Origin of the sequence: Brevibacterium sp. ZH18 (assembly GCF_022748595.1) — a bacterium.
Classification (GTDB): domain Bacteria; phylum Actinomycetota; class Actinomycetes; order Actinomycetales; family Brevibacteriaceae; genus Brevibacterium.
The window spans coordinates 115,343-164,461 of sequence record NZ_JALDSX010000003.1 but is presented as its reverse complement, the minus strand read 5'-3'; the positions used below and the strand labels follow the sequence as shown (position 1 = coordinate 164,461).

Below are 49,119 nucleotides of genomic sequence, written 5' to 3'. Positions count from 1 at the left end.
CACTGCTCATCAGTGAAGACTCGGTGTCGTTGCTGTGTAGTCACGTCTCCACCGTGCCAGTCCTGGAATGGTCAATAAAGGAGACACGCCCTAGACGCGGATGAGTTCGCGCGCGAACGCGGTGAACGTGTCGCACCCGGTGTCGGTGATGAGGATGGACTCCGAAAGCTCGTAGCCGTAGCCATTCATCCACATCCCGCAGATGAGGTGGAAGGTCATCCCCGCCTCAAGGACCTGATCGTCCTCGGTCCTGATCGAGATCGTCCGCTCACCCCAGTCCGGCGGATACCCGATGCCGATCGAGTAGCCCAACCGGCTCGGCTTCTCCAGACCCGCCAGCGCGAGCACACGATTCCAGGTGCGTGCCAGCTCTGCCGTCGGGACCTCGGGTGCAGCCACGTCGAGGACCGCAGCGAGAGCTTCCGCCACAACCCCTTCGAGGCGAATGAGCTCCTGCTTCGGCGTGCCGACGACAGCAGTCCGAGCCAAGGGCACGTGGTACCGACGGTGCACACCTGCGAGTTCGATGCTCACAGACTCATCAGCGACGAAGCGCCGGTCCGTCCAGCTCAGGTGCGGAGTGTCCGCACTCTCGCCGGTGGGCAGCAACGGCACGATCGCAGGGTAGTCACCCCAGACGTCTCCAATGCCGCGGGCCTGGGCAGCAGCGATCTCGGCGGCCACCTCGTTCTGACCGACACCCGCCCCGATGGTGCCCAGGGCTGCATCCATCGCCGCCGTGGTCACCTCGGCGGCCTTGCGCATCAGTGCGACCTCGGCAGGCGACTTGATCGCCCGAATCCAATTGACCAGCTCGAACGAGTCCACCAGCCGCCATTCGGGCACCCCGTTGACGAGGGCACGGAAGGCACGCGGAGAGAAGAAGTGGGAATCCATCTCAACGCCGACCGGTGAGGACGAGGCGCGCGCGACCTCCCACCGCTGACGCAGTGCGAAGGACACCCAGTCGAAGGGGTGGATATGCGGGCGCTGGACGTAGCGCTCCGGATAGCCGACGATGTCCTCGGGCGGCAGCCAGGACGTGTGCATGGCACCTCGAGCATCCATGTCCCGCAGGAACAGCGTCAGTGGCCCCGAGGCCGGAACGAACAGGAGCTGCGGGGTGTAGAACGACCACGCGTTGTACCCGGTCAGGTAGTAGACATTCGCGGGATCTGTGACGATGAGCGCCGACAGCCCCTGGTCGATCATCCGATTCCGCACCGAGGCGATCCGCCCCAGATACTCGTCGGGAGAGAAGACCAATTCGTTCGCGCCGATCGTGTCGACCTCACCCGGGCGGGGCTGAGGACGAGCCCGGACTTCCTGTCCTGCTCGCCCCTGTTCCGCGCCGGGCCGCATTCCATGTACATCCGGCCGGTTGTCTTCGCCGGTGTAGAACAGCTCACCCTCATTCATGTCTACAGTGTGGTGATCCGGATCACATGGTGTCAATCTCCGCAACACGCGTGTTGTCGAGGGCAAAATTGCGAAATCATGACGAATCCAGAATCAATGAAATTATGATTCGACGAAATTCGCATGCGAAGGTGCGCATTCCGACGATTTCGATGATAGATTGGGTTGAGACCCACATCACGGAGGTGAAGAATGGCCCAATCGATGCCGAGCGGAAGCAACCACCGCCTGGGCAATCTCGACGAGAAATCAAAAGCGATCATCGTCGAATTGCAGCATGACGGACGGAAGTCCTACTCCGCCATCGGCAAGTCAGTTGGGCTGTCCGAAGCCGCCGTGCGACAGAGGGTCTCGAGACTCATCGATTCCGGCGTGATGGAAATCGTCGCCGTGACCGATCCTCTGAGTCTGGGCTTCGCCCGACAGGCCATGGTGGGGGTCAAGGTTCGGGGAGATATATCCAAGGTCGCCGACAGGCTCCACGGTTACGACGAGATCGACTATCTCGTCGTCACGGCGGGCTCGTTCGACATCTTGGTCGAGATCGTCTGCGAATCAGATCGACACCTGATCGAATTCGTCAACGAAGAACTCCGCTCGATCGACGCTGTCGTGGACACGGAGCTCTTCATGTACCTCTCACTGGAAAAGCAAAAATACAATTGGGGGACGCGATGACAGACAATGTCACGAGAGCCGGCACGCCTTATCAGGATGCCATTCGCAACAACGTGTGGATGCACATGGCACCACACCAGTCACTGTTCAACGGCGGCGAAGCACCGATCATCACCCGCGGCGAAGGTCACCACATCTTCGACGACAAGGGCAAGAAGTACCTCGACGGCCTCGCCGGCCTCTTCACCGTCCAGGTGGGACACGGTCGCGAAGAGATCGCCAAAGCGATGTCCGACCAGGCACTGAAGCTGCCCTTCATGCCGCTGTGGTCCTTCGCCCATCCGCAGGCCATCGAAGTCTCCGAGCGTCTGGCGAGCTACGCTCCCGGCGACCTCAACCGCGTCTTCCTCACTTCAGGCGGCGGCGACTCCGTCGAGTCCGCGATGAAGCTGGCGAAGAACTACTTCAAGGTCACCGGCAAGCCCGGCAAGCACAAGATCATCTCGCGTGCCACGGCTTACCACGGCACCCCTCACGGCGCCCTGTCCGTGACGTCGCTGCCGGATCTGCGCGAACAGTTCGCGCCGCTGGTCCCGGGTGCGATCAAGGTTCCCAACACGAACTTCTACCGTTCGCCCGAACCCTACGCTCACGATGAGAAGGCCTTTGGCCGCTGGGCAGCAGACCGCATCGGCGAGGCCATCGAATTCGAAGGCGCGGATTCGGTTGCCGCAGTCTTCCTCGAGCCGGTCCAGAACTCGGGTGGCTGCTTCCCGCCGCCTCCCGGTTACTTCGATCGTGTCCGCGAGATCTGCGACGAGTACGACGTGCTCCTGGTCTCGGACGAGACGATCTGCGCGTACGGCCGCATCGGCGACATGTTCGCCTGCAACGACTTCGGCTACGTACCGGACATCATCACGAGCGCCAAGGGCATCACCTCCGGGTATGCTCCGCTCGGCGCGATGATCGCCTCGGATCGTCTGTTCGAACCGTTCGGCCCCGGTGGAGACGAGACCTTCTACCACGGCTACACATTCGGCGGACACCCCGTCTCCTGTGCCGCCGCGATGGCGAACTTCGACATCTTCGAGGAAGAGAAGCTCAACGACCACGTGCACACGAACGCAGCGGCGTTCAAGTTCACACTCGAGAAGCTCAAGGATCTGCCGATCGTCGGTGACGTCCGCGGCGAAGGTTTCTTCTACGGAATCGAGCTCGTCAAAGATCGCGACACCAAGGAGTCCTTCACCGAGGAGGAGTCCGAGCGCATCCTCAAGAACTTCGTCTCGGCGAAGATGTTCGAGGACGGCCTCTACTGCCGCGCCGACGACCGTGGAGACCCTGTCATCCAGCTCTCGCCGCCGCTGACCGTGGGTCAGAAGGAATTCGATGAGATGGAGCAGATCATCCGCGGAACACTGACCGAAGCCTGGACCAAGCTCTGATCACTGAGGTCACAGCCTGAGGCCTGGTCCCTGGTCGGCCGACCAGTCAGGCGACCAACCGGTCTCACAGGCACACGACAGCGGCCCCGATTCCTCATTTGAGGAGTCGGGGCCGCTGTCGTTCTGCTGGTTCCGGCTCAGATGCCGAAGACTGCGTCTGAGCCGGCTCGAACCTGCATCAGACGCCGCATCAGAATCAGACGCCGAGGTGTTCGGCCAGGTAGTTCTCCACCTGGTCGAGGCTTACGCGCTCCTGGCTCATATCGTCGCGCTTGCGGATCGTGACCGCGTTGTCGTCGAGGGAGTCGAAGTCGAACGTAATGCACAGCGGGGTGCCGATCTCGTCCTGGCGACGGTAACGGCGACCGATTGCGCCGGCATCGTCGAAGTCGATGTTCCAGCGCTTGCGCAGTCGCGCAGCGAGCTCCTTGGCCTGCGGGGACAGCTTCTCGTTGCGGCTCAAAGGCAGCACAGCTGCCTTGATCGGAGCCAGGCGCGGATCGAGCTTGAGCACGATGCGCTTGTCGACGCCGCCCTTCGTGTTCGGTGCCTCGTCCTCGAAGTAGGCGTCGACGAGGAACGCCATCATCGACCGGGTCAGGCCGAAGGACGGCTCGATGACGTACGGGGTATAGCGCTCACCGCTGGCCTGGTCGAAGTACTGCAGCTTCGCACCCGAAGCCTCGGTGTGGGTGCCCAGATCGTAGTCAGTGCGGTTGGCCACGCCCATGAGCTCGCCCCATTCCGAGCCCTGGAAGCCGAAGCGGTATTCGACGTCGATCGTGCCTGATGAGTAGTGGGCACGGTCGTCTTCGGGAACGTCGAGGCGGCGCACGTTGTCCTCGGAGATGCCGAGGTCGAGGAACCAGTTCCAGCAGGCCTCGACCCATTCGCGGTAGTAGTCCTCTGCTTCCTCGGGACGGACGAAGTACTCGATCTCCATCTGCTCGAACTCACGCGTGCGGAAGATGAAGTTGCCCGGCGTGATCTCGTTGCGGAAGGCCTTGCCGACCTGGCCGATGCCGAATGGCGGCTTCTTCCGCGCCGCGGTGAGCACATTGTTGAAGTTCACGAAGATGCCCTGAGCGGTCTCCGGACGCAGGTAGTTCAGCCCTGATTCGGAGTCGACGGGGCCCAGGTAGGTTTTGACCAGGCCGGAGAACTCCTGCGGCTCGGTCCACTGACCACGGGTGCCGCAGTCCGGGCAGACGACGTCGGCCATGCCGTTCTCAGGGGCCTTCGAGTGCTTGGCCTCATAGGCCTCGACGAGGTGATCCTCGCGGTGGCGCTTGTGGCAGTTGAGGCATTCGACGAGCGGGTCGACGAAGGTCGCCACATGGCCGGAAGCTTCCCAGACACGCTTGGGCAAGATGATGGAGGAGTCGAGACCGACGACGTCCTCGCGTCCGCGGACGAACGTCTGCCACCACTGGGCCTTGATGTTGTCCTTGAGCTCGACGCCCAATGGGCCGTAGTCCCAAGCCGAACGGGACCCGCCGTAGATCTCTCCGGCTTGGAAGACGAATCCTCTGCGTTTGGCCAGGGCGATGACGGCATCCAACTTGGACTGTGCCACGATGTTTTCTCCTCGGGGTAGGTCGCCGACGGCCGGCTGCCGTGGCTCGCAGGTACAGCCTATCGGTTCGGCGATCCCGGACGGGTCATCGACCATGGGCGACGGAACTCACACTTCCTTACGGGCCCTGGGACCACCTCGGCGGGCCTGGGGCATGTAGGATTGGGGTACACCCAAACCTTTCTCCGTACTGACGGTTTTCAAGTCTGTCCAAGCACGCCTTGGATCTCATACGGTTTCGGCCCGGATTGCTCACGATGAATGCACAAGCGGCCGCAGGGTAGATCGCCACTTCAGTCATCTGCGATCAAGTGTGTGCCGACGTGAGAGAGAAAAACTCATGACCGACGTGTCACAGTCCGATACCGATACAACACCGAAATTCTCAGAGCTGGGTCTTCACCCGCTCGTCCTTCAAGCAGTCGAGGCTCAGGGGTACGAAACTCCGACCCCGATCCAGGCCGCAACCATTCCCGCGCTGACCGCTGGCCGCGACGTCATCGGACTGGCCCAGACCGGTACCGGCAAGACCGCCGCTTTCGCGCTTCCCGCGCTGTCTGACCTCGCCGAGGCGGGCCGCGCCAACGACGGTCCCTTCGCTCTGGTACTGACCCCCACCCGTGAGCTTGCGATCCAGGTCGCCGAGGCGTTCACCTCGTATGCCACGAACCTCAACGATTTCTCCGTCCTCCCGATCTACGGCGGCCAGGCTTACGGCCCCCAGCTGTCCGGCCTCAAGCGCGGAGCTCAGGTCGTGGTGGGAACGCCCGGTCGCGTCATCGATCACCTCAAAAAGGGTTCGCTCAAGCTGGCCAGCCTCCGTCACCTCATTCTCGATGAGGCCGACGAGATGCTCAAGATGGGCTTCGCTGAGGACATCGAAGAGATCTTCAGCCAGTCGGGCGATTCGCGTCAGGTGGCTCTGTTCTCCGCCACGATGCCGACCTCGATCCACCGCCTGACCGGCAAATACCTCAACAACCCCAAAGAGGTTCGCGTCGATGCGAAGTCGCAGACCGGATCGAACATTCGTCAGCGCTACCTCATGGTTCAGCACTCGCATAAGCTCGATGCTCTGACTCGCATCCTCGAGATCGAGGAGTATGAGGGCATCATCATGTTCGTCCGGACCAAGCAGGCCACGGAAGAACTCGCAGAGAAGCTGCGCGCTCGTGGCTTCAAGGCCTCCGCAATCAACGGTGACATCCCGCAGCAGGCCCGTGAGCGCACGATCGACATGCTGCGTTCGGGCAAGATCGACATCCTCGTCGCCACCGACGTCGCCGCTCGTGGCCTCGACGTCGAGCGCATCTCCTTGGTCGTCAACTTCGACATCCCCCATGACACCGAGTCCTACGTCCACCGCATCGGCCGCACCGGTCGTGCAGGCCGTTCAGGCGAAGCGATCCTCTTCATCACTCCGCGTGAGCAGCGTCTGCTCGGCTCCATCGAGCGCGCGACGAAGCAGAAGGTCGAGCAGCTGGCCATGCCCAGCGTCGAGCAGCTGACGAACACTCGCGTGGAGAAGTTCACGAAGCGCATCGACGACGCACTCGCCACGACTGAGCTGACCGAGCTCGCCACAGTCATCGAGCAGTACGAACTCTCCCGCAACATTCCGGCTACGGACATCGCCGCGGCTCTGGCCTCGATGGTGCTGGAGTCGAACTCGCTCAAGGCCGATCCGATGCCCGAACCTTCCCGCGGCAAGCCCGTCCGTGACGGCGGCGGACGCGACGGTAAGCCCGGCCGTGAACGCTCGTCCCGTCCGCGTGACGAGAACATGGCCACCTACCGTTTGGCCGTCGGCCGCAACGAGCGCCTGCAGCCGGGCGCCGTCGTCGGTGCCATCGCCAACGAGGGCGGCCTGACTTCGAAGGAGATCGGCCACATCGACATCCGTGCCAACCACACCCTTGTTGATCTGCCGAAGAACCTCGATCCGTCAGTGCTGCGCAAGCTCTCGCACACCGAGATCCAGGGTCGCCCCATCGACATCCGCCCGGATTCGGGCCGTCCGGGCCGTCCGTTCAAGAAGGGCAACTTCGACAAGCAGCCCGGTGACGCTCGCAGCTTCCGCGGCGATCGTCGCGGCGGCAAGAAGTTCAGCAATGACCGCTTCGGCGGCGAGCGTTCACACGACCGCTACTGAGTCACTGCTCGTCTGAGCAGACGACCGTGAGCATACGGCGCTGAATAGAAGACGCTGAATAGACCACTGGCCCGCACCGATTTCGGTGCGGGCCAGTGTCATGTCCGGGAGTTTCTGTCGTACCCGGGAGTTCCTGTCGTGCCCGGAAGTTTCCGTCATACCCGGGAGTTTCGAATTGCTCAGGAGCTCGCTTTGTCCACGGCTCCGCCGAAACGGCGGTCGCGGCGAGCGTACTCCTCGATGGCTTCCCACAGGGTGCGGCGGTCGACGTCGGGCCACAGCACGTCCTGGAAGACCATTTCGGCATAGGCGGACTGCCACAGCAGGAAGTTCGATGTGCGCTGCTCCCCCGACGACCGGACGAACAGGTCGACGTCGGGGACTTCAGCGGCATAGAGCCGCGAGCGGAGGGCCTTCTCATTGACCTTTCCCGGCTTGAGTCTGCCCGCGGCCACCTCCTCGGTGATCGCATTGACCGCATCGACGATCTCGGACCTGCCGCCGTAGTTGACGCAGAACTGCAGGGTCAGGCCCGTGTTGTCCTTCGTCATCTCGGCGGCGGACTCGAGTTCGGAGATGACCGATCGCCACAGACGTCCACGGCGCCCGGACCAGACGATGCGCACACCCAAGGCGTGCAGTTCATCGCGGCGGCGGCGGATGACGTCACGGTTGAAGCCCATGAGGAATCGGACTTCTTCGGGCGACCGCTTCCAGTTCTCCGTGGAAAAGGCGTAGGCGGAGAGATAGTCGACGCCGATCTCGATCGCACCATGGATGACCTCGAGGAGTGAGAACTCCCCCGCTTTGTGGCCCTCAGTCCGCGGCAGTCCGCGCTCGTTGGCCCACCGGCCGTTGCCGTCCATGACCACAGCGACGTGCTTCGGGATGAACTTCGCATCCATGGCCGGGGGTCGAGCTCCGCTGGGGTGCGGAGGCGGTGCGGGATAGCTCATCTGCTCTCCAGAACTCTCAGTGATCGGATATTGCGCTCCAGGTGCCAAGACACCCAGTCGGAGACGAGCTTGGACCCGTCCATCTGGTCGTGGAGGTCAGAGGCCTCGGCACGCTGCCAGTCACCGGAGAGCAGGGCGGCCATGTGCTCGAGGGCGTCGGTGTCGGGCAGGGCGGCACCGCTGGGACGGCAGTTCGTGCACACTGCCCCGCCTAAAGCGGCAGAGAACGCACGATGGGGTCCGGGCTGGCCGCACTGTGCGCAGTCGAGCAGGCTCGGCGCCCACCCGGCCACGGACATCGCCCGCAGCAGATACGCGTCGAGGGCCAGCCTCGGCGGGTGTTCGCCCTTGCACAGGGAACGGACGGCCGAGACGAGGAGGAGGAAGTGCGTCCGCGACTGCGGTTCGACCTCGGTGATCCGAGTGGCGGTCTCCGCCATCACAGTCGCGGCCGAGTACGCGTCGTAGTCGGCGCCGATGCCGCGGGCGAAGGGTTCGATGAGTTCGACCTGAGTGACGATGTCGAGGTTGCGTCCCACATGGCACTGCAGGTCGACGAGCATGAACGGTTCGAGCCGGGAGCCGAAGCGCGATTTGGTGCGGCGGATGCCCTTCGCTACCGCTCTGATCAGTCCGTGGCTGCGAGTCAGGACAGTGACGATGCGGTCGGCTTCGCCGAGCTTGTGCCCTGAGAGCACGATGCCTTCATCACGATAATTGTGCACCCTGCCATTATCGCAGAGTGCGACGGGGAATGGTCCCCGCCGCACTCTGTCAGCGATGTGAGATTTCAGCAGTGGATTGTGCCTCAAGTGGTGCAGCAATCACCTCTCCGGCGGGCGTTCCTCACTACTCCGGCGGGCGTTCCTCACCGTTCCCGCAGGTTCAGCGAGGTACGCCGTGTGCCGGGATCAGCGATCCTTGTCGCGATCGCGGATCGCCCGGTTGACTGCGGAGATCACGGCTTTGAGCGAGGCCTTCGTGATGTTGGGGTGCAGTCCCGCACCCCACATGACGCGGTCCTCGACGGCGAGTTCGACGTAGGCTGCGGCCATCGTGTCCGCCCCTGAGCCGATCGCATGCTCGGTGTAGTCCTGGAGCCGGATGTCGACGTCGAAGTTGTCGGTGAGAACTCGCACGAGAGCATCGATGGGGCCCTTGCCTGTGGCTTCGTAGGTGCGTTCCTGGCCGTCGACGATGAGGTCGACTTCGATGCGCTCCGCACTGCCCGTGTCATCGACCGAACCCGATTCGGTGCGGATGCCCACGATCTGGAACCGACCCCACGCGGCATCGGAGTCGTCGCTGGGGAGGTACTCGTGGTTGAAGATGCGGCGGATCTCCTCGGCAGTGACCTCACCGCCAGCCTCGGTGTGCTGCTGAACTGCACGGGAGAATTCGACCTGCATGCGACGCGGCAGATCGAGGCCGTATTCGCTCTTGAGCAGGTAGGTCACGCCGCCCTTGCCGGACTGCGAGTTCACCCGGATGATGGCTTCGTACGAGCGGCCAAGGTCCTTCGGGTCGACCGGCAGGTAGGGCATGTCCCATTCCATCAGGTCGACCGGAGTGCCCTGGGCCTTCGCATTCTTCTCACGGTCGGCGAAGGCCTTGTTGATGGCATCCTGGTGCGAACCGGAGAACGAGGTGAAGACCAGGTCGCCGCCGTAGGGGTGACGTTCGTGGACGCCGATCTGGTTGCATTCGGTCACAGTGTGGATGACTTCGTCGATGTCGGAGAAGTCCAGCTCCGGGTCGACGCCCTGCGTGTACAGGTTCAGTGCCACGGTGACGAGATCGAGGTTGCCTGTGCGCTCTCCGTTGCCGAAGAGACAGCCTTCGATGCGGTCCGCGCCGGCCATGATGCCCATCTCGGCGGCGGCCACACCGGTGCCTCGGTCGTTGTGCGGGTGCAGGGAGACAGCCACCTCGTCACGGTAGGGCATGTTCCGGCAGAACCATTCGATCTGGTCGGCGTAGGTGTTGGGTGTGCCCCGCTCAACGGTGGCGGGGAGATTGACGACGGTCTCGCGACCGGCCGCCGGCTGCCACATGTCGAGGACGCTGCCGACGATGTCGAGGGCGAACTCGGGTTCGGTGTCGACGAAGATCTCCGGCGAGTACTGGTAGCCGAAGTCCACGTCACCCAGCAGCGACTCGGCGTGCTTCATGACTGCCTGCGTGCCGCGGGTGGCGATGTCACGCGTCTGGTCGAAGCCGTCGCCGTCGAAGCCGAAGACGACCTTGCGGAAGACCGGAGCCGTTGCGTTGTAGAGGTGGACCGTCGGCATCTTCGCGCCGACGAGGGACTCGACGGTGCGTTCGATGAGGTCCTCACGAGCCTGAGTGAGCACGGAGATGCGGACATCGTCGGGGATCGCGTCCTGTTCGATGATCTCGCGGACGAAGTCGAAGTCGACCTGGCTGGCGGCGGGGAATCCGACCTCGATCTCCTTGAAGCCGAGCTTGACGAGGAGATCGAACATCTTGCGCTTGCGATCAGGGGTCATCGGATCGATGAGCGCCTGGTTGCCGTCACGCAGATCGGTGCTCAGCCAACGAGGGGCCTTGCGAATCAGTTGGTCCGGCCAGGTGCGGTCGCGCATGTCGAGGGCGATCCGGTCCTGGAAGGACTTGTATTTGCTGAACGGCATGGGAGTCGGCTTCTGCAGTTTCATTGTTCCTCAATCCTTATTCGTACGCTTTGACCAGCATAGGAAAACTCCGCGACGAGTGTGCTGTCCGTTCAGGACTCGTCGCGGCAAGGAAGGAGGAGCAACCTGTGAGCCACGTGTTCAACATAGCCCTCGTCCGCTCCTCCGTCCCAACCGTGTCCAAATCCTAAGATCGCCGAGGTAGTCCCGACCTTCTCAGTCGGGGAAGTCCCGATCTTCTCAGTCGAGGAAGTCGACCGACGCTCGGCGCATATTGAATCCGACGCCGCTTGAGTCCGCCTTGCACGTCATGCCCTCTTTCGTCGAGGTGCAGGTCATGCCGTCGGCAGAGACTGATTCCCCGTAGCCGAGGACGCGTGCGGGGCCAGAAGTCTCGGGTGCTTCGCGGCAGGAGAAACCGGCACCGTCCGTATTGGCCACGACGACAGAGCCCCAGTTCTCGAGCTGGCAGTCATCGGGCTTCGCAGGTGCCTTGTAGTCGAAGGACACGATGATGCACCTGGTGCGCTCGGCGTCGATGGTGCAGGAAATGTTGCCCGACGGTGAGGTGAACGATTCGTCGGCCACCGGCGCTTGCGAGGACTTCGGGCCATCGGTCGCCGGCGTTGAACCCCCGTTGTCCGAGGGCTGACCGGACGAGGATCCGGAGGCGACCTTGTCATCACTCTGCGTCGAATCCCAGGCGATGTAGCCGACGATGCCCAGAGCCAGGACCAGTGCGATCGCGGCGAGGATCCACAGCCAGGCGGGCACCTTCTTCGTCTCGGACTCACGGCGGTAGGGCCCGCCGGGGCCGTATCCGCCGGGCCCTCCGGGACCACCGGAGCCGTATCCGCCGGGCCCTCCGGGGCCACCGGGACCACCAGGGCCGTGTCCACCGCCATTGGGACCATAAGGACCACCGCCCGCTCCGTTTGCGGCCATACCCGCGTAGGCGGCATTCGCCGCTGGAGCTGAGGGTCCCGAGCCGTATGAGGCCTGCTGCGGTGCCGCCGGATTCGCGACGGTTGCCGGGTAGGCGGCCGCCCCAGGATGGGGAGTACCTCCGGTGTTCGGTCGGCCGCTGCCTGCGGACGAGCCGAATGTGGGAGCGCCCGAGATGCGGCGTCCGGACGGCTGCTGCACAGCCGACGGCTGTCCGTGTGCCTGTCCCTGTCCGTGCGTCTGTTCCCGACCGTGATCCTGGCCCTGCGCGCCGAAGCCGGAGTTCCAGGGCTCAGGATGCGGCGACTCCGCAGCCGGAGCACCCTGTGGGTTCCACTGTTTGGGCGCTGAGGCTGATTCGGCTTCGGCGATGTCTTCGGGTTTCACTCTGCGGGGATTCACATCGATGTCGTTCTGCTCGTCTTCCGCGTCGGCTGCGGCCAGCTGCCGGAGCTCTTCGAGGCTGAGTACCTCGGTCGCGTCGGTCCCATCGGCAGAGACCATCGACCGCAGTCGGGCCAGCTCTTCTGAGCTGAGGGCTTGGGTTGAACCATCCGCGTTCGGCGATCGGTCCTGGCCGATGAACAACTGAGTTGTGATCGAACCCGAAGACTCCTCGGCCGGCTTCCGACGCCCTGGGCGCGGAGGATGGTTCGGCACGGGTGGAATGCTCATGATGTCATTTTCGCATAGTCACTGCCGTGGAGTTCTCAAGGTTCGTGAGAAGATGGCCCCATGTTCAGTGGTGGAACCCAGCTCGGGACCTGCGTGGCGTTCGCTGCTGTGGGTCTGCTTCTGACCTCGTGCGGGACTCCGACCGACAGTCAGGATGACTCCTCATCGAGCCCTCATGCCACCGCCGTCGCGGCTCCGGCACAACGGACGAACGTCGGTGATTTCGCCGCTCCCGCTCAGGTTCTCCCACCGGGCGGAAACGACTCGCAGGGCGCAGGTTCCGGCGGCGACTCGTCCACCGGATCCACAGGTGGCGGATCGGCAGCCACAGACACCGCGCCGCTCGGGCCCGAGCATTCGCCCCGCGTCCCCGGTCTCGGGCCGGAGATGTCCGCACAGATCCCTGTCGAGACCTCTCAGGTCCTTGTCGCCGGCGGCTCCGACGCGTCATCGGACTCAGGCACCCTCAGCTTCTATCAGTTCGACGACGACACGTGGACGAAGCGGAAGACCTTCGACATCCACAATGGCAAGAACGGATGGCTGGCCGATCGCCACGAGGGCGACAAGACGACGCCGATCGGCGTCTTCACACTTAGCGATGCGGGCGGGTTCGAGGAGAACCCGGGCACGAAGCTGCCCTACGCACAGGATGATCGGCTGCCCTCCTCGGCGACGGTGGCCTACGGTCCGCAGTACGACAGGGTCTTCGATTACATCATCGCCATCGACTACAACCGCGCACCCGGAACTCCGCCCACGGACAAGACGCGTCCGCTCGGGTGGGATAAGGGCGGCGGGATCTGGTTGCACCTCGATCACGACTCGGGCACAAACGGCTGTGTGACCCTGGCGGAGAAGGATCTCACGTGGATCCTGAAGAACATCGATCCGGACTCTCACCCGCGCATCGCGATGGGTCCCGAGTCCGATCTGAAGAAGTAGGAGCTTCCGAATGCGAGAGCTCATCGTCTCCCTCGTGCAGTCGATCAACGGGTCATACGCCCAGGACGGCTGGTCGACTGGCGTGTCGACGAAGGCCGACTTCGCGTACTTCACATCACTGCGCCGGCAGGCGGGGGCGATCATCATCGACCGCAGGACTGCACTCAATCCCAACCTGCCTGTCATCAACGGAGCGGGCAAGGCGCTCGACCACACTCCGGTGCATGTGCTCACCGAATCCGACCCCGAGGTGCTGGCCGCTCAGCTCGCAGAGCTGGGCCTCGACTACCGGGCGCACCATTTCACCCCCGACACAGTCGCCGAGGTGGTGGAGTCGGTCGAGGCGACCAGTGACACTCTGGTGTGCGAGTCGGGACCCAATCTCGCCTATCGGCTCCTCGATTCGTATCCGGGAGCGCAGCTGCACCTGAGCCTCAGTCCCCGCTACAGCAGAAACTCCGGCAGCCACTTCTGCCGGTTGGAGGCAGACATCGATCTGTGCGTCATCGACGTGCGCACCGTCGACGATCAGGTCTTCGTGCGTTACGCCAAAGCGTGAAGTTGGCTGCTGATCTCATCGTCGACCGGCCTGCTCAGCAGACCTGCCACAGTATCGGCGACTCTCGCCAGGCTCACAGTCTCCACTCCCCCGCTGAGATCGTTGCGCTCATCTCCACCGATGGGAGCCATGACCTTGAGCTCCCGGAAGTCGACGGACTCGGACTCGGCGGCGGCGACCATGACGAGCATCTCCTGAGCAGCCCCGAAAACGCTGATGGCCCCTGATCCGACGCAGGCTTCGACGCTGGCGACGCCGTTGAGCGCAAGATGGCGAAGTCGGGTTGAGTCGGAGCGTTCGTGACCGGCGTCGGGACCGTCCGCGCTCTCGGCGCTCTCAGTGCTCTCGGTGCCGTCCGCGCTCTCGGCGCTCTCAGTGCTCTCGGCGCCGTCCGCGTCATCTGCGCTGCCATCCTCAGCACCCACCTCGGCGAGAGACTCCGAGGCACTGCAGGCGGCGAAATGACCCCGCAGGTACGAGCCGAAGTCATCGTCGAATGACCCGATGCCGCGACCGATCATGGTCCCGTCCACATACCATCCGCCGATAGCGGCGATGACAGCGTCGACCCGGGGAGCTCGTGTGCGCTGAAGCTCGGTGACGACACTCTCCGGTCGATCCACCCAGTCGGGCAGGACGAGTGGAGCGTAGGGCGTCGGGCCCTCCGGCTGCTTCCGGACGACGCCCGTGATGCGATGGGCAGGGGCCAGGTGCTCGGCCAGGCCGGTACCGACATGACCGGAGGCTCCGAAGATGAGGATGTGCATGGCCTCAACTCTATTTGACGTAGACCTTGACGCCTTCGACCTTCTTGTAGGTCATGTAGCCGTGTTCGAAGTCCTGGCGGGTCTTGCCGCTCTTCGCATACTCACCACTGGTGGGCAGACCGAGCTTGCTGCGCTCCCAGCCCAGTTTCTTCCACTCCGTGAGCATTCCATGGCTCAGCGGCTGCCCCTTCGTTGCCGACGACCAGGCGATCATTCCGGATGTGAAGTTCTGGTAGACGGCACCCTTGCGATATTTGAAGGCCTTCTCATCACTCGTCGGGAACCCGAGTGAGCCCTTCTCGAATCCGACTGCCTTGTACGCGGTCCTGATCCCGCCGCCATTGAGATGCGCTCCGGTCGGCGACGACCAGTAGACCGTGCCGTTCTGGAAGTACTGATACGCCCCGTTGGGGTTCTTCAAGGACTTCTCGACCGATGTCGCCGGCCCGGTCTTCGACGAGTGTGCACGGTAGTAGGTGCCGATGGCTCCCTTGACCGGGTGCCCGCCGAGTGTTGACTGCAGCGATTTCGCGCCCGATCGGATGCTGCCGAGCTTCGCATAGTACGAGGTGCCTGGGCATTCTGTATAGCTGGTGTCCCTGTGGCCGGAGACCACATTGAGACTGACCTTCTTGCCCTCGGGGTAGCGACTCGTCGAGCCGCCGCCGGAGGTCAGCGTCATCTTCCCTGTCGGGTTGAAGCCGTACTGGTTGGCCTTCCACGCGATGATGCGTTTGACCGAGTTCTGCGCGGCGGTGCTCGGTGCCGAGCTCGTGTACGTGCCCAGCACGCTGATGCCGATCGTGTAGGAGTTGAAACCGGAGGCGTGCGCACCCGTGACCGCCAGGTCGATGCTGCCGGCGCGTCCTTCGTAGATCGTGCCGTACTTGTCGACGAGGAAGTTGTATCCCAGGTCGCACCAACCGCGATTCTGCGTGTGATAGGCGAGGTAGCCGCGGATGATGCCGGGGGCCTGAGCCTTCGTGTAGGAGTTCGAGCCTGCCGTGTGGTGGAGGAAGACACCCTTCGAGGTGGTCGTCTTATCGGTCTCGCAACGGACGAGCTTTTCGTCAGCACCCCACTCCTTGCGTGTGACGATGTTGGCTTTGAGCTCCTTCTGGTAGACCTGCGGCGACAGGCCCTGTGCAGGGTCGACTGCCGAACCGCTCTTCTTCGCCAGCGCGGAGTCCTGGCCGCTGACGGAAGTTGCGACCTTCGTGATCGTCAGATCGGAGGTGTCCTGGTTCGATCCTGCCGATCTGACTTCGACCTGGCTGGAATCGACGACGGGCACGGCGACTGACTGCCCCTGCGTCTGCTTGATCTGCGCGTCCTCCGCTGACTGCGGATCGGGCCCGTCCCCGTCCTCGGCGGGCAGTGCCTGCCAGGACGACCAGCCGCCGCCGTCGCGATGCCGGATCTCGAGTTCAGGGTCATCGCCCTTCCAACTCGCCCCGACGATGTTGACCTGAGCGTCGTCGAGTTTGATGCTCTTGACGGCTTCGGGCTTGGCCGCATAGGTCGTACTGGTCGTACCGTCTCCCTTGGCGACCTTCGGCTTCGGATCGTCGGCGGCAGCCGTTTCGGATCCTGAACTGCTCGGTGCGCTCGCCTCCGGTCCGTCTCCGCCCAGCGACGGCCGATCGGATCCGTCGCCGCCCAGGGACGGAGCGTCGTTCGGTGTCGAGGCGAGCGCAGACGTCGACATCATTGTCGCCAACAGTGCACCGGCCAGGGCTGACGCCCAGATCTTGGTCTGTTTCATAGGATTCTGATTCCTTTGGGATCGGCGAACTTGCTGGCTCGCAGCACGGTGATCCGCAGTGACGGCACCGAGCGTCGGGGAAGTACGACTCGGGTTCATAGTAGAGCCAAACGCGAACCACGTGAAGAGAACTCGCACCTTGCTCTCAGATTTCTTCAAGCCGTGATCCGGCCCTGAGTCCGCAGTCGCGTGCGGCAAGGGCGATAGTCTGGTGGCAGGACCCGCCCCCACCTGCTGAAGGACCCGATGGCCGACTTCGACGAACTCACGCGGCTCGAACGGATCCTCGACCTGGTCGCCAACAGATACCTCGGACGGTTTCCCACCGGTATCCGTGAGTTCCTGGCCTTCGGCATCAAACAGGCGTGGGCATGCCTCTTCGGTGCGCTCATGCTCACAGCGATCATCGCCACCGCCTGGTGGTATCCCGACGGAGCAGTCCTGGCTCGCAACGACCTCCTCGTGATCCTCGCAGTGCTCATCCAGATCGCCATGCTCGTCCTGCGCCTGGAGACGGGCAGGGAGGTCATCGTCATCGTCCTGTTCCATATCGTCGGCACCGGGATGGAGGTCTTCAAGACTTCGGTCGGCTCGTGGAACTATGCCGCCGGCGGGGTGCTCCACATCGCCGCGGTTCCGCTGTTCACCGGATTCATGTACGCGGCAGTCGGCTCCTACCTCGTCCGGGTCTATCGTCTCTTCGACCTGCGCTTCAGCCGCTACCCGCCGAGGTGGATCACCGTTGTCATCGCCGCGGCGATCTACCTCAACTTCTTCACCCACCATTTCATCGTCGATGTTCGGTGGTTCCTCGTCCTCGCCGTCGGCGCAGTGTTCTTCCGGTGCAGCATGCATTTCCGCGTGCATGAACGCACTCTGCGGATGCCGGTTCTCCTAGCCTTCGTACTTGTCGCGTTTTTCATCTGGATCGCGGAGAACATCGGAACCAGTGCCGGCGCCTGGCTGTATCCGTCGCAGGTCGACGGATGGCATCTCGTGCCGGTCACCAAGCTCGTGGCGTGGTTCCTGCTGATGATGATCTCGGTTGTCCTCGTCACCTTCGTCTACCCGCCGAAGCCCCCGGACCCTCCGAAGCCCCCGGGCCCTCCTGCGCATGAGGACAACGCGACCATTCGACGCTGAGGCAGCGCGGTCGAAGGACCCCTGAAGCGAGCACTGCCGACTGATACTGTGAGCTGAAAGCCCCTGCACGGTCGAAGGAGACTCATGGCAGCCGCGGACTCAGAAGAGCCGAGCCCACTCGTCAATGCAGTCCGCCCACCGTCCGGCAGGTATCTTGCAGTGAGCGCGAAGGTCATCCTCCGGGTCGTCGCAGCGGTCCTCGCCCTCCTGCTCGTCCTCACACTGATCGGCGTCTTCTTCGTCCGCCGGCCCTTCCCTGACGTTGACGGCGAGCTGAGCCTGCCGGGGCTCGAATCGCAGGCGACCGTGACTCGAGATGCTTCGGGTGTGCCGACCATCGAAGCGTCCACCGCCCATGACCTGTTCATGGCTCAGGGCTTCGTCCACGCCCAGGATCGGTTCTGGGAGATGGACTTTCGCCGACATGTCACCGCCGGGCGGCTCTCCGAGCTCTTCGGCGAGACCCAGTTCAGCACGGACTCGTTCATCCGCACCCTCGGCTGGAGGAAGGTGGCCGAAGCAGAGGTCAAGGCCCTCGACCCGAAGACTCGCGGCTACTACGACGCCTATGCCCAGGGGGTCAACGCCTACCTGAAGGACAAGTCCCCCACCGAGGTGTCCCTCGAGTACGGCATCGTCGGACTCCAGACCGGCGGTGTCGAGATCGATGACTGGACCGCGGTCGACAGCGTGTTATGGCTCAAGGCCATGGCCTGGGACCTGCGCTCGAACCTCGAAGATGAGATCGATCGCGCGATTTCGAGCACCACACTCGATGACGAGCAGATGGCCGATATCTATCCCGACTACCCCTACGACTCACGACCGACGATCATCGACGGAATCCCGGACACCGCCCCGGCAGCCGGCGACGCGGGCGGCGACGAGGAATCAGGAGACACCAGCACAGCACCCGGTGCCGACGAAGCCCGTGCCGGCGGTGCGGTCAGCGTGAGAGCTCAACCTGGAACAGCCTCGGCGGGGGACGAGCCCGTGCCCGATGCCGTCGATCCCCCGGTCACCGCGGGTGTCTCCGCCTCCGGTGTCTCCGCCTCCGCTGATCAGCCTGCTGACCTCGGTGAGCTCAAGTCTCGCCTGCGCTCACTGCCGGCCCTGCTGGGGATGAACAGCCACGACATCGGGTCGAATTCGTGGGTCGTCTCCGGCGCTCACACTGCCTCCGGGGCTCCACTGCTCGCAAACGACCCTCACCTGTCCCCCGCTATGCCCTCCGTCTGGCACCAGATCGGACTGCGCTGTGCTGAGGTCACTGCCGAATGTCCGTTCGACGTCTCGGGGTTCTCCTTCTCAGGACTGCCGGGAATCGTCATCGGCCACAATCAGAACATCGCGTGGGGTCTGACGAACCTGGGCCCTGACGTCACCGATCTCGTCGTCGAGAAGATCGACGACGGCCAGGTGGTTCGCGACTCCGGCGAGGAACCGGTGCAGACGCGCACGGAGACGATCAGGATCGCCAAGCACGAACCGCGCACGATCACGGTCCGCTCCACCAGGCACGGGCCGATCATCTCCGGTCTCAACGGGCCCTACCGCAGCGTCCTTGACGCGGTCACGGGTGCGAGCACTGCCGACACGAAGTCAGGGCCGGGCGATGAGCACTACGAGCTCTCCCTGCAGTGGACCGCGCTGGAGCCGGGCAACACCGCCACCGCGATCTTCGGACTCAATGCGGCCACGAACTGGGATGAGTTCCGTGAGGCCGCCTCACTCTTCGACGTCCCCGCCCAGAACCTCGTCTACGCCGACACCTCGGGCAACATCGGCTATCAGGCTCCCGGTCGGATCCCCCGCCGCGGCGACAGCGACGGCATGCTGCCCCGCGAAGGCTGGAAGTCGGCCCAGGACTGGCAGGGGTACCTTGACTTCGACGACCTGCCGACGCTGTACAACCCCGATCGCGGGTGGATCGCGACGGCGAACAATCCGGTCACTAAGCCGGGCGGCTCCACGCGGCTCGGCGATGACTTCGACGACGGGGACCGTGCGGCGAGGATCACCGAACTCCTCACCGAGACCATCGCCAAGGGTGATGTCACGGCCGACGACTTCGCCCGCGTGCAGTCCGATGACCTCAATCCCCTGGCCGCGACTCTCCTCCCCCGTCTGCTCGAGGTCGATGCCAAGCGGGGTGCAGGAGATGGGGACACCGCTGACTCGACCATCGACAGGGCACAGAAGCTGCTCGCCTCCTGGGACGGTCACGACGATGCCGACAGTGCGGCTGCGGCTTACTTCAACGTCGTCACATCGACTCTGCTCGACGAGGTGTTCGCACCGAAGCTGCCCGATGCGGTGCCGCCCGCAGGCGGATCCCACTGGTACCTCGTGCTGGAGAACCTCCTCGACGACCCCGATTCGTCCTGGTGGTCTCGCGATCACGTCGACGGCCGCGATGAGGCACTGGCCCAGGCCATGGATTCTGCGTGGCAGCGGACCGAGGATCTGCTCGGACCCGAGCCCGTGACGTGGCGGTGGGGCACACTGCACGAACTCACGATCAAGAACGCGAGCCTCGGCGAGTCCGGGATCACCGCGGTCGAGAATCTGTTCAACCGGGGACCGTACGAGATATCGGGCGGCTCAGGTGAGGTGAATGCGACCGGATGGGACGCCTCGGTCGGCTTCGAGACGAACTGGGTGCCGTCGATGCGTCAGATCATCGACCTCGACGACTTCGACTCATCGAGGTGGATCAACCTCACGGGCGCCTCGGGGCATGCGTTCAACGAACACTATGCGGATCAGACCGAGGACTGGGCTGCGGGCAGAACCCGTCCCTGGCCTTATTCCCGGGCGGCAGTGGACGCAGGTGCGGAGGACACGTTGGTGCTCACACCCTGAGACGCCTCAGGCCTTCGGCAGGATCTTCGCTTCGAGGAAGTTCGCGACGTCGTCTTCCCAGCGGACTGGGTCGATGTTCCACTCCTTGGTGTGGCGGGCCTTGCCGTAGACGGGCATCGTCACGAGGTCGCGACGGACCGAAGCCAGGGCGTGCGAGGGTGCCGACGGCACGAATTCGTCGTCATCGGAGTGGATGAGCAGCACGGGTACGTCGAGTTCGGCGGCCCTGGTCACCCAGTCCATCCGGTTCAGATCGAGCGGAGTCTGGAGCCCGGTGATCGGTCGCGCCCAGGGCTGCGAGATCATCTCGAGAGCGAGTTTGGCGATCGGCGTGGGAAGCATGTTCTTCCTCGCCTGCCCGTCGAGGACGTTGACCCAGTCGACGACAGGACCGTCGAGGACGAGCGCGGTCACGAAGCGTCTGTTGCGTCCCCGCGAGGCGGCTTGGAGGGAGATGGCCCCGCCCATCGACCACCCGACGAGGACGACATTGCGCGCCCCGTGGGCGACTGCGTAGTCGATCGCAGCATCGACGTCGATCCATTCGGTGTCGCCGAGGCCGTAGCGGGATTTGGTCTCGACCCGCACCTCAGCGTCGTTGCGGTAGGACATCGCGATCGATGGGATGCCGAGAGTGTTAAGTATCGGCGCTGCACGCAGGCCTTCGGCTCGGGTGCTCGCACGTCCGTGGACGAGGATCGCCCAGGTGTCCTTCGGCTCCGGGTGGTCGGTGGGCAGGGACCACGCCGGGAATCGACCTGCGTCGGACTCGAGCTCGATGTCCTCGAACTTCACCCCGGCTGCCACGGGGTCCGGATAGACGATGCCCGTCCAGCGCCCGCGGGAGGCGTGCCTGATGTCGCCGCGGGTGACCGAGAGGATCTCACGGGAGACGGTCCGGGACCGCGGATCGTATTCGACGATGTCGCCGATCACGGCGTGGCCGGCGCTCTGATTGAAGTAGAGACCGTAGGTTCCCGGCACCGTCGTCTCTTCGGTGGCGGGCAGATGGATGCGCATGTTCGGCGGGAATCCGTCGATGTGTAGGATATCGAGCTCTTCGGGGGCGTTCTCCGGCACAACGATCTTGCGCGCAAAGTAGGCGGCCAGCCCTGAGGACGCCACCGAGATCACAGCGCCGACCCCGGCACCGACTCCCACCGAAGCCACCAGCAGGCGAGTCGGGAATTTCGTGTCGCGAACCATGAAAACCTCCTGCTTTCATTGTCGCCCAAGGAATGAGAAGTCTCCAAACGCTGTTGACCCGGTGAGAGAGTCGTCAGCGACCGGCCTCATCGGATACCGCAATGCCCGCGCCTGATGCGTCCCGCCGCTGCCGAGTCCCGAACGCCGGCTGTCAGTGCGAGAATGGACTGCAGCCGATACCGACAAGCACCGGAGGTCACGATGAGCCAGTCAACGAACATCAACACTGGGTCCGAAGCAGCGCCGACAGCAGGAACCGAGTCTGCCGAAGTCCGCTGGCAGGATGTCCTCAGCCCCGAGGAGTACGCGGTCCTTCGCCAGGGAGGCACGGAACGTCCGTTCGTCGGCGAATACGTCGACACCACCTCGGCGGGGATGTATCAGTGCCGCGCATGCGGTGCCGACCTCTTCCCCTCGGATACCAAGTTCTCCTCGCACTGCGGCTGGCCATCGTTCTTCGCACCCCTGGCCGAGGATCGGGTCCGCTACATCCGCGACTCATCATTGGGCATGGAGCGCGTCGAGGTCAGGTGCGCGAACTGCGATTCGCACATGGGCCACCTGTTCGAGGGCGAGGGCTACGACACCCCCACCGACCAGCGGTACTGCATCAACTCGATCTCGCTGAAGCTCAACGAGAACGGCGAATGAGCGCAGGCTCCCAACTCGTCGTCAAGACCTTCGACCAGCTCACCCGTGAAGAGCTCTACGGGATCCTGCAGCTGAGGTCGCAGGTCTTCGTCGTCGAACAGGACTGCGTGTTCCTCGATCAGGACGGGGTCGATGCGCTGCCGCAGACTCTGCACGCGTTCTATCCCGACTCAGCTCGCACGATGAACGACACCCACGGCGCCGAGGTGGGTCGCAGCTTCGCACCCAAGGCCTACACCCGTTTGCTGCCGCCTGACTTCCCCGACGGTCCCGCGTTCGAGTCCGGGGCACGCAGCATCTCACGCGTCGTGACGAGTCCGCACGTGCGCGGCGAGGGCTGGGGGCGTCGGCTCATTCGCGAGCTCGTCGCTCGTCATTCCGATCAGCTGCTGACCTTGAATGCGCAGACCCATCTCGAGGGCTTCTACGCCGGTTTCGGGTTCAGCCCGAACGGTCCCCGCTTCTTTGAGGACGGGATCGAACACACGCCTATGTCACGTCCGGCCGAGGCCTGAGCCGCCACACACCGATGTCGCGTCCTGCCAAGGCCTGAGCCGCGCTCAGCGCCGAATGGCCGGAGCGGAGGAGGCGTCCTCATGGGAGGCAACGTCCTCGGAGGCAGCGTCCCCGTGGGAGGCGTCGACGGCAGCGATGAGGCGGGTCATCGTGGCGTGGAGATCGAGCAGATCGGACTCGCCCATGTCGAGTTTGGCCATCATCTTTCCCGGAATCGCCTCGGCCGACTTCCGCAGCTTCGCCCCTGTCTCCGTCAGCGAGACTTCGACGACTCTCTCGTCGTGGCTGCTGCGGTCTTTTCTGACATAGTCCAGAGCTTCAAGGCGCTTGATCAGCGGGGACACCGTCGCCGCCTCGAGCCTGAGGAGATCGGCGATCTTTCTCACAGGGAGCGTGCCGTGCTGCCACAGCGACAGCATCACGAGGTACTGCGGGTGGGTGAGGTGGATCGGTTCGAGCACCGAGCGGTAGGCCGAGATCACTCCGCGTGAGGCAACAGCCAGCGCGAAGCAGATCTGGCTCTCCAACGCCAGAGGGTCGGGAGCGGTCGACGTCGGAGCAGTCGTCATCGGAGTCCCTTTCATCTGCGGCAGATGCCCGGCATTCAGTTAGTGCACTAATGATTAGGGTACACTGGTTATATCCTGTTCACCTCACTCGCGCCCCGCAGCGGCGCGGATCCTCGGAATGGACTCGCATGGCAGACTCACATGATTCCCAACGGCACGTGGCGTGGCTCAATCGCTTCTTCCGCAAGATCGTCGGTCCTGCCCAAGTCGACAACCTCCGTCCCGGCGGCTATTTCGAGGACGAGCACCTGCGTCATGAGCAGCTCGAGGCGATGGGGCTGGAGATGCGCACCGACGCCAATGGCCACTCGTACGTCGTTGAGAAGAAGCAGCCCGAGTGATCGGCCGCGTTTGGCCGCCCGAGTGACCGGCCACGTTCGGCCGCTTACCGAATAGTCTGCGTCGCCTGCCGATCCGTCCGTTCGTGTCACGACCCCATGCCAACCAGCCGCTGCCCCGCCTCGACGACGAACGAGGCGGCTGCCCGATCCGCGATGGGACCAGGCAGCCGCCTCGTTGACTGCAGGGCGGGGCTCAGCGCCACCCGGTGATGATGTCGACGAGCTCGCGGCGTGGACCCGTGTAGAACGGTACTTCCTCGCGCACGTGCAGCCGAGCCTCGGTGTTGCGCAGATCACGCATGAGGTCGACGATGCGATACAGCTCCGGGGCTTCGAAGGCCAAGAGCCATTCGTAGTCGCCGAGGGCGAACGACGCGATCGTGTTCGCCTTGATGTCCTTGTAGCCGGCGGCAGCCATGCCGTGGTCGCGCAGCATCTTCGACCGCTCATCCGGATCGAGTAGGTACCAGTCGTAGGACCGTACGAATGGGTAGACGCAGATGTAGTCACCGGGCTGATCGTCGGTCAGCAGCGCAGGCAGGTGGGCCTTGTTGAATTCGGCCGGACGGTGGAGTCCAACGACGGACCAGACCGGTTCGAGGATGCCGCCGAGGAGACTGCGGCGCACTGCGGAGTAGGCAGCCTGGACGAGTTCGATGGTCGGCGCATGCCACCAGAACATGACGTCGGCGTCCGCGCGCAGAGCGGACACATCGTAGATACCGCGGACAACGAGCCCTTCGTCCTTCAAAGGCGCCAGGGCCGCGTGTACTTCGTCGGCGAGTTCTGCCCGATCCGCGTCACCGAGCTCTCCAGCCGAAGCGAAGACCGAGTACGCGATATAGCGCGTCTCGGAATTCGCTTGTTCGATGGCCTCACTGCTGGGCTGCGAGTATTCGCTCATTCCTGCTCCTTCGTCTGCTTCGTTGTTGCATCGTTTTCGTCTGTACGTTCGGTCGCTGATCATGTCGACGGTGAGGGCCTCAGGTCCGCAGAAGTCTGCGGGAGACTGCCTCGGCTCGGCCGAGGCACGCAGGGATTCCCACCCCGTCGTACGCGGATCCGACCAGCTCGAGTCCCGGGATTCCTGCCGTCTCCTCGTCGATTGCGGTCACGAGACCTCCGTGGCCGGGCAGATACTGAGGCAATGCACGGTCCCAGCGCTGCACCTCGGCGGCGCGGATCCGATCCCCGCTCCTGCCAGTGATCCTCTGCCAGTCTCGGAAGGCACGATCGATGAGCTCAGCATCGTCGAAGTTCTGCCCCACATCGGGACTGTCCCCGAAACGGCCGATGCTCATTCTGATCAAGGCAGTCCCAGGCGGGATCCGCTCCCCCACCCACGGCCATTTGTTCGACACGAACGTCGAGGCCTTGATGAAAGCCTCTTCGGTCGGAGCCACGAGGAAGCCCGAGCCATCAAGCGGGCCGGTGCTCAAATCGATCAGAGCCGGCACAAGCGCGGTTGAGGCGTAGGGAACGGATGCCAGCGTGGCCGCGGAACGCGGGGCCAGCTCGGCGATGAGATCCCTCGTCACGTGAGCGGGCGTCGCGATCACAACCGCATCGGATTCGAGACTGAGATCCCCGGCCTCAACCGTCCACGTGCCGGCGTCGACGCGCACCGACGTCGCTCGAGCGCTCAGGCGGATGGACCCGCCAGCAGCGAGGATGCGCTCCTCGAGGGCCGGGATCAGGCGGTTGATCCCGCCGACAAGGCTCATGAATACCGGCTGGGGCTTCGCGTCGGAGTTCTGCCCGCTCGCTCCACCGGAGGCCGTCTGGGCGTCGCGTGCGGCGAGGAGTTCGGTCACGAGGTCGAGAACAGATGTCCCTTCTCTCGCCGCCGGCAGCAGCGCGGGAACCGTCGCCGCCAATGACAGGTCACGGCACCGTCCTGCGTAGACCCCGGCCAGCAGCGGATCGACGAGGGTGTCGACGAGGTCCGCGCCGAGGCGGTCGGCCAGGAACTCCCCCACCGACGTATCCTCGCCGTCGATGGGAGCGGTGAGCACCTCGTGGGCGATACGTTCACTCGCCTCGGTGCCGAGGAGACCGCGCACCTCGGCCGGGTCCCCGGGAACGCCCATGATGGTCCGTTTCGGGATCGCGTGGAGTTCGCCTCCGGACAGGACACGGGAGCTGTGCGCCGTCGAGGGGAACTCCGTGGTCAACCCGAGTTCGGCAGCGAGATCCTTGGTCTCCGGGCGGCGGAACAGGCTGGCCTCAGCCCCAGTGTCGAGGCCGACCGGAACTGCACCGCCCAGAGTCGTCGACTGCAGGCACCCGCCGAGGCGGTCGTCGGCTTCCAGCACTGTGACCTCATGGTCGCCGACCAGGCGGAAGGCTGCGGCGAGGCCCGAGATGCCTCCCCCGATGACCGTGATGCGACTCATACTCTCAGCCTCGCGCGCTCAAGATCTGCTCGGAGACACGGTGGACTTCGGCCACGATCCGGCCGGGGACCTCAGGATCGGTGTCGGGCAGGACGCCGTGGCCGAGGTTGAAGACGAATCCGGCATCATGTTCGAGCCCCTGTCGGACGATATCGCCGATCCGCGGTGCCAGGGCTTCCCACGGCGCGAAGAGCAGTGCAGGGTCGAGGTTGCCCTGGAGAGCCTGGTCCGGCTGGACGCGAGTCGAGGCATCGGCGAGATCGACACGGAAGTCGACACCGACGGCGCTGGATCCGGCGCGCGACATCGAACCGAGCAGCTCACCGGTCTGAACGCCGAAGTGGATGCTCGGCACATCGTGGTGGCTGAGTGCCTCGAAGACAGATGTCGAGTGCTCGAGCACGTGCTCTTCGTAGTCACGTCGGGACAGGTAGCCGGCCCACGAGTCGAAGAGCTGGAAGGCCTGGGCCCCGGCGGACAGCTGCACATCGATGAAGGTCGAGGAGATTCTGGCAAGCTTGCTCAGCAGCAGCGAAAAGGTCTCCGGGTCGGAGGCCATGAGGGATTTGGTCTTCTCATGGTTTTTGCTCGGCCCGCCTTCGATGAGGTAGCTGGCCAGAGTGAAGGGGGCGCCGGCGAAGCCGATGAGCGGCGTCTGCCCTGCCAATTCGTCGACGACACGGCCGATCGATTCCGCAATGTCGGGAATCTGGTCCGGCTCGAGGCCAGGCAGAGCGTCCACATCGGCCCGGCTACGGATCGGATCGGCGATCACCGGTCCTTTTCCGGCCACGATCTCGACGTCGACTCCGGCTGCTTGGAGCGGGACGACGATGTCGGAGAAGAAGATCGCGGCGTCGACGCCGTGCCTGCGCACGGGCTGAACGGTGATCTCGGAGACCAGCTCGGGGGTGCGGCAGGCGTCGAGCATGGCAGTCCCCTCGCGCAGTGCACGGTACTCGGGCAGGGACCGTCCGGCCTGCCGCATGAACCAGACCGGAGTGTGATCGACGGGCTCTCCACGCAGAGCAGCCAGCAAGGTTGAAGTCATAGATCCATCCTCCCATTCTTGCCTCACCGATGCCCACCTGACTCCGGTTTCAAGACACCGTGTCTTGAGTCTGTCCTGCGGCAACTTGGGAATGTCCTGCCGCAACTTGAGTCTGGCCTGCGGCACGGTAGCCCGCGCGAAAACTCTTGCCCTCCCCACGGCGTGGACGATTCACCTCGGTGGCGGGCTGATCTATCGTGACAAGTGTGGTCAGCACCTCACCTCTCAATCGCATTCCGGCGGAATTCACCGCCGTGACGTCGGTCCTGCGTGAAGCCAGGAACACGAACAACGTGTCGATCTCCGAGATCCCTGCGCCTGCCCGACTGGCACCCTATTCCTATGCTCTGGGCGCCGAGGTCAAAACTGACGAGACATTCCTGCAGGCCACTGGAGAATCGATCGAAGAGCTGGCCACCGGCCGCATCGTCGTCCTCTACGATCCGAGCGCTCCCGAGGAATGGGAGGGCCAGTTCCGGGTGGTCTCATACATCCGAGCCGAACTCGAGCACGAACTCGGCAACGAGGCCATGCTCGGTCATGTCGCGTGGACCTGGCTCGAGGAGGCCCTCGAAGCCAATGACTGCGAACTCGCCGCCGCCGGCGGCACCACCACCCGCGTGCTCTCTGAGAGCTTCGGGACGCTTGCGAGCAGACCCGCCACGATAGACTTGGAGTTGCGCGCTTCGTGGACCCCCGTGATCACCGAGCCGGAACAGATCGGCGATCACTTCGAAGCGTGGATCGATCTGCTGTGCACAGTTGCCGGACTGCCACCGCTTCCTGAAGGAGTTTCAGCCCTGCCCGGGCGACGTCGATGACAACCGAACTACCGCTCTTGGCCACACCTGCTCACGGCATTCCGCCCCTCGTCGACACGACTGACGAGTTCTCCACGGCGTGCGCCGAAATCGAACACGGATCGGGTCCCATCGCTATCGATGCGGAGCGGGCATCCGGCATCAGATACGGGCAAAGGGCGTTCCTCGTCCAGCTGCGCCGATCGGAGGCCGGCACCTTCCTCCTCGATTCCGAGGTGCTCGACGACCTCAGTCCGCTGAATTCGGCGTTTGGCCATGATGAATGGGTCATCCACTCGGCCACACAGGACCTGCCCTGTCTGCAGGAGCGCGGAATGAAGCCAGCAGCTCTCTTCGACACCGAGCTCGCTGCCCGTCTCCTCGGGTGGGAGAAATTCGGACTGGCCTCGGTGGCCGAGAGAACTCTCGGTCTGCGCCTGGCGAAGGAGCACTCAGCAGCTGATTGGTCGAAGCGACCGCTGCCCGAGGAATGGCTCAACTACGCCGCCCTCGACGTCGAGGTGCTCCTGCCCATCCGCGACATCCTCGCTGCGGAGCTCGATGAAGCCGGCAAGACGGAGTTCGCCCGACAGGAGTTCGAGCATCTGCTCGACTTCCAGCCCAAGCACTATGCGGAACCTTGGCGACGGACCAACGGGCTCTCGAAGCTCAAATCACGCCGGGACATTGCCAAGGTTCGAGAGATCTGGACGGCCCGCGACGCCATGGCCGCTGAGGCTGACGTCGCCCCGACCCGCATCCTGCGCGATCGCGACCTCGTCGCGCTGGCGCAGTCACGAGTGCAGTCGAGTGACGACATCATGGATAAGTGGCGCAAACTCTCACGGTCGGAGTCCGCACGCCTCTTCCGTGCCTTCCGCAAGGCCGCACGCCTGCCCGATGATGAACTGCCCGCACGCCGGGAAGCGACCACAACAAGTCGGTCACCGTTCAATCACGCCGACATCAAGGACCGGGTCGCTGCACTCAAGGCTGCCGTCGCCGAGGTGGCTGAAGACAATGACATGTCCCACGACGTTTTGCTGCAGCCAGCCATCGTCAAGGCTCTCGGCGCCCAGGCTCCCGTTGACGTCGGCGAGTTCCTCGCCGAGCGCGGTGCACGCCCCTGGCAGATCGAGCTGAGCGCACCGGCACTGCAGACGGCCCTGGAAGCTCTTCCTGCAGCCTGAGGCTCAGCTGCGGGCGGGCACCGCAGATTCTGTGCTCACAGGTTGTCTCACCCGCCTTCGATCAGGCGGAACTGCCGGATCAGGCGGATCAGGCGGAACTGCTGGCTCAGACGAAACTGCCGGATCAGACGGCTTTGCGTGAGCTCTGCTGAGCGCGCTCCCTGACCTCTGCCGGGAGGATGTGGACGATCTCCGACACCATGGTGGCCACGTCGAGTCCTGCATATTCGAGGATCTCGTCGCGGGTGCCCTGAGGCAGGAATTCGTCGGGTGCACCGAGTTCGAGAACCCCGACCCTCGAATCCGCTGCCCGCAGGTCGCTGCGGATCTGCGAGCCGATTCCGCCGACCTTGACTCCGTCCTCGATCACGGCGACGAGGCTGTGCTCGACGGCCATGTCGATGACGCCGCCCGGCACGGGCAGCACCCAGCGCGGGTCGACGATGGTCGAGGCAATGCCCTGTTCGGCCAGATCTTCGGCCACTTCCTGCGCGCGGCCCGCGAACGGACCGACGGAGACGATCAGCACGTCCTTGGCAGTACCCGCAGGCACCTCGCGCAGGACGTCGACGCCGTCATCGAGACGGCGCAGAGCCGGAATGTCAGATCCCACACTGCCGCGGGGGAACCGAATCACGGTCGGAGAATTTTCGATGGCGACCGCCTCGGCGAGCTCCTCGGTCAGCCGAGCGGCATCACGCGGTGCAGCAAGTTTGAGGCCCGGGACGACCCGGAGCATGGCCATATCCCAGATCCCGTGGTGGCTGGCGCCGTCGGGTCCGGTGATACCGGCGCGGTCGAGGATGAAGGTGACGCCCTGACCGTGCAGGGCCACATCCATGAGGATCTGGTCGAAGGCGCGGTTGAGGAACGTCGCGTAGACGCACACGATCGGGTGTAGGCCACCGTAGGACAGGCCCGCGGCCGAGGCCACGGCGTGCTGTTCCGCGATGCCCACGTCGAAGACGCGCTCGGGGAACGCTTCGGCGAACTTCGCTAGGCCGACGGGCAGGAGCATGGCGGCGGTGACGGCGACGATGTCGTCCCGGGACTTCGCGATCTGCAGGACTTCATCCCCGAACACCGAAGTCCACGAGGTCTGCTTCGACGGCGTCGACTTGCCTGTGAGCGGATCGATGACTCCGACCGAATGGAACTGATCCGCGTCATCGTTGACCGCGGGGTCGTAGCCCTGGCCCTTCTGCGTGATCATATGGACGATGATGGGCCCGCCGTCATACTGCTTGGCACGCTGCAGCGCCTTCTCCACCATCGGCAGATCGTGGCCGTCGACGGGGCCGAGGTACTTGATCCCGAGCTCGTCGAACATCCCGGACTGCTCCGGGCTGACCATGTCCTTGAGGCCTTTCTTCACGCCGTGGATGGCGCTGTAGGCGGCGCGGCCGGGAGCGCCGGACTGGCGCAAGGTCGATTTGCCCCAGGACAGCAGCTTCTCGTAGCCGGACGTGGTTCGCAGCTCGTCGAGGTGCTCGGCGAATCCGCCGACCGTGGGCGCGTAGGACCGCCCGTTGTCATTGACGACGATGATGAGTTTGCGAGGCGGCGTCGACTTGTCGGCCGCGATCGTGTTCAGCGCCTCCCAGGCCATGCCGCCGGTCAGCGCACCGTCGCCGATGACGGCGACGACGTGGCGGTCGCTCTCACCCTTCAGCTGGTGAGCCTTGGCGATGCCGTCGGCCCACGACAGCGACGCCGAGGCGTGGGAGTTTTCGATCACATCGTGTTCGCTCTCGGCTCGGCTCGGGTAGCCCGAGAGGCCGTCGCGCTGGCGCAGGGTCGAGAACTCACCGATGCGTCCAGTCAGAAGTTTGTGCACGTAGGTCTGATGACCGACGTCGAAGAGGATCGTATCGTGCGGGGACTCGAAGACTCGGTGCAGTCCCATCGTCAGTTCGACGACGCCGAGGTTGGGGCCCAGATGGCCGCCCGTGCCCGCCACAGTGGTGACCAGGTAGTCCCTGATCTCCTTCGCCAGCACTTCGCATTCGGCGGCGTCGAGATCACGCAGCTCTGAAGGCGAGCTGATCGACTCGATAAATGTCATTCGGCCTCGCTCCTGAATGCAAAGTAGATGGTTCGGATACTGCAATTTCCGCTCGAATCATCTTAACGCTTCGCGGCGGAAAGTTGGTGCTCCCCCGGTCACTGCGGCTGACGATTGTGTCTGGTCACACTCATTGCGCCGGTCGATTACTGCTAGCCGCCATCACGACGTCGAGCACAGAGGATGGCAAAAACACTCTGCGCAACGGGCGTTTCTGCTGCCGCCGGTGGCCGGTGCGCACTGCGCCACTGATGGTGCGAAAGGGCAGTCCGGGTGCGCCGAAGGCCGGTGGGTCGAAACCCACCGGCCTTCGGCGATCAGGACTGCTGACAGTCCCTGCTGTCACTGCTCCCGACGCGCATCGCTCACACGAGCACGTCAGATTCAGCGACGGTTGCGCAGATCAGGCAGTTGCGAGCTGACGCAGCACGTACTGCAGGATGCCGCCGTTGCGGTAGTAGTCTGCTTCACCCGGAGTGTCGATGCGGACCACGGCGTCGAAGTCGACGGTGGTGCCGTCTTCCTTCGCAGCAGAGACCTTGACCGTCTTCGGGACCTTGCCCTCATTGAGCTCGGTGACACCGGTGATCGAGAAGGTTTCGGTGCCGTCGAGGCCCAGCGAGTCTGCCGACTCACCGACGGGGAACTGCAGAGGCAGGACGCCCATGCCGATGAGGTTCGAGCGGTGGATGCGCTCGAAGCTCTCGGTGATGACGGCTCCGACTCCGAGGAGCTTCGTGCCCTTGGCTGCCCAGTCACGCGAGGATCCCGAGCCGTATTCCTTGCCACCGAGGATGACCAGCGGAACGCCGGCCTCCTGGTAGTTCACGGATGCGTCGTAGATCGAAGTCTGCGGACCGCCCTCCTGCGTGAAGTCGCGGGTGAAGCCACCCTGGACTCCGTCGAGGAGCTGGTTCTGCAGGCGGATGTTCGCGAACGTTCCGCGGATCATCACCTCATGGTTGCCGCGACGCGAGCCGAAGGAGTTGAAGTCCTTGCGCTCGACACCGTGCTCGACCAGGTACCGACCGGCCGGAGTGTCAGCCTTGAAGGAACCGGCAGGCGAGATGTGGTCGGTCGTGACCGAGTCGCCGAGCTTCGCCAGCACACGTGCACCCGTGATGTCTTCGACAGGCTCGGTCTCGAGACCCATGCCGTCGAAGAAGGTGGGCTTGCGCACGTAGGTCGACTCGTCGTCCCACTCGAAGATCGCGCCTTCGGGCGTCTGCAGTGCCTTCCAGCGGTCGTCACCTTCGAAGATCCGACCGTATTCGGTGTCGAACATATCGGTCGAGATCGAGGAGGCGATGACCGACTCGACCTCTTCCGGCGAAGGCCACAGATCCTTGAGGTAGACGTCGACGCCTTCCGAGTCCTGGCCCAGAGGCTGGTTGTCGAAGTCGAAGTCCATGGTTCCGGCCAGAGCGTAGGCGATGACCAGCGGAGGCGAAGCGAGGTAGTTCATCTTCACGTCGGGGCTGATGCGGCCTTCGAAGTTGCGGTTACCGGAGAGTACTGCGGTGACGGCAAGATCGTTGTCCTGGATGCTGTCCGAGATCTCGGGCTCCAGCGGTCCGGAGTTGCCGATGCAAGTGGTGCAACCATAGCCGACGACGAAGAAGTTGAGGGCCTCGAGGTCCTCGATGAGGTTCGCCTTCTCGTAGTATTCGGTGACGACCTTCGAACCCGGAGCGATGGATGTCTTGACCCAGGGCTTCGAGTTGAGTCCGCGCTTGCGGGCATTGCGAGCCAGCAGGCCAGCAGCCATCATCACCGAAGGGTTCGAGGTGTTGGTGCACGAAGTGATCGAGGCGATCGCCACAGCACCGTTGGCCAGCTCGAAGTTGCGTCCGTCAGCGGTGGTGACCGACGCAGACTTGGACTCCTCACCCGTTGCCGAGTAGTTGTGGATGTCCTTGGCGAACTGGTTCTTGGCATCGGTGAGTTCGATGCGGTCCTGCGGGCGCTTCGGTCCTGAGATCGAAGGCACCACGGTGGACAGATCGAGTTCGATGTACTCCGAGTACTTCACTTCCTTGCTCGGATCGTGCCACAGGCCCTGGGCCTTGGCGTAGTCCTCGACGAGCTGAACCTGCTCGGCCGAACGACCGGTGAGCTTCAGGTAGTCGATGGTGACCTCGTCGATCGGGAAGATCGCGGCGGTCGAGCCGAACTCGGGGCTCATGTTGCCGATTGTGGCGCGGTTGGCCAGCGGCACCGCAGCGACGCCCTCGCCGTAGAACTCGACGAACTTTCCGACTGCGCCGTGCTGGCGGAGCATGTCGGTGATCGTGAGCACGACGTCCGTCGCGGTCACGCCGGCAGGGATGTCGCCGGTCAGCTTGAAGCCGATGACGCGCGGAATGAGCATCGAGACCGGCTGGCCGAGCATGGCTGCCTCTGCTTCGATGCCGCCGACGCCCCAGCCGAGCACACCGAGGCCGTTGACCATGGTGGTGTGGGAGTCGGTGCCGACCAGGGTGTCCGGGTAGGCGCGCAGAACACCGTCGACCTCACGCGGCATGACGACGCGTGCGAGGTGCTCGATGTTGACCTGGTGGACGATGCCCATGCCTGGAGGAACGACCTTGAAGTCGTCGAAGGCGGTCTGTCCCCAGCGCAGGAACTGGTAACGCTCACCGTTGCGCTGGTACTCCATGTCCATGTTGAGCTCGATCGCATCGGCGGTGCCGAAGTTATCGATCTGGACCGAGTGGTCGATGACCAGCTCGGCCGGAGCCAGCGGGTTGACCTGATCAGGGCTTCCGCCGAGTTCGACGACCTTCTCGCGCATTGTGGCGAGGTCGACGATGCAGGGAACTCCGGTGAAGTCCTGCATGACGACACGGGCGGGAGTGAACTGAATTTCTGTATCCGGCTCGGCGCTGGGATCCCAGCTGCCGAGAGCCTCGATATGCTCCGAAGTGATGTTCGCACCGTCCTCGGTGCGCAGCAAGTTCTCCAACAGCACCTTCAGGCTGAAGGGAAGCTTCTCCGACCCTGCGACCTTGTCGAGGCGATAGATCTCATAATCCGTTTCGCCTACGGTCAGAGTGCTCTTCGATTTGAACGTATCGACGTTGCTCATCGTGATTCTCCTGTTTCATCCGACACTTATCCAAGAAACCGGGCACGCCCTTGCGTCACGCACCGATTTACGCGACACATATGTTTCCAAAAGTATCTTGACGTCAAGATAAATTCTACCGTATTTCCAAGCCCTTGACCACCTTCGCGACGACGCCTGTCGAGCAGTCCGGCACCGTCCCCTCAGATTTCCGCAGCCGAGCCGCACGGGCTGAAGAATCAGGCATCAACAGAGGAGATTCGGGTTTCCCGCACCACAGAATCCGGTCAGCCCCAGCGCCGGACTCCCCCGCCCGCTCATAAGCTGAAAGCCAATCGCACACGCCCACTCTTGGAGTACTCATGGACCCGTTCACGCTCGGCGCCGGATTCGGATTCGGCGCACTTCTCGTCGGCATCATCTTCGCCGTCATCTGTCACACACTGGCCAAGGAGAAGGGCCGGTCGAGCGGTTGGTGGGGGCTGCTGGGCTTCCTCACGACCTTCATCGCGCTCGTCGTCCTGGTTCTGCTTCCGCAGAGAGTTCGGGCCTAGACCCTCGCCGAGGCTGGGCGACGTCACCGCCGCAGAACAGTGACCGTCTCCAGGTGCGCGGTCAGGGGGAACAGGTCGAAGCCGCGCAGGCTCTCGATCACGAAGCCGCCGGCTGTCAGGGCACCGAGGTCCCTCGCCAACGTCGCCGCATCGCAGGAGACGTAGACGATCGTCGACGCTGACGAACCGATCAGCGCCTTGGTGACAGCCTTGCCCGCTCCCGAGCGCGGCGGGTCGAGGATGATGGCATCGGATGACGCGGGAATCACCGCCCGGTCGGCACGGACGGCCTCGAACTCCGCCGTGAGGCCCCGAGCATTGGCCTTGGCATTCACGATCGCCGACTTCACGCCTTCGACACCGTAGAGTTCGGCACCGGTGTTCGTCGCAGCACTGATCCCGAGCAGTCCGACACCGCAGTACAGATCGGTGATCGAAGTCGTGTCAGTCTGCAACGCGGATCGCACTGCACCACTGAGGACCTCGGGCGCCTGATCGTGGACCTGCCAGAAGCCGTCGGCGGCGACCAGATAGTCGCGGTCGTCGACCCTCTCCGTCAGAAAGTCCTGGCCTCTGACCACGTCAAGTCGGCCGCGTCCGGACTTGCCCGGTCGAGGATTCCGTCCGGCACCTGAACGCTGCTTCCCCCGGTGTGCAGAGACCTGTGAGCTGCCGCCGCTCTCGGCGAGGATGGACCACTGTGAGGGCAGAGCCGACGCCAACTTCTCCACCGCCGTCGGATCGCAGTCACCGCGCACGATCACGGCTCCGTGATCGCCTGCCCAGGCGAACTCCAGCCGATCGGCACCCGGCAGACGCAGTTCGGACAGATCCACCTCGGCGATGGCGGGGCACGCCAGCGGAGCCGTGCGCAAGGGCACGACGTCGTGGGAGCGAGCAGGACGCATCCCGAGACGGCCGGCAGGGTCGACGGCCATCTGCACACGCGTGCGCCAGTCCGTTCCCGTCGACTCCTCCGGTGCCGCGGTGACCGAGACGTCGCGATCGAGATGTCCGATACGGGAGAGCTGGTCGCCGAGCACTTCGGCCTTGAGGTTGCGGCTGTGCGCGAGGTCGACGTGGGCAAACTCCATTCCTCCGAAAAGAGGTCCGTTCGCCGCGTCGACGAGGTACGCCGGACGACGGTCGGGCACGCGGAATTCGGAGGGCTCGAGCACCTCGGTGACGTCGGCGCGCAGGAACTTCGCGGCCGGACCTGCTTCTGTGCGCGCACGCACGCGCTCCCCCGGAATCGCACCGGTGACGAAGACGACCTGTCCCTCGTGGCGGGCGATGCTGCTGCCGCCGGCTGCGGGACTCTCGACGGTCAGGGTCAGATCCTGCGAGGGGATCTCATCGGTCGATGGTGCGCTCATAAGTGCTCAGGCCTGTCTGTACAGAGGGTTGTCGTTCTCGGGTCCGTCTCCGCCGTACTGACGGGAGAAGGAACGCAGCCGCCAAGGCACCGAGACCACGACGACGTTGGGGACCAAGAGCAGGCGAGTGCGCAGCTTCAAGGCTACTTGGTTGTGGAGGATGTGCTCCCACCAGCGTCCCACGATGAACTGAGGGATGTAGACGATGACGAGATCACGCGGCGATCTGCGGCGGATTGCGAGCACATGCGCCAAAAGGGGGCGGACCAATTCGCGGTAGGGCGAGTCGAGGACGGTCAGGGCGACCGGCAGCTCCATGTCGTTCCACTGCTTCTGCAGCGCGGAAGCCACGTTCTCGTCGACGGCGACCGTGATGGCCTCGAGTTGGCTCGATCGGGTGACTCGAGCGTAGGCGAGTGCTCGCATCGTCGGTTTGTTGATCTCGTTGACCACGACGATCGCGTGCGTGTTCGACGGGATCGTGCGGGAGTCGAGATCCGTCGTCGGGGCAAGCTCGCTCTTCACTCGGGAGTAGTGGCGGTGGATCGCACCCATCACCATGTACAGGGCGGCCATCGCTGCGACCGCGAGCCAGGCTCCTGCGAGGAACTTCGAAACGATGACGACGAGCAGCACGCCGGAGGCGATGACGCAGCCGGCGCCGTTGACCACGCGGTTGATGTGCATCCGCAGGCGGGCTTTGGGATCGATGACCAGACGCAGACGCTTGTTCCAGTGCAGGACCATTCCGGCCTGACCCAAGACGAAGCTGGCGAAGACGCCCACGAGGTAGAGCTGGATCAGCGTCGTCGCCGATGCTCTCGTGGCGATGACGAGCACGATCGCGGCGACGGCCAGAAGGATGATGCCGTTCGAGAATGTCAGGCGGTCGCCCTTCGAGGCGAGCTGACGAGGTAGGAACTCGTCGCGGGCCAGGCGGGAGGCGAGCCCCGGAAATCCTTCGACCGCGGTGTTCGCAGCGACGATGAGGACGAGAGCCGCCACGAGGACGACGATGTAGAACATGGCCGGTGCGTTGTCGAAGATCGCGTGCGCGAGCTGCGCGAGGACAGGCTCCTGCTCGTATTCGGCACTGACGGCGCTGCCATCGGGCCGCACCAGGTAGAGGTGCGGATCGTCGACGTATTTGATCCCGGTCGCCGAGGCCAGATAGGTCAGGCCGGTGAGCATGAGTGCGGCCAGCAGGCCGGACAGCAGCAGCGTGTTCCCGGCGTTCTTGCCGCGCGGCTTCTTGAACGCAGGCACAGCGGTCGCCACGGTCTGCACCCCGGCCAGGGCGACCGAGCCAGAGGAGAACGCACGCAGCACGACGAGCACGGTTGCCAGGCCCAGCGTCACTTCGTCGTTGACGCCGCTGTGGACGATCGAGTAGTCAGCGGTCTCCGCGTGCGGGGTGTCACCGAGTCCGACCCGGATGAGTCCCACGCTCATCGTCAGGAACACGGCGCCGAGGAAGAGGTAGGTCGGAATCGCCAGCAGCATCGGCGTGGCTCGGGATCCACGGAGGCCGGCGAGGGTGATGAGCAGGATGCCGACGATGGCCACCGGCACCCGATAAGGGGCCAGCGCCGGGAGGGCCGTTGTGATGTACGCGGCGAAGACCGTCATCGACACAGCCAGGGTCAGCACATAGTCGACGAGGAGAGCCGCAGCGACGATGAGACCCGCTCTGGGACCGAGGTTCTTCGAAGCCACCTCGTAGTCGCCGCCTCCCGAGGGGTAGGCCTTGACGTTGATCCGATAGCACGCGACGATCACGAGGATCACTGCACCCACGGCGACACCGATCCACGGGGCGACGGTGAGGGCGACGAGTGAGGTCAGAGACAGGGCCAGCAGGATCTCGTCGGGAGCGTACGCAACCGAGGAGAGCATGTCGGAGGCGAAGACGGGCATCGCGATGCGCTTTTTCAGCGCAGGCGCACGCCTGTCCTCACTGCGGAAGGGCCGTCCAACGAGTAGTCTTTTGACGGCATCAGAAAAACTGCTGGCCACGGGCACCAATGGTAGATCAATGCGGAGAGGAATACCCATGCACTTCGTGATTATGGGCTGCGGCCGAGTCGGAGCGTCCTTGGCCAAAGCGCTCGACGCGAATGGCCACTCCGTCGCTGTGGTCGACCGTGACCCCGATGCGTTCCTCAAACTCGGCCGGGAATTCAGCGGTTCGACGATCACCGGAGTCGGCTTCGACAGGGAGACGCTGACTCAGGCGAAGACTGCGGATGCCTATGCGTTCGCAGCTGTCTCCAGCGGAGACAATTCCAACATCCTCGCCGCGCGTGTCGCTCGCGAGACCTTCGGAGTCGCCAATGTGGCGGCACGCATCTACGACCCCAACCGCGCTCAGGTCTTCGAACGCCTGGGCATTCCGACCGTTCCCACCGTGCGGTGGACTGCTGATCAGGTCATGCGCAAGCTCGTCCCTCAGGGCTCGATCACCGAGTTCCGTGAGCCCTCGGGCAATCTCGTCCTCGCCGAGGTGCACCTCGATCCGGGGTGGGTGGCCCGACCGATCAAGGACATCGAGAAGCGGACCAAGGCCCGCGTCGCCTACGTCACCCGGCTGTCCGAGGGCATCGTGGCGCATGAGGATCTCCTCCTCCAGGACGGGGACCTCGTCCATCTCATGTGTCCGGTGGACCGCCTCGGCGAGATCGAGAAGATCCTGGACCAGCCCGTGCGAGCTATGGAGGAAGAATGAGAGTCGTCATCGCCGGAGCCGGATCCGTCGGCCGATCGGTGGCCCGCGAGCTCATCGACAAGAACCACACGGTCCTGCTCATCGACCAGAACAAGGACGCCCTGGGACACGAGCGGATCCCCGGCGCCGAATGGCTGCTCTCCGATGCGTGCGAGCTCGCCGGTCTCGGTGAAGCCAAACTCGAAGAGGCCGACGTCGTCGTCGCAGCCACCGGAGATGACAAGACGAACCTCGTCCTGTCGCTGTTGGCTAAGACCGAGTTCGGTGTCCCGCGGACGGTCTCACGGGTGAACAACCCGAAGAACGAGTGGCTCTTCGACGACAACTGGGGAGTCGACGTGGCCGTCTCGACGCCGCGTCTGATGACTGCCCTGGTCGAAGAGGCCGTCGAGGTGGGCGGCCTCGTGCACCTGATGAGCTTCGAACGCGGCCAAGCGGGTCTGATGGAGTTCACCGTGCACGAATCGGCCGAGCTCGTGGCCGCCAGGGTCGGGAACATCACGTTCCCCGTCGATACGGTCCTGGTGGCGATCATCCGCAATTCGCGGGCCTTCGCTCCCAGCGCCGACGATGTCATCGAGGCCGGAGACGAACTGTTCTTCCTGTCCTCCCCTGATCAGGAGGGGGCGCTGCTCAGCCTCCTGCAGGCGTCCGAGAGCTGACGCTGCACTGTCGACAGGCTGACGTTCAAGAACTGACTCTGCGCTGTCGACAGGCTGACGTTCAAGACCTGACGCTGCGCTGTCGACAGGCTGGCAAGGACCTATTCGCCGTCGTCGCGGGTCTGGATCAGTTCGTAGACGGGATTATGGGCGTTGAGCGCTCCGTCGTCTTCACAGAATCGACCTTCGAGAATGATGAGTGCACCGGGCCTGATGCCGCTGATCTCGCGGCGCCCGAGGAACTGTGCGTGGACCTCGCCGGTGCCGTCGGCGACGGCGATGTGCAAGCGAGGACTGTCGCCGCTGCATGAACGAGTCACGGAGCTGACGACTCCGGCGATGCGAGTCATCTGTCGGGCTTTGACGTCTTCGACGCTGACGACCCCGGGGATCTGGCTGACGAGCCGCAGATCGGCTCGGGCTTCGGCATCCCGTGAACCGAAGTCACGCACGAGGCGTGTGAGGTGATCCAGCATCGGGATCAGCGGACTTCGGTGATCTCGGGGCCGCGTTCGAACGGATTAAGATCGTCCTTGTCCTCGTCCTCGGACTCCGCATCCCCACCGACCTGAGGCGCAGTGAGCACGATGAGTTCGCGCGGGGCCATCGCTTCCTGCCCGCGGTCGACGATGACGCCGCGAACGAGCGCACTCAGCTCGGCGCGGATCTCTTCGTCGGTGACGGCCTTGCCTGAGAAGACTGCCCGGACGAACCACCGTGGACCGTCGACACCGGCGAACCGCATGGCTCGCTTGCCGGGACGACCGTCTTCGGTCTTGGCAGGCACCTCGACGGCGAGTTCCCTGCCGAGCGATGTGTGCAGCTCCGACGCTTCGCCGCCCTGGGAGGTGACACTGTCCGACAACTGTTTGCGGACCGTGTTCCACAGCCCTTCAGAGCGCGGAGTGGCGAACGCCTGCAGCTGTACGCCGCCGCCTTCGTGGATGAGCGTCACGGCCAGGACACGTTCGGACTCGTCATCGGTGTCGAGTCGAACCTGCATACCGTCGACGACAGGGACCTTCAGTGCGCCGAGATCGAGCCGGTTGAGCTCCGGAGGATCTTCGGCGGCGTCGAAGGGGCCCTTTTCCGAACGGTCGTACGGAGCGGACTTCTCGAGCAGAGTCTCTTCGTCGAGCTCCTCGGTGTCGTCGGAGTCATCAGAGTCATCGGAGTCATCAACATCGTCGACATCGGAGTCCGTCTCACCCGGGGTGATCCCATCGAGGTCGGCGTCGTCTGAGTCGAGGTTATCGGCCTCGACCGAGTCGGTCTCGGCTGACTTCGCGAGCTCCGAGTCCTGACTCAGCTCATCGTCTGTGACAGTGTCCGCGGTCTTCGCCTCGGCCGAGGACTTCTTGGAGAATCGTGAGAACAGTCCCATGATCGATCACACTTCTTTCTCGGTCAGTCCGGCTTCGACTCCACCAGTGGAGCCGAACCCGCCTGCACCACGGTCGCTGTCCTCCAGGGACTCGACCAGGGTGAAGTCGGCTTGCTTGATTTCTTGGATCACCAGTTGGGCGATGCGGTCGCCGCGCGAGATGCGCAGCGGAGAATGCGCGTCGAGGTTGATCAGAGGCACTTTGATCTCGCCTCGGTACCCGGCGTCGATCGTGCCGGGAGCGTTGATCACGGTGACTCCGTGCTTGCTGGAGAGGCCGGATCGGGGGTGAACGAATCCCGCATGTCCCAGCGGCAGCGCTATCGCGATTCCGGTCGGGACGACTCTGCGCTCGAAGGGCTCGAGAACGAAGTCGATCGCAGAGCACAGGTCTGCTCCCGCGTCCGTCGCATGCGCGTAGGACGGCAGCGTCATACCGGTATCGAGCAGTTTGAGGTCAATCTTCAGGGTTTCCGTCACAAAGATGCACTCTAACGCTCTAGCCTGAGCGCTTCCAAAAAATCTCCTATGGGAGAATGGCACCATGGCAACGACTCAACCCGATACACACGTGATCTACACGGAGAAGCTCCGTCCCTCCATCGGCATGTGGGCGCTCATCGTGCTCGCTGCAGCGTCGACTGCTCTCATGGTCCTTCCCGTGTGGAAGCTCGGTATCGTCATCCTCCCCGTGGTCAGCTTCATCATCCTCGCGTGGTGGCTGCGCTCAATGGGCTACTCCATCATCGTGACGGAGAGGCAACTCTTCGTCGGCGACGCTCACATCGATCGCCAGTACATCACCGACGCCATCGGCTACGACGCCGAGGGTGCCCGTGAGGCTCGCGGAACCGGCCTCGACGCTCGTGCCTTCCTCTTGATTCGCCCGTGGGCCAAATGCGCGGTGAGGATCAACATCGATGACACCACTGATCCGACGCCCTATTGGCTGATCTCGAGCCGGAATCCGGTCGAGTTCGCAGCCGCGCTCAACCGCTGAGCCGGCCCGGCATCAGGGCAACACGGCCCGGGATTCGGGCTCCACGGCCCGGTATGCGGTTAACACGGCCCGGTATTCGGGCAACAAAAACGCGCCCCGACAAGGGCGCGTTCGTGTATCGTCCGACAGATGTTTCAGCTTGCACAGTCCGTGCAGATGGGAACTCCACCCGCTTCGGTTGCCAGCTGTGAACGGTGCCTGACGAGGAAGCATTCCATGCAGGTGAATTCGTCGTTCTGCTTCGGGAGCACGCGAACGGAGAGCTCTTCGTTCGACAGATCCGCGCCGGGCAGCTCAAATCCTTCCGCTACAGCGGTTTCGTCTTCGTCGATCTTGCTTGCCTGCGCCTGCGAGCGTTGAGCCTTGAGCTGCTCTATCGAGTCGCTCTTGATTTCGTCGTCTTGCTTACGAGGTGCATCGTAATCAGTTGCCATGTGGCCTCATCGCTCTCTGTCGGGTGTGCAAAAAGGATTTTCAATCCGTCTCGCCAAACGTGTCCCCAGCATTGTGCACTGTATGGCTACCATTGGCAAGATCAGATCGTCAATGTGCACAGTGATTCTCATCACGCATGTTTCCTCTCGTGACGGTCCACACATTAGACTCTCGAAAAGCTCTGCGAGAATACAATGAGTCCAATAGAGCCGATGAGCCTTGTCGGTGAATGAAACTGGGATCGCCTCCCCCGTGAAGGCCGACCCGAGGAAGGACGAATGCACGATGAGTGAATTCGCAAATCAGCTCGACACCAGAATCGATGATGTCCGCCATCGCCTCCACGAGGCCAGGTCCGCCGGGGACGATTACCTCGTCGAGAATCTCATCGACGATCTGGAGAGCCTCCTCCAGCTCGCCGATCGCAATGATGTCGACACCGGACCCATCGCCGAAGTCATCAAAGCCGAAACCGGAGCCATTCCGATCATTGTGGACGCAGAAGAGGCCTGAACGCCGACTCCTCCGCGCACTGCTCGACGGCTCCGCCGCCAGACATCGAAAATCCCTCCCTGCAGAAACTGCAGAGGAGGGACTATCAATTCACGAGTCTGGCGTTGGGCGCAGCTGTCAGGCCTTAAGCGTCAGGCTCAGCTGTCAGGCGTCAGACGCAGCCGTCAGGGGTCAGGCGTCAGGCGCAGCCGTCAGGGGTCAGACGCCGCTGTCAGGTGTCAGGCGGGCCAGTTCGGCAGAGTCGCCCGTTCGATGCGACCTCGGCAGCATTCGATGCTGCAGGCACCGCTGCCGGGGACCAGCGCAGTCGCACCCGGAATGGTCGGAGCCGACACGTCGTCCCCACGCAGCTGAGCCAGACGCTCCTCGACCAGGTCGACGAGACCAGCGACGAACACCGGGTGCGTACCCACCGTGGCCACACGAGTGAATGCGAAATCGAGCTCGTCAGCAGTCTCCTTGGCCTCGGTGTCGAGGTCGAAGGCGACCTCCATATGGTCGGAGATGAATCCGATGGGAACCAGAATCACTCCGGTCACCCCGTCTGCAGCAAGCTCTCGCATCCGGTCGTTGACGTCCGGTTCGAGCCAGGGAACCTCCGGCGAACCGGACCGCGAGCAGTACACCAGCTCGGCGGGCAGTCGCTCGGACTCGGATAGACCGCCGAGGAGGTGGGCCATCAGCTCCTCATGCTGGGCTTGGTAGCCGATCGTTGCGACCGCAGACGCTTCCTGCATGACAGTGGGGATCGAGTGGGTGACGAAGAGGATCCGATGCTGAGCACCGTCCAACGCTCCGACCTGCTCGGTGAAGTCGGCCAAACCATCTTTGAGATGAATCGCACACGCCTCGGCGTAGGCAGGATGGTTGAAGAACTGCCTGATCTTATCGATCGACACGGACGTGCCTTCGGCGTTCAGCTCGTCGATCGTCTTCGCGAAGTCCTCGCGATACTGCCGACAGGACGAGTAGGAGGAGTAGGCAGAGGTGTCGATCGACAGGAACCGGGTCCGACCCTGTTTTGCCTCCGACCTCACTTCATCGGTCAGGTACGGCTCCCAGTTGCGGTTTCCCCAGATCAGGGGGAGGTCGATCTCGCGTCGGTCGAGCTCGTCCCTCAGCGCCTGCAGGAGCGCGCGGTTCTGATCGTTGATGGGCGACTTTCCGCCGAAACCGTAGTAATGCTCACCGACCTCTTCGAGTCGCTCCTCCGGAATCCCGCGGCCGGCGGTGACGTTCTTGAGGAATGGGACAACTTCTTCTGGAGCCTCGGGTCCCCCGAACGACATGAGGACGAGGGTGTCAATGGGCGCAGTCGTATTCATAATTGCCGATTTTACAGTCTGTAGAGACCTTGCGCCCGTTGTCCGCCCAATGAGCCGGATCCACTCACTGTTCAGACGCCGCAGCGTCTTCGAGCATCCTGACGGACCGAATCGTCGTCCACCGGCGCGAACGGGCCGGAGTTTTCGCGACTCGCGTGCAAATCTGCCCCGCTCGGGGCATCGGACGTGACACGATTCAAGATGAGACGCGATTAAGGAGCTTAAGGCATGCGTGAACTGATCTTGAACGGAGTCGACGCCGACGGCACTCATCTGCTGCTGAACGACGAAAACGGACTGCAGTATCGATTGGCCCTCGACGAAGCTCTGTACGCGGCCGTCCGCAAGGACAGAGCCGCCGTCAAGACGGACTCCCCGGTCCGCCCTCGAGACATCCAGGCAATGATCCGAGGCGGAATGAGCGCCGAGGAGGTCATCGCCTCCACCGGTGCCGATGCGGAGCAGGTCCGCACCTATGAGCGCCCTGCCCTGGCCGAGCGCGCCCACATGGCGCAGACCGCCAGTCGGCATCCGATCTACTCAGACCACGATCCCAACGGCGATCCCACTCCCCTGGTCGAGCTCTGCCAGACTCGTCTGGCGATGCGCGACGTCGACATCGAAACGATGGACTGGGACGCGTGGAAGCAGCAGGACGGCAACTGGTACATCCAGCTCAGCTTCACCGCAGCCGACAGGCTCCGAACCGCGGGATGGAACTACTACCGCAGGTCGCTGACGCCCATCGACGATGAGGCGAAGTGGCTGGCGGACTCCGGCCCGACTGATACCGGCCCGATCCCCAACTACGGAAGCGGCACCCAACGGCAGCACAGCACAGGCGAGATCGAGACGCCTGAATCTCAGCAGACAGCCTCTGAGACATCTCCTGCCGCGCGCGACCACCAGGCTGAGACCGGCCGCATTCTCGAGAACCTGCGCAAGCGTCGTCGTCACGAAGAGGATGACGAGCCGCGCGCTCGACTGCGAGCAGTCACCGAGGACCCTGAGACTCACCCGCAGGGAGCCCACACGGCACCCGGACAGCCGGAGGCTGCCACCGACGATGAGGTCTTCGCGTTCGAGGATCCCGCGGTCGATGCCCGTACGACCTCCGACGAGGACGACCCTCAGGAGCCGACGCAGGAAGTCGGGACCTTCGACGACGACAATCAGCTCTCGCTGCTCAACGAGCCCGGAGTCAGCGACGATTCGTCGCAGTTCAGAGATGCGGCGAAGGACTCCGGCGAGCCCAAGGCGAAGTCGAAGAAGAGCAGTCGCGCCTCGATCCCCAGTTGGGACGAGATCATGTTCGGGTCGAAGCGGGACTGACCCGACTTCCCACCTCGACGACATCGTCATCGTCGGCGATGAGTCGACGGTCGTGGGTGACCATGACCACTGTGTGCGAACCGAGGTTCTCCCGCAGCTCAGCCATGAGGCGTTCCCCTGTCTCCACGTCGAGATGAGCAGTCGGCTCGTCGAGAACGATCACTCCCGCCCCGCTGAGGAGAGTTCTCGCCACAGCCAGACGTTGGCGTTGCCCGCCTGAGATGTCAGTGCCATGGTCGCCGACCCATCGGTCGAGTCCTTGAGCATCCGCCCACTCCATCAGCCCTGCCGTTCTCAGCGCAGCAGCCATCTCGGCGTCGGTGGGGACGTCCTTCCGCGCGATCGCCAGGTTTCCTCTGACCGTCGAGCGGAAGATATGTGCCTCCTGCGGACACCAGGCGATCGTCCCCGCCAGGTTCGTCGGCTCGAGGCCGAGCACGTCGAACGACCGACCGTCATCGCGCGTCGCTCGATACCGTCCGGACCATGGATCCACGAATCTGAGCAGCACGCTCAGGGTCGTCGACTTACCGCTGCCGCTGTCGCCGCAGAGGACAGTCCACCGGCCGCGTGAAGCGTGCAGATCCACGTCCCTGAGCACTGGCTCCTCATCCCAGCCGACGGTGATCTTCTCGAGAGCGAGTTCGGCGAATCGATGCGCACCGGTCTCACTCGACTGTCCGTCCCTCGTTGCAGGGCGCGCAGGCTCGAGAGCCGGGGCTGTTTCTTGCCCTGACACAGCGGGCAGGCGATCAAGGACGACACCCAGGCCCGGAAGCTGGCGATACGCACCCAGCGCCGAGGAGAAGACGTCCCCCAGGCCCAATGCCATGAGGACGACGACAGCAAGGACTTCGGTCGGGGCGGAGGAGGTCACTGCGATGAGCACAGCTGCTGCCACCGTCGACAGCTGAAGCCACAGCTGGGCAGCACCGAAGTTCCTGGAGGATGTCCGTTGCGTCTCCTCCAGGGTGGACTCTGCCTCGGCGAGCCAGGACAGAACGCGGCCGTCGGCACCGTTCGTCGCCAGATCAGTCTTCGCCTGCAGAGCCCGTGAGACGAGCGAGAGGATGCGGTTGCGTCCCGTTCGCATCTGCGTAGCCAAAGCGGACTCCGTCCGGATCACGAGGATGGGCAGAGCAACGAGATTGAGGATGCCGAGAGCCAGGAACATCGGCACCGACTGCGAATCGAGTAGCCATGCCGCGATGACGACTGCGACGAAGACCAAAGACGAAGCAATCGGCGGGAACAGCGTCCGCGGGATCAGGTCCCGCACGTCGTCGGCGTCCGAGACCATTGCTCGCAGAGCGGTGTCGGAGGTGAGCATCTTCCGATCGCTCATCCCGACCTTCTCGAAATGGGCCCAGAGCCGGGAACGCAGTCTGCCCAGAGAGCCGAAGATCGCCGAGTGCAGCTTCAGCCGACTGAGGTAGAGCAGCACCGAGCGGCTCAGCCCGAAGAACCTGACGCCGACGATTGCAACCATAAGGATCATGATGGGTGGCTGGTAGGAAGCTTCGACGATGAGCCAGGCAGAGACCGCGGTCAGGGAGATCGCCGCCAGGCTGGAGGCACAGGACGACAGCAGGGCGATGACCATGTCCCGGTTGAACACCGGCAGGCTCGAGCGCAGGCTCGACCAGCGCCGGCGGAACACCTCCCCCGTGGTACCAACCAGTCCGCTCCGTTCGGCGGGCAGATCGTCGACGACGGATGAAAGCTGGGTGCCGGAACCAGCGTCACGGATGGCTCCCGCGCCTGCCATCATGGGACCGGGCATCGCACGCTGCCCGGAAGTGCCGGAGACGGACACTGTCGCAGACGCGGTCACTCCCGCTTCTGTCAATCCCGCTTCTGTCAGTGCATTCGTGCGGGGAATGATCTCCTCATCGGCCAGGAGCTGAACCCGATCATCGTGGCTGGCCAGGACGACACGGATGCGCCGGGCCGCCTCGGCGATCATTGTGAGGACGATAGCAGCGTTCTCGTCATCGAGATGCGCAGTCGGTTCGTCGAGGACGAGCAGTTCGACACCTGTCTCGGTTCGGTGCATGACGCGCACGAGCGCGAGACGGCGCAGCTGCCCTGGGCTGAGAGCCGAGGTCGCCAGGCTCTCGTCGGCGGGGAGCGACGCCGCAAGCAGAGCCTGCCGCCGTTTGGAGGCTGGGAGGCCATAGGTGTCGAGCTCGGCGCCGATCGTCGCGGCGAAGACCCTCGGGGTCTGCGGCACGAAGGCGCTCCGCTGCGGCAAGAAGCTCGTGGTGGATCCGACCGGCAGACTGCCGGTCAACGCGGCGAGCACCGTCGACTTTCCCGCGCCCGACGGACCGCGGACTGCAGTGACCCCCGGAGTCCGAGAGATGTCGCCTTTCCAGATGACCGCCGTGCCATCGGCATAGACGACGCGGTGATTGCCGGTCGTCTCACCGTCGACGTCGGTGTGGTGAACGGCCGTATCGTGAACGTCGGTGTCGTGATCACCGGCGATCGGCCTGTTCATGTCCGCATTGACAGGGTTCGTGCTCGCGATGAGCGCATGCGCTCGGTCCTGCGCATCGCGACCGTTCTCACTCGCGTGGAACCCGGAGCCGAGCTCACGCAGCGGAATGAAGCACTCCGGAGCGAGGAGCAGGACGAAGAGTCCCGAACCCAGGTCCATCGACCCCGACACGAGGCGGAGGCCGATGACGACCGCAACCAACGCAACGGAGATCGTGGCGATGAGTTCGAGAGCGAGACTCGATAGGAAGGCGATGCGCAGAGTGGCCAGATTGGCCTTGTGATACTCGTCGCTCAGGGCCCGCAGACGGCGTGCGTGGTCTTTCGACCGGCCGAGCCCGATGAGAACAGGCAGCCCCTCGGCGAGTTCGGCCAGATGATCGGACAGCTTGGCCAGCGCTGTGGTGCTCTCCGCCGTCGAGTCCTTGGTGAAGCGACCGATGAGGATCATGAAGACCGGAACCAACGGCAGGCAGAGCGCGATGATGACCGCGGAGAGCACATCGGTGAAGACGATGCGGATCAGCAGGGTCAGCGGGACGACCGCGGCCGCGCTCAGTGCCGGGACGACAGTCGTGAAGTAGTCATCGAGACCGTCGATCCCGCGCGTGACCGTGACTGCGGTGTTCATCCGCGGCTGGCCTCGGCCCCGGAGCAGGGTGCCCAGGATCGTCGACCGCAGATGCTGCTTGTTCGCCGCAGCCAGTGAGGTGCCCAGGCTGTGGTCGGCCCAGAGGCTCGCGCCTCGCAGTGCAGCGCCGATGAGCCCGAGAACCACCCAGACGGCTACGGGCGTCGAGCCGACAATCGTTCGCACGAGCGCCTCGGCGATGAGGACGATTCCGACCGCCCGCGCCAGGGAGCTGAAGATGGAGAGAACGAATCCGCGTCGGCCCTGGGGCAGATCGAGCAGGATCCCCAGCGGCGAGGTCATGACCTGATCGCCACCGGAACTCGGTGTGCTTCGGGAAT

At 63.9% G+C, this 49,119-nt stretch carries 42 protein-coding genes (1 of these 42 running past the window's edge); 18 read left to right on the top strand and 24 right to left on the bottom strand.

The annotated features are described in order from the left end of the window. Window positions 1-90: 90 nt before the first annotated feature. Window positions 91-1,419 carry a M24 family metallopeptidase gene (locus tag MPN20_RS02335; RefSeq protein WP_242779055.1) on the bottom strand — a complete coding sequence of 443 codons (1,329 nt, stop codon included), beginning with the start codon at window positions 1,417-1,419 and terminating at the stop codon, window positions 91-93. A 192-nt stretch (window positions 1,420-1,611) separates the two neighbouring features. Here MPN20_RS02335 and MPN20_RS02330 point away from each other — a divergent pair, with 192 nt between their 5' ends. Next, window positions 1,612-2,097, top strand: a complete 486-nt coding sequence (locus MPN20_RS02330) for an Lrp/AsnC family transcriptional regulator (RefSeq protein ID WP_242779052.1) — start codon at window positions 1,612-1,614, stop codon at window positions 2,095-2,097. Beyond that, on the top strand, window positions 2,094-3,485 hold the full coding sequence (locus tag MPN20_RS02325) for an aspartate aminotransferase family protein (protein WP_242779049.1): 1,392 nt from the start codon (window positions 2,094-2,096) through the stop codon (window positions 3,483-3,485). The genes MPN20_RS02330 and MPN20_RS02325 overlap by 4 nt, the downstream gene beginning before the upstream one ends. 196 nt (window positions 3,486-3,681) lie before the next feature. On the opposite strand, the gene MPN20_RS02320 is transcribed toward MPN20_RS02325, so the two are convergent. Further along, a complete protein-coding gene (locus MPN20_RS02320; RefSeq protein ID WP_242779068.1) occupies window positions 3,682-5,064 on the bottom strand; it encodes a glycine--tRNA ligase in 1,383 nt (460 codons plus the stop codon). A gap of 337 nt (window positions 5,065-5,401) precedes the next feature. Here MPN20_RS02320 and MPN20_RS02315 point away from each other — a divergent pair, with 337 nt between their 5' ends. After that, entirely contained in the window at window positions 5,402-7,213 is a 1,812-nt protein-coding gene (locus MPN20_RS02315; RefSeq protein ID WP_242779046.1) for a DEAD/DEAH box helicase, read from the top strand. A gap of 179 nt (window positions 7,214-7,392) precedes the next feature. Here MPN20_RS02315 and MPN20_RS02310 read toward each other — a convergent pair whose 3' ends face one another. From MPN20_RS02310 to MPN20_RS02295, 4 genes are all read right to left on the bottom strand, one after another. Beyond that, complete coding sequence (locus MPN20_RS02310) at window positions 7,393-8,169, bottom strand: isoprenyl transferase (RefSeq protein WP_242779043.1); 777 nt, start codon at window positions 8,167-8,169, stop codon at window positions 7,393-7,395. Next, complete coding sequence (gene recO, locus MPN20_RS02305) at window positions 8,166-8,894, bottom strand: DNA repair protein RecO (protein ID WP_242779041.1); 729 nt, start codon at window positions 8,892-8,894, stop codon at window positions 8,166-8,168. The genes MPN20_RS02310 and recO overlap by 4 nt, the downstream gene beginning before the upstream one ends. Before the next feature lie 186 nt (window positions 8,895-9,080). After that, window positions 9,081-10,847, bottom strand: a complete 1,767-nt coding sequence (leuA, locus tag MPN20_RS02300; RefSeq protein ID WP_242779039.1) for a 2-isopropylmalate synthase — start codon at window positions 10,845-10,847, stop codon at window positions 9,081-9,083. 216 nt (window positions 10,848-11,063) lie between these two features. Continuing rightward, window positions 11,064-12,443, bottom strand: a complete 1,380-nt coding sequence (locus tag MPN20_RS02295) for a DUF6636 domain-containing protein (RefSeq protein WP_242779036.1) — start codon at window positions 12,441-12,443, stop codon at window positions 11,064-11,066. Window positions 12,444-12,503: 60 nt separating this feature from the next. On the opposite strand from MPN20_RS02295, the gene MPN20_RS02290 reads away from it, so the two are divergent. Beyond that, a complete protein-coding gene (locus tag MPN20_RS02290) occupies window positions 12,504-13,388 on the top strand; it encodes a L,D-transpeptidase family protein (protein ID WP_242779033.1) in 885 nt (294 codons plus the stop codon). A gap of 10 nt (window positions 13,389-13,398) precedes the next feature. Next, window positions 13,399-13,947, top strand: a complete 549-nt coding sequence (locus MPN20_RS02285) for a hypothetical protein (protein WP_242779030.1) — start codon at window positions 13,399-13,401, stop codon at window positions 13,945-13,947. On the opposite strand, the gene MPN20_RS02280 is transcribed toward MPN20_RS02285, so the two are convergent. Both MPN20_RS02280 and MPN20_RS02275 read right to left on the bottom strand, forming a co-directional pair. Continuing rightward, window positions 13,932-14,714 (bottom strand): NAD(P)-dependent oxidoreductase, encoded by a 783-nt coding sequence (locus MPN20_RS02280; protein ID WP_242779027.1) that lies wholly within the window; start codon window positions 14,712-14,714, stop codon window positions 13,932-13,934. The genes MPN20_RS02285 and MPN20_RS02280 overlap by 16 nt on opposite strands. A gap of 10 nt (window positions 14,715-14,724) precedes the next feature. Beyond that, entirely contained in the window at window positions 14,725-16,479 is a 1,755-nt protein-coding gene (locus MPN20_RS02275) for an N-acetylmuramoyl-L-alanine amidase (RefSeq protein ID WP_242779024.1), read from the bottom strand. A gap of 246 nt (window positions 16,480-16,725) precedes the next feature. Here MPN20_RS02275 and MPN20_RS02270 point away from each other — a divergent pair, with 246 nt between their 5' ends. Together MPN20_RS02270 and MPN20_RS02265 are read left to right on the top strand one after the other, a co-directional pair. Further along, a complete protein-coding gene (locus tag MPN20_RS02270; RefSeq protein ID WP_242779021.1) occupies window positions 16,726-17,622 on the top strand; it encodes a DUF817 domain-containing protein in 897 nt (298 codons plus the stop codon). An 84-nt stretch (window positions 17,623-17,706) separates the two neighbouring features. Continuing rightward, on the top strand, window positions 17,707-20,487 hold the full coding sequence (locus tag MPN20_RS02265) for a penicillin acylase family protein (protein ID WP_242779018.1): 2,781 nt from the start codon (window positions 17,707-17,709) through the stop codon (window positions 20,485-20,487). 6 nt (window positions 20,488-20,493) lie between these two features. On the opposite strand, the gene MPN20_RS02260 is transcribed toward MPN20_RS02265, so the two are convergent. Next, window positions 20,494-21,693, bottom strand: coding sequence for an alpha/beta fold hydrolase (locus MPN20_RS02260; protein WP_242779015.1), 1,200 nt, complete (start codon window positions 21,691-21,693; stop codon window positions 20,494-20,496). Window positions 21,694-21,894: 201 nt separating this feature from the next. Here MPN20_RS02260 and msrB point away from each other — a divergent pair, with 201 nt between their 5' ends. Both msrB and MPN20_RS02250 read left to right on the top strand, forming a co-directional pair. Then, window positions 21,895-22,344, top strand: coding sequence for a peptide-methionine (R)-S-oxide reductase MsrB (gene msrB / locus MPN20_RS02255; protein WP_242779012.1), 450 nt, complete (start codon window positions 21,895-21,897; stop codon window positions 22,342-22,344). Next, window positions 22,341-22,859, top strand: coding sequence for a GNAT family N-acetyltransferase (locus tag MPN20_RS02250; RefSeq protein WP_242779009.1), 519 nt, complete (start codon window positions 22,341-22,343; stop codon window positions 22,857-22,859). Before msrB ends, MPN20_RS02250 begins: the two co-directional genes overlap by 4 nt. Window positions 22,860-22,904: 45 nt before the next feature. Here MPN20_RS02250 and MPN20_RS02245 read toward each other — a convergent pair whose 3' ends face one another. After that, window positions 22,905-23,429, bottom strand: coding sequence for a MarR family transcriptional regulator (locus tag MPN20_RS02245; RefSeq protein WP_242779006.1), 525 nt, complete (start codon window positions 23,427-23,429; stop codon window positions 22,905-22,907). A 128-nt stretch (window positions 23,430-23,557) separates the two neighbouring features. Here MPN20_RS02245 and MPN20_RS02240 point away from each other — a divergent pair, with 128 nt between their 5' ends. After that, window positions 23,558-23,770: a hypothetical protein gene (locus tag MPN20_RS02240; protein WP_242779003.1), complete on the top strand. Its 213-nt coding sequence runs from the start codon at window positions 23,558-23,560 to the stop codon at window positions 23,768-23,770. Between the two features lie 193 nt (window positions 23,771-23,963). Here the strand turns inward: MPN20_RS02240 and hemQ are convergent, their stop codons facing one another. The 3 genes from hemQ to hemE form a co-directional block, all read right to left on the bottom strand. Further along, a complete protein-coding gene (gene hemQ / locus MPN20_RS02235) occupies window positions 23,964-24,674 on the bottom strand; it encodes a hydrogen peroxide-dependent heme synthase (protein ID WP_242778999.1) in 711 nt (236 codons plus the stop codon). A gap of 79 nt (window positions 24,675-24,753) precedes the next feature. Continuing rightward, complete coding sequence (gene hemG / locus MPN20_RS02230) at window positions 24,754-26,166, bottom strand: protoporphyrinogen oxidase (protein ID WP_242778996.1); 1,413 nt, start codon at window positions 26,164-26,166, stop codon at window positions 24,754-24,756. 4 nt (window positions 26,167-26,170) lie between these two features. Beyond that, window positions 26,171-27,217: a uroporphyrinogen decarboxylase gene (hemE, locus tag MPN20_RS02225; protein WP_242778993.1), complete on the bottom strand. Its 1,047-nt coding sequence runs from the start codon at window positions 27,215-27,217 to the stop codon at window positions 26,171-26,173. A 206-nt stretch (window positions 27,218-27,423) separates the two neighbouring features. Between hemE and MPN20_RS02220 the strand changes: the two genes are divergently transcribed. After that, the gene (locus MPN20_RS02220; RefSeq protein WP_242778990.1) at window positions 27,424-28,038 is read left to right on the top strand and encodes a DUF3000 domain-containing protein; all 615 of its coding nucleotides are present in this window, start codon (window positions 27,424-27,426) and stop codon (window positions 28,036-28,038) included. Next, window positions 28,035-29,207, top strand: coding sequence for a ribonuclease D (locus MPN20_RS02215; protein WP_242778987.1), 1,173 nt, complete (start codon window positions 28,035-28,037; stop codon window positions 29,205-29,207). Before MPN20_RS02220 ends, MPN20_RS02215 begins: the two co-directional genes overlap by 4 nt. A gap of 124 nt (window positions 29,208-29,331) precedes the next feature. On the opposite strand, the gene dxs is transcribed toward MPN20_RS02215, so the two are convergent. Together dxs and acnA are read right to left on the bottom strand one after the other, a co-directional pair. Then, complete coding sequence (gene dxs / locus MPN20_RS02210) at window positions 29,332-31,272, bottom strand: 1-deoxy-D-xylulose-5-phosphate synthase (protein WP_242778984.1); 1,941 nt, start codon at window positions 31,270-31,272, stop codon at window positions 29,332-29,334. Window positions 31,273-31,675: 403 nt separating this feature from the next. Beyond that, on the bottom strand, window positions 31,676-34,360 hold the full coding sequence (gene acnA, locus MPN20_RS02205) for an aconitate hydratase AcnA (protein ID WP_242778981.1): 2,685 nt from the start codon (window positions 34,358-34,360) through the stop codon (window positions 31,676-31,678). A 341-nt stretch (window positions 34,361-34,701) separates the two neighbouring features. Here acnA and MPN20_RS02200 point away from each other — a divergent pair, with 341 nt between their 5' ends. Then, the gene (locus tag MPN20_RS02200; RefSeq protein ID WP_242778978.1) at window positions 34,702-34,893 is read left to right on the top strand and encodes a hypothetical protein; all 192 of its coding nucleotides are present in this window, start codon (window positions 34,702-34,704) and stop codon (window positions 34,891-34,893) included. Window positions 34,894-34,916: 23 nt separating this feature from the next. On the opposite strand, the gene MPN20_RS02195 is transcribed toward MPN20_RS02200, so the two are convergent. Next, window positions 34,917-36,269, bottom strand: coding sequence for a methyltransferase (locus tag MPN20_RS02195; protein WP_242778975.1), 1,353 nt, complete (start codon window positions 36,267-36,269; stop codon window positions 34,917-34,919). 6 nt (window positions 36,270-36,275) lie between these two features. Continuing rightward, window positions 36,276-38,186, bottom strand: coding sequence for an APC family permease (locus MPN20_RS02190; RefSeq protein ID WP_242778972.1), 1,911 nt, complete (start codon window positions 38,184-38,186; stop codon window positions 36,276-36,278). A 136-nt stretch (window positions 38,187-38,322) separates the two neighbouring features. Between MPN20_RS02190 and MPN20_RS02185 the strand changes: the two genes are divergently transcribed. Further along, a complete protein-coding gene (locus MPN20_RS02185) occupies window positions 38,323-38,994 on the top strand; it encodes a TrkA family potassium uptake protein (protein ID WP_242778969.1) in 672 nt (223 codons plus the stop codon). Then, window positions 38,991-39,656 carry a TrkA family potassium uptake protein gene (locus MPN20_RS02180; protein WP_242778966.1) on the top strand — a complete coding sequence of 222 codons (666 nt, stop codon included), beginning with the start codon at window positions 38,991-38,993 and terminating at the stop codon, window positions 39,654-39,656. Before MPN20_RS02185 ends, MPN20_RS02180 begins: the two co-directional genes overlap by 4 nt. 101 nt (window positions 39,657-39,757) lie before the next feature. Here MPN20_RS02180 and MPN20_RS02175 read toward each other — a convergent pair whose 3' ends face one another. From MPN20_RS02175 to dut, 3 genes are read right to left on the bottom strand one after another with little or no spacing between them, the layout of a single operon-like run. Further along, on the bottom strand, window positions 39,758-40,132 hold the full coding sequence (locus MPN20_RS02175; RefSeq protein WP_242778963.1) for an OB-fold nucleic acid binding domain-containing protein: 375 nt from the start codon (window positions 40,130-40,132) through the stop codon (window positions 39,758-39,760). A gap of 5 nt (window positions 40,133-40,137) precedes the next feature. After that, complete coding sequence (locus tag MPN20_RS02170; protein ID WP_242778960.1) at window positions 40,138-41,040, bottom strand: DUF3710 domain-containing protein; 903 nt, start codon at window positions 41,038-41,040, stop codon at window positions 40,138-40,140. Between the two features lie 6 nt (window positions 41,041-41,046). Then, window positions 41,047-41,520 (bottom strand): dUTP diphosphatase, encoded by a 474-nt coding sequence (gene dut, locus MPN20_RS02165; RefSeq protein WP_242778957.1) that lies wholly within the window; start codon window positions 41,518-41,520, stop codon window positions 41,047-41,049. 64 nt (window positions 41,521-41,584) lie between these two features. Between dut and MPN20_RS02160 the strand changes: the two genes are divergently transcribed. Then, window positions 41,585-42,040: a DUF3093 domain-containing protein gene (locus MPN20_RS02160; protein ID WP_242778954.1), complete on the top strand. Its 456-nt coding sequence runs from the start codon at window positions 41,585-41,587 to the stop codon at window positions 42,038-42,040. Window positions 42,041-42,174: 134 nt separating this feature from the next. Here the strand turns inward: MPN20_RS02160 and MPN20_RS02155 are convergent, their stop codons facing one another. Next, window positions 42,175-42,474, bottom strand: coding sequence for a DUF4193 domain-containing protein (locus MPN20_RS02155; RefSeq protein ID WP_242778951.1), 300 nt, complete (start codon window positions 42,472-42,474; stop codon window positions 42,175-42,177). Between the two features lie 286 nt (window positions 42,475-42,760). Between MPN20_RS02155 and MPN20_RS02150 the strand changes: the two genes are divergently transcribed. Beyond that, entirely contained in the window at window positions 42,761-42,988 is a 228-nt protein-coding gene (locus MPN20_RS02150; protein WP_242778948.1) for a hypothetical protein, read from the top strand. A gap of 218 nt (window positions 42,989-43,206) precedes the next feature. On the opposite strand, the gene MPN20_RS02145 is transcribed toward MPN20_RS02150, so the two are convergent. Continuing rightward, on the bottom strand, window positions 43,207-44,313 hold the full coding sequence (locus tag MPN20_RS02145; protein WP_242778945.1) for a ferrochelatase: 1,107 nt from the start codon (window positions 44,311-44,313) through the stop codon (window positions 43,207-43,209). Window positions 44,314-44,541: 228 nt separating this feature from the next. Here MPN20_RS02145 and sepH point away from each other — a divergent pair, with 228 nt between their 5' ends. Next, entirely contained in the window at window positions 44,542-45,645 is a 1,104-nt protein-coding gene (sepH, locus tag MPN20_RS02140) for a septation protein SepH (RefSeq protein WP_242778942.1), read from the top strand. Here sepH and cydC read toward each other — a convergent pair. After that, window positions 45,620-49,081, bottom strand: coding sequence for a thiol reductant ABC exporter subunit CydC (cydC, locus tag MPN20_RS02135; protein WP_242778940.1), 3,462 nt, complete (start codon window positions 49,079-49,081; stop codon window positions 45,620-45,622). The genes sepH and cydC overlap by 26 nt on opposite strands. After that, on the bottom strand, window positions 49,078-49,119 hold the 3' end of the coding sequence (cydB, locus tag MPN20_RS02130) for a cytochrome d ubiquinol oxidase subunit II (RefSeq protein ID WP_242778937.1). It continues 981 nt past the right edge of the window; only the last 42 of its 1,023 coding nucleotides appear in the window; the start codon falls outside the window, past its right edge — the gene reads right to left on this strand; the stop codon is at window positions 49,078-49,080. Before cydB ends, cydC begins: the two co-directional genes overlap by 4 nt.

What these genes read in the sequence shown, in the direction of transcription:
- MPN20_RS02280 (WP_242779027.1), bottom strand. Translation starts at nt 14,714, where the DNA reads ATGCACATCCTCATCTTCGGAGCCTCCGGTCATGTCGGTACCGGCCTG.
- MPN20_RS02330 (WP_242779052.1), top strand. Translation starts at nt 1,612, where the DNA reads ATGGCCCAATCGATGCCGAGCGGAAGCAACCACCGCCTGGGCAATCTC.
- MPN20_RS02290 (WP_242779033.1), top strand. Translation starts at nt 12,504, where the DNA reads ATGTTCAGTGGTGGAACCCAGCTCGGGACCTGCGTGGCGTTCGCTGCT.
- msrB (WP_242779012.1), top strand. Translation starts at nt 21,895, where the DNA reads ATGAGCCAGTCAACGAACATCAACACTGGGTCCGAAGCAGCGCCGACA.
- sepH (WP_242778942.1), top strand. Translation starts at nt 44,542, where the DNA reads ATGCGTGAACTGATCTTGAACGGAGTCGACGCCGACGGCACTCATCTG.
- dxs (WP_242778984.1), bottom strand. Translation starts at nt 31,272, where the DNA reads ATGACATTTATCGAGTCGATCAGCTCGCCTTCAGAGCTGCGTGATCTC.
- MPN20_RS02325 (WP_242779049.1), top strand. Translation starts at nt 2,094, where the DNA reads ATGACAGACAATGTCACGAGAGCCGGCACGCCTTATCAGGATGCCATT.
- MPN20_RS02335 (WP_242779055.1), bottom strand. Translation starts at nt 1,419, where the DNA reads ATGAATGAGGGTGAGCTGTTCTACACCGGCGAAGACAACCGGCCGGAT.
- MPN20_RS02215 (WP_242778987.1), top strand. Translation starts at nt 28,035, where the DNA reads ATGACAACCGAACTACCGCTCTTGGCCACACCTGCTCACGGCATTCCG.
- MPN20_RS02285 (WP_242779030.1), top strand. Translation starts at nt 13,399, where the DNA reads ATGCGAGAGCTCATCGTCTCCCTCGTGCAGTCGATCAACGGGTCATAC.
- hemQ (WP_242778999.1), bottom strand. Translation starts at nt 24,674, where the DNA reads ATGAGCGAATACTCGCAGCCCAGCAGTGAGGCCATCGAACAAGCGAAT.
- MPN20_RS02180 (WP_242778966.1), top strand. Translation starts at nt 38,991, where the DNA reads ATGAGAGTCGTCATCGCCGGAGCCGGATCCGTCGGCCGATCGGTGGCC.
- MPN20_RS02175 (WP_242778963.1), bottom strand. Translation starts at nt 40,132, where the DNA reads ATGCTGGATCACCTCACACGCCTCGTGCGTGACTTCGGTTCACGGGAT.
- hemG (WP_242778996.1), bottom strand. Translation starts at nt 26,166, where the DNA reads ATGAGTCGCATCACGGTCATCGGGGGAGGCATCTCGGGCCTCGCCGCA.
- MPN20_RS02250 (WP_242779009.1), top strand. Translation starts at nt 22,341, where the DNA reads ATGAGCGCAGGCTCCCAACTCGTCGTCAAGACCTTCGACCAGCTCACC.
- MPN20_RS02195 (WP_242778975.1), bottom strand. Translation starts at nt 36,269, where the DNA reads ATGAGCGCACCATCGACCGATGAGATCCCCTCGCAGGATCTGACCCTG.
- MPN20_RS02155 (WP_242778951.1), bottom strand. Translation starts at nt 42,474, where the DNA reads ATGGCAACTGATTACGATGCACCTCGTAAGCAAGACGACGAAATCAAG.
- MPN20_RS02265 (WP_242779018.1), top strand. Translation starts at nt 17,707, where the DNA reads ATGGCAGCCGCGGACTCAGAAGAGCCGAGCCCACTCGTCAATGCAGTC.
- MPN20_RS02185 (WP_242778969.1), top strand. Translation starts at nt 38,323, where the DNA reads ATGCACTTCGTGATTATGGGCTGCGGCCGAGTCGGAGCGTCCTTGGCC.
- acnA (WP_242778981.1), bottom strand. Translation starts at nt 34,360, where the DNA reads ATGAGCAACGTCGATACGTTCAAATCGAAGAGCACTCTGACCGTAGGC.
- MPN20_RS02160 (WP_242778954.1), top strand. Translation starts at nt 41,585, where the DNA reads ATGGCAACGACTCAACCCGATACACACGTGATCTACACGGAGAAGCTC.
- MPN20_RS02295 (WP_242779036.1), bottom strand. Translation starts at nt 12,443, where the DNA reads ATGAGCATTCCACCCGTGCCGAACCATCCTCCGCGCCCAGGGCGTCGG.
- MPN20_RS02190 (WP_242778972.1), bottom strand. Translation starts at nt 38,186, where the DNA reads ATGCCCGTCTTCGCCTCCGACATGCTCTCCTCGGTTGCGTACGCTCCC.
- cydC (WP_242778940.1), bottom strand. Translation starts at nt 49,081, where the DNA reads ATGACCTCGCCGCTGGGGATCCTGCTCGATCTGCCCCAGGGCCGACGC.
- MPN20_RS02245 (WP_242779006.1), bottom strand. Translation starts at nt 23,429, where the DNA reads ATGACGACTGCTCCGACGTCGACCGCTCCCGACCCTCTGGCGTTGGAG.
- MPN20_RS02200 (WP_242778978.1), top strand. Translation starts at nt 34,702, where the DNA reads ATGGACCCGTTCACGCTCGGCGCCGGATTCGGATTCGGCGCACTTCTC.
- MPN20_RS02170 (WP_242778960.1), bottom strand. Translation starts at nt 41,040, where the DNA reads ATGGGACTGTTCTCACGATTCTCCAAGAAGTCCTCGGCCGAGGCGAAG.
- MPN20_RS02240 (WP_242779003.1), top strand. Translation starts at nt 23,558, where the DNA reads ATGGCAGACTCACATGATTCCCAACGGCACGTGGCGTGGCTCAATCGC.
- leuA (WP_242779039.1), bottom strand. Translation starts at nt 10,847, where the DNA reads ATGAAACTGCAGAAGCCGACTCCCATGCCGTTCAGCAAATACAAGTCC.
- MPN20_RS02310 (WP_242779043.1), bottom strand. Translation starts at nt 8,169, where the DNA reads ATGAGCTATCCCGCACCGCCTCCGCACCCCAGCGGAGCTCGACCCCCG.
- hemE (WP_242778993.1), bottom strand. Translation starts at nt 27,217, where the DNA reads ATGACTTCAACCTTGCTGGCTGCTCTGCGTGGAGAGCCCGTCGATCAC.
- MPN20_RS02315 (WP_242779046.1), top strand. Translation starts at nt 5,402, where the DNA reads ATGACCGACGTGTCACAGTCCGATACCGATACAACACCGAAATTCTCA.
- MPN20_RS02270 (WP_242779021.1), top strand. Translation starts at nt 16,726, where the DNA reads ATGGCCGACTTCGACGAACTCACGCGGCTCGAACGGATCCTCGACCTG.
- MPN20_RS02275 (WP_242779024.1), bottom strand. Translation starts at nt 16,479, where the DNA reads ATGAAACAGACCAAGATCTGGGCGTCAGCCCTGGCCGGTGCACTGTTG.
- MPN20_RS02260 (WP_242779015.1), bottom strand. Translation starts at nt 21,693, where the DNA reads ATGGTTCGCGACACGAAATTCCCGACTCGCCTGCTGGTGGCTTCGGTG.
- MPN20_RS02150 (WP_242778948.1), top strand. Translation starts at nt 42,761, where the DNA reads ATGAGTGAATTCGCAAATCAGCTCGACACCAGAATCGATGATGTCCGC.
- MPN20_RS02145 (WP_242778945.1), bottom strand. Translation starts at nt 44,313, where the DNA reads ATGAATACGACTGCGCCCATTGACACCCTCGTCCTCATGTCGTTCGGG.